General features: G+C 46.0%; 60 protein-coding genes and 4 tRNA genes (2 of these 64 only partly in view). 27 read left to right on the top strand and 37 right to left on the bottom strand.

What is annotated here, in order from left to right:
* The 8 genes from H8792_RS00930 to H8792_RS00895 all read left to right on the top strand — a co-directional run.
* A protein-coding gene (locus tag H8792_RS00930) for a DUF2232 domain-containing protein (RefSeq protein WP_194947257.1) crosses the window boundary here: on the top strand, window positions 1-88 show its 3' end. 803 nt of this gene lie to the left of the window's left edge; 88 of the gene's 891 nt are visible here — the last part of the coding sequence; the start codon falls outside the window, past its left edge; it ends in the stop codon at window positions 86-88.
* A gap of 13 nt (window positions 89-101) precedes the next feature.
* On the top strand, window positions 102-557 hold the full coding sequence (gene rplI / locus H8792_RS00925; protein ID WP_194947256.1) for a 50S ribosomal protein L9: 456 nt from the start codon (window positions 102-104) through the stop codon (window positions 555-557).
* A gap of 168 nt (window positions 558-725) precedes the next feature.
* Entirely contained in the window at window positions 726-2,174 is a 1,449-nt protein-coding gene (gene dnaB, locus H8792_RS00920; RefSeq protein WP_194947255.1) for a replicative DNA helicase, read from the top strand.
* 6 nt (window positions 2,175-2,180) lie between these two features.
* Window positions 2,181-3,263 (top strand): alanine racemase, encoded by a 1,083-nt coding sequence (alr, locus tag H8792_RS00915; protein ID WP_194947254.1) that lies wholly within the window; start codon window positions 2,181-2,183, stop codon window positions 3,261-3,263.
* Window positions 3,264-3,291: 28 nt separating this feature from the next.
* A complete protein-coding gene (locus tag H8792_RS00910) occupies window positions 3,292-3,891 on the top strand; it encodes an NUDIX domain-containing protein (RefSeq protein ID WP_228766863.1) in 600 nt (199 codons plus the stop codon).
* A gap of 54 nt (window positions 3,892-3,945) precedes the next feature.
* Window positions 3,946-4,341 carry a hypothetical protein gene (locus H8792_RS00905; protein WP_194947252.1) on the top strand — a complete coding sequence of 132 codons (396 nt, stop codon included), beginning with the start codon at window positions 3,946-3,948 and terminating at the stop codon, window positions 4,339-4,341.
* A gap of 5 nt (window positions 4,342-4,346) precedes the next feature.
* Window positions 4,347-5,732: an MATE family efflux transporter gene (locus H8792_RS00900; RefSeq protein WP_194947251.1), complete on the top strand. Its 1,386-nt coding sequence runs from the start codon at window positions 4,347-4,349 to the stop codon at window positions 5,730-5,732.
* Entirely contained in the window at window positions 5,729-6,127 is a 399-nt protein-coding gene (locus H8792_RS00895; protein WP_194947250.1) for a YchJ family protein, read from the top strand. Before H8792_RS00900 ends, H8792_RS00895 begins: the two co-directional genes overlap by 4 nt.
* Window positions 6,128-6,177: 50 nt before the next feature.
* Here the strand turns inward: H8792_RS00895 and H8792_RS00890 are convergent, their stop codons facing one another.
* Window positions 6,178-6,339, bottom strand: a complete 162-nt coding sequence (locus H8792_RS00890; protein WP_194947249.1) for a hypothetical protein — start codon at window positions 6,337-6,339, stop codon at window positions 6,178-6,180.
* Window positions 6,340-6,430: 91 nt separating this feature from the next.
* Here H8792_RS00890 and H8792_RS00885 point away from each other — a divergent pair, with 91 nt between their 5' ends.
* On the top strand, window positions 6,431-7,492 hold the full coding sequence (locus H8792_RS00885; protein WP_194947248.1) for an SPOR domain-containing protein: 1,062 nt from the start codon (window positions 6,431-6,433) through the stop codon (window positions 7,490-7,492).
* A 1-nt stretch (window position 7,493) separates the two neighbouring features.
* On the opposite strand, the gene H8792_RS00880 is transcribed toward H8792_RS00885, so the two are convergent.
* From H8792_RS00880 to H8792_RS00865, 4 genes are all read right to left on the bottom strand, one after another.
* Window positions 7,494-8,921: an ATP-binding protein gene (locus H8792_RS00880; protein ID WP_228766862.1), complete on the bottom strand. Its 1,428-nt coding sequence runs from the start codon at window positions 8,919-8,921 to the stop codon at window positions 7,494-7,496.
* A gap of 142 nt (window positions 8,922-9,063) precedes the next feature.
* Window positions 9,064-9,780, bottom strand: coding sequence for a response regulator transcription factor (locus tag H8792_RS00875; RefSeq protein ID WP_194947246.1), 717 nt, complete (start codon window positions 9,778-9,780; stop codon window positions 9,064-9,066).
* 57 nt (window positions 9,781-9,837) lie between these two features.
* The gene (locus tag H8792_RS00870; protein WP_194947245.1) at window positions 9,838-10,767 is read right to left on the bottom strand and encodes a cupin domain-containing protein; all 930 of its coding nucleotides are present in this window, start codon (window positions 10,765-10,767) and stop codon (window positions 9,838-9,840) included.
* A 121-nt stretch (window positions 10,768-10,888) separates the two neighbouring features.
* The gene (locus H8792_RS00865; protein ID WP_194947244.1) at window positions 10,889-12,379 is read right to left on the bottom strand and encodes an RNA polymerase factor sigma-54; all 1,491 of its coding nucleotides are present in this window, start codon (window positions 12,377-12,379) and stop codon (window positions 10,889-10,891) included.
* A 295-nt stretch (window positions 12,380-12,674) separates the two neighbouring features.
* Here H8792_RS00865 and H8792_RS00860 point away from each other — a divergent pair, with 295 nt between their 5' ends.
* Window positions 12,675-13,118 carry a hypothetical protein gene (locus tag H8792_RS00860; RefSeq protein WP_194947243.1) on the top strand — a complete coding sequence of 148 codons (444 nt, stop codon included), beginning with the start codon at window positions 12,675-12,677 and terminating at the stop codon, window positions 13,116-13,118.
* 68 nt (window positions 13,119-13,186) lie between these two features.
* Here H8792_RS00860 and H8792_RS00855 read toward each other — a convergent pair whose 3' ends face one another.
* From H8792_RS00855 to H8792_RS00825, 7 genes are all read right to left on the bottom strand, one after another.
* Window positions 13,187-13,465 carry a hypothetical protein gene (locus tag H8792_RS00855; protein WP_194947242.1) on the bottom strand — a complete coding sequence of 93 codons (279 nt, stop codon included), beginning with the start codon at window positions 13,463-13,465 and terminating at the stop codon, window positions 13,187-13,189.
* A 284-nt stretch (window positions 13,466-13,749) separates the two neighbouring features.
* Window positions 13,750-14,121 carry an arsenate reductase (glutaredoxin) gene (gene arsC, locus H8792_RS00850; protein WP_194947241.1) on the bottom strand — a complete coding sequence of 124 codons (372 nt, stop codon included), beginning with the start codon at window positions 14,119-14,121 and terminating at the stop codon, window positions 13,750-13,752.
* Between the two features lie 3 nt (window positions 14,122-14,124).
* Entirely contained in the window at window positions 14,125-14,343 is a 219-nt protein-coding gene (gene xseB, locus H8792_RS00845) for an exodeoxyribonuclease VII small subunit (RefSeq protein ID WP_194947240.1), read from the bottom strand.
* Window positions 14,340-15,908: an exodeoxyribonuclease VII large subunit gene (gene xseA, locus H8792_RS00840; protein WP_194947239.1), complete on the bottom strand. Its 1,569-nt coding sequence runs from the start codon at window positions 15,906-15,908 to the stop codon at window positions 14,340-14,342. Before xseA ends, xseB begins: the two co-directional genes overlap by 4 nt.
* Window positions 15,905-16,939: a tRNA dihydrouridine(20/20a) synthase DusA gene (dusA, locus tag H8792_RS00835; protein ID WP_194947238.1), complete on the bottom strand. Its 1,035-nt coding sequence runs from the start codon at window positions 16,937-16,939 to the stop codon at window positions 15,905-15,907. The genes xseA and dusA overlap by 4 nt, the downstream gene beginning before the upstream one ends.
* A 142-nt stretch (window positions 16,940-17,081) precedes the next feature.
* Window positions 17,082-17,630 (bottom strand): outer membrane beta-barrel protein, encoded by a 549-nt coding sequence (locus H8792_RS00830; protein WP_194947237.1) that lies wholly within the window; start codon window positions 17,628-17,630, stop codon window positions 17,082-17,084.
* A 224-nt stretch (window positions 17,631-17,854) separates the two neighbouring features.
* The gene (locus H8792_RS00825) at window positions 17,855-18,088 is read right to left on the bottom strand and encodes a DUF6447 family protein (protein ID WP_194947427.1); all 234 of its coding nucleotides are present in this window, start codon (window positions 18,086-18,088) and stop codon (window positions 17,855-17,857) included.
* Between the two features lie 295 nt (window positions 18,089-18,383).
* Between H8792_RS00825 and H8792_RS00820 the strand changes: the two genes are divergently transcribed.
* Window positions 18,384-20,543 carry a RelA/SpoT family protein gene (locus H8792_RS00820; RefSeq protein WP_194947236.1) on the top strand — a complete coding sequence of 720 codons (2,160 nt, stop codon included), beginning with the start codon at window positions 18,384-18,386 and terminating at the stop codon, window positions 20,541-20,543.
* Window positions 20,544-20,696: 153 nt separating this feature from the next.
* Here H8792_RS00820 and H8792_RS00815 read toward each other — a convergent pair.
* From H8792_RS00815 to H8792_RS00790, 6 genes are all read right to left on the bottom strand, one after another.
* Window positions 20,697-20,772: transfer RNA gene (locus H8792_RS00815), tRNA-Glu, on the bottom strand.
* Between the two features lie 113 nt (window positions 20,773-20,885).
* Window positions 20,886-20,960: transfer RNA gene (locus H8792_RS00810), tRNA-Gly, on the bottom strand.
* A 6-nt stretch (window positions 20,961-20,966) separates the two neighbouring features.
* Window positions 20,967-21,042 (bottom strand) — tRNA-Glu (locus H8792_RS00805).
* Window positions 21,043-21,125: 83 nt separating this feature from the next.
* Window positions 21,126-21,201, bottom strand: a tRNA-Ala gene (locus H8792_RS00800).
* Between the two features lie 188 nt (window positions 21,202-21,389).
* The gene (gene gltX, locus H8792_RS00795) at window positions 21,390-22,808 is read right to left on the bottom strand and encodes a glutamate--tRNA ligase (protein WP_194947235.1); all 1,419 of its coding nucleotides are present in this window, start codon (window positions 22,806-22,808) and stop codon (window positions 21,390-21,392) included.
* A 72-nt stretch (window positions 22,809-22,880) separates the two neighbouring features.
* Window positions 22,881-23,876 (bottom strand): SLAC1 family transporter, encoded by a 996-nt coding sequence (locus tag H8792_RS00790; RefSeq protein WP_194947234.1) that lies wholly within the window; start codon window positions 23,874-23,876, stop codon window positions 22,881-22,883.
* A gap of 275 nt (window positions 23,877-24,151) precedes the next feature.
* Here H8792_RS00790 and H8792_RS00785 point away from each other — a divergent pair, with 275 nt between their 5' ends.
* The 3 genes from H8792_RS00785 to H8792_RS00775 are packed head-to-tail and all read left to right on the top strand — an operon-like array spanning window position 24,152 to window position 27,286.
* Window positions 24,152-25,174, top strand: a complete 1,023-nt coding sequence (locus H8792_RS00785) for an SLAC1 anion channel family protein (RefSeq protein WP_228766860.1) — start codon at window positions 24,152-24,154, stop codon at window positions 25,172-25,174.
* A 46-nt stretch (window positions 25,175-25,220) separates the two neighbouring features.
* Entirely contained in the window at window positions 25,221-27,050 is a 1,830-nt protein-coding gene (locus tag H8792_RS00780) for a M61 family metallopeptidase (RefSeq protein WP_228766859.1), read from the top strand.
* Window positions 27,041-27,286 (top strand): SlyX family protein, encoded by a 246-nt coding sequence (locus H8792_RS00775; protein ID WP_194947232.1) that lies wholly within the window; start codon window positions 27,041-27,043, stop codon window positions 27,284-27,286. Before H8792_RS00780 ends, H8792_RS00775 begins: the two co-directional genes overlap by 10 nt.
* A gap of 78 nt (window positions 27,287-27,364) precedes the next feature.
* Here the strand turns inward: H8792_RS00775 and rluB are convergent, their stop codons facing one another.
* The 4 genes from rluB to H8792_RS00755 all read right to left on the bottom strand — a co-directional run bounded on the left by rluB (window position 27,365) and on the right by H8792_RS00755 (window position 30,657).
* Entirely contained in the window at window positions 27,365-28,303 is a 939-nt protein-coding gene (gene rluB / locus H8792_RS00770) for a 23S rRNA pseudouridine(2605) synthase RluB (RefSeq protein ID WP_194947231.1), read from the bottom strand.
* An 85-nt stretch (window positions 28,304-28,388) separates the two neighbouring features.
* Entirely contained in the window at window positions 28,389-29,042 is a 654-nt protein-coding gene (locus tag H8792_RS00765) for a site-2 protease family protein (protein ID WP_194947230.1), read from the bottom strand.
* Window positions 29,039-29,656 (bottom strand): L-threonylcarbamoyladenylate synthase, encoded by a 618-nt coding sequence (locus tag H8792_RS00760; RefSeq protein WP_194947229.1) that lies wholly within the window; start codon window positions 29,654-29,656, stop codon window positions 29,039-29,041. Before H8792_RS00760 ends, H8792_RS00765 begins: the two co-directional genes overlap by 4 nt.
* Before the next feature lie 164 nt (window positions 29,657-29,820).
* Window positions 29,821-30,657, bottom strand: a complete 837-nt coding sequence (locus H8792_RS00755) for a PHP domain-containing protein (protein WP_194947228.1) — start codon at window positions 30,655-30,657, stop codon at window positions 29,821-29,823.
* A gap of 196 nt (window positions 30,658-30,853) precedes the next feature.
* On the opposite strand from H8792_RS00755, the gene H8792_RS00750 reads away from it, so the two are divergent.
* From H8792_RS00750 to H8792_RS00730, 5 genes are all read left to right on the top strand, one after another.
* Entirely contained in the window at window positions 30,854-31,441 is a 588-nt protein-coding gene (locus H8792_RS00750; RefSeq protein WP_194947227.1) for a septation protein A, read from the top strand.
* Between the two features lie 33 nt (window positions 31,442-31,474).
* Window positions 31,475-31,780: a YciI family protein gene (locus H8792_RS00745; RefSeq protein WP_194947226.1), complete on the top strand. Its 306-nt coding sequence runs from the start codon at window positions 31,475-31,477 to the stop codon at window positions 31,778-31,780.
* 54 nt (window positions 31,781-31,834) lie between these two features.
* Window positions 31,835-32,296 carry a LexA family protein gene (locus H8792_RS00740; protein ID WP_194947225.1) on the top strand — a complete coding sequence of 154 codons (462 nt, stop codon included), beginning with the start codon at window positions 31,835-31,837 and terminating at the stop codon, window positions 32,294-32,296.
* Window positions 32,297-32,381: 85 nt separating this feature from the next.
* Window positions 32,382-32,879, top strand: coding sequence for an asparaginase domain-containing protein (locus H8792_RS00735; RefSeq protein WP_194947224.1), 498 nt, complete (start codon window positions 32,382-32,384; stop codon window positions 32,877-32,879).
* 40 nt (window positions 32,880-32,919) lie between these two features.
* Window positions 32,920-33,813 (top strand): DMT family transporter, encoded by an 894-nt coding sequence (locus H8792_RS00730; RefSeq protein WP_194947223.1) that lies wholly within the window; start codon window positions 32,920-32,922, stop codon window positions 33,811-33,813.
* A 19-nt stretch (window positions 33,814-33,832) separates the two neighbouring features.
* Here the strand turns inward: H8792_RS00730 and yjgA are convergent, their stop codons facing one another.
* From yjgA to H8792_RS00715, 3 genes are read right to left on the bottom strand one after another with little or no spacing between them, the layout of a single operon-like run.
* Complete coding sequence (gene yjgA / locus H8792_RS00725) at window positions 33,833-34,378, bottom strand: ribosome biogenesis factor YjgA (protein ID WP_194947222.1); 546 nt, start codon at window positions 34,376-34,378, stop codon at window positions 33,833-33,835.
* Window positions 34,371-36,407: an NAD-dependent DNA ligase LigA gene (ligA, locus tag H8792_RS00720; RefSeq protein WP_194947221.1), complete on the bottom strand. Its 2,037-nt coding sequence runs from the start codon at window positions 36,405-36,407 to the stop codon at window positions 34,371-34,373. The genes yjgA and ligA overlap by 8 nt, the downstream gene beginning before the upstream one ends.
* A gap of 58 nt (window positions 36,408-36,465) precedes the next feature.
* Complete coding sequence (locus H8792_RS00715) at window positions 36,466-37,296, bottom strand: cell division protein ZipA C-terminal FtsZ-binding domain-containing protein (RefSeq protein ID WP_194947220.1); 831 nt, start codon at window positions 37,294-37,296, stop codon at window positions 36,466-36,468.
* 272 nt (window positions 37,297-37,568) lie between these two features.
* On the opposite strand from H8792_RS00715, the gene H8792_RS00710 reads away from it, so the two are divergent.
* Both H8792_RS00710 and H8792_RS00705 read left to right on the top strand, forming a co-directional pair.
* Window positions 37,569-39,047 carry an FGGY-family carbohydrate kinase gene (locus H8792_RS00710; protein ID WP_194947219.1) on the top strand — a complete coding sequence of 493 codons (1,479 nt, stop codon included), beginning with the start codon at window positions 37,569-37,571 and terminating at the stop codon, window positions 39,045-39,047.
* Window positions 39,048-39,118: 71 nt separating this feature from the next.
* The gene (locus H8792_RS00705) at window positions 39,119-39,469 is read left to right on the top strand and encodes a HopJ type III effector protein (protein ID WP_194947218.1); all 351 of its coding nucleotides are present in this window, start codon (window positions 39,119-39,121) and stop codon (window positions 39,467-39,469) included.
* 119 nt (window positions 39,470-39,588) lie between these two features.
* Here the strand turns inward: H8792_RS00705 and H8792_RS00700 are convergent, their stop codons facing one another.
* Window positions 39,589-40,353 (bottom strand): HAD family hydrolase, encoded by a 765-nt coding sequence (locus H8792_RS00700; protein WP_194947217.1) that lies wholly within the window; start codon window positions 40,351-40,353, stop codon window positions 39,589-39,591.
* 303 nt (window positions 40,354-40,656) lie between these two features.
* Between H8792_RS00700 and dksA the strand changes: the two genes are divergently transcribed.
* The 3 genes from dksA (at window position 40,657) to H8792_RS00685 (ending at window position 43,430) form a co-directional block, all read left to right on the top strand.
* Window positions 40,657-41,085, top strand: coding sequence for an RNA polymerase-binding protein DksA (dksA, locus tag H8792_RS00695; RefSeq protein ID WP_194947216.1), 429 nt, complete (start codon window positions 40,657-40,659; stop codon window positions 41,083-41,085).
* 92 nt (window positions 41,086-41,177) lie between these two features.
* Window positions 41,178-42,767, top strand: a complete 1,590-nt coding sequence (locus tag H8792_RS00690; protein WP_194947215.1) for a bifunctional aminoglycoside phosphotransferase/ATP-binding protein — start codon at window positions 41,178-41,180, stop codon at window positions 42,765-42,767.
* Window positions 42,768-42,827: 60 nt separating this feature from the next.
* On the top strand, window positions 42,828-43,430 hold the full coding sequence (locus tag H8792_RS00685; protein WP_194947214.1) for a hypothetical protein: 603 nt from the start codon (window positions 42,828-42,830) through the stop codon (window positions 43,428-43,430).
* Between the two features lie 34 nt (window positions 43,431-43,464).
* Here the strand turns inward: H8792_RS00685 and H8792_RS00680 are convergent, their stop codons facing one another.
* Window positions 43,465-44,091, bottom strand: a complete 627-nt coding sequence (locus H8792_RS00680) for a YqiA/YcfP family alpha/beta fold hydrolase (RefSeq protein ID WP_194947213.1) — start codon at window positions 44,089-44,091, stop codon at window positions 43,465-43,467.
* Window positions 44,092-44,109: 18 nt separating this feature from the next.
* Here H8792_RS00680 and H8792_RS00675 point away from each other — a divergent pair, with 18 nt between their 5' ends.
* The gene (locus H8792_RS00675) at window positions 44,110-45,870 is read left to right on the top strand and encodes a single-stranded-DNA-specific exonuclease RecJ (RefSeq protein ID WP_194947212.1); all 1,761 of its coding nucleotides are present in this window, start codon (window positions 44,110-44,112) and stop codon (window positions 45,868-45,870) included.
* Between the two features lie 75 nt (window positions 45,871-45,945).
* Here the strand turns inward: H8792_RS00675 and thrC are convergent, their stop codons facing one another.
* The 4 genes from thrC to alaC all read right to left on the bottom strand — a co-directional run bounded on the left by thrC (window position 45,946) and on the right by alaC (window position 51,165).
* Entirely contained in the window at window positions 45,946-47,418 is a 1,473-nt protein-coding gene (gene thrC / locus H8792_RS00670; RefSeq protein ID WP_194947211.1) for a threonine synthase, read from the bottom strand.
* A 96-nt stretch (window positions 47,419-47,514) separates the two neighbouring features.
* Window positions 47,515-48,540 (bottom strand): hypothetical protein, encoded by a 1,026-nt coding sequence (locus tag H8792_RS00665; protein ID WP_194947210.1) that lies wholly within the window; start codon window positions 48,538-48,540, stop codon window positions 47,515-47,517.
* A gap of 101 nt (window positions 48,541-48,641) precedes the next feature.
* Window positions 48,642-49,952 carry a homoserine dehydrogenase gene (locus H8792_RS00660; RefSeq protein WP_194947209.1) on the bottom strand — a complete coding sequence of 437 codons (1,311 nt, stop codon included), beginning with the start codon at window positions 49,950-49,952 and terminating at the stop codon, window positions 48,642-48,644.
* Between the two features lie 16 nt (window positions 49,953-49,968).
* Window positions 49,969-51,165, bottom strand: a complete 1,197-nt coding sequence (gene alaC, locus H8792_RS00655; protein WP_194947208.1) for an alanine transaminase — start codon at window positions 51,163-51,165, stop codon at window positions 49,969-49,971.
* Window positions 51,166-51,431: 266 nt separating this feature from the next.
* Between alaC and H8792_RS00650 the strand changes: the two genes are divergently transcribed.
* Window positions 51,432-51,803, top strand: a complete 372-nt coding sequence (locus H8792_RS00650; RefSeq protein WP_194947207.1) for an Mth938-like domain-containing protein — start codon at window positions 51,432-51,434, stop codon at window positions 51,801-51,803.
* Between the two features lie 36 nt (window positions 51,804-51,839).
* Here H8792_RS00650 and H8792_RS00645 read toward each other — a convergent pair whose 3' ends face one another.
* Genes H8792_RS00645 through surE form a run of 4 tightly spaced genes read right to left on the bottom strand, consistent with a single transcriptional unit; the run spans window position 51,840 to window position 54,673 of the window.
* Window positions 51,840-52,652, bottom strand: a complete 813-nt coding sequence (locus tag H8792_RS00645) for a peptidoglycan DD-metalloendopeptidase family protein (protein WP_194947206.1) — start codon at window positions 52,650-52,652, stop codon at window positions 51,840-51,842.
* Entirely contained in the window at window positions 52,652-53,233 is a 582-nt protein-coding gene (locus tag H8792_RS00640; RefSeq protein ID WP_194947205.1) for a YqaA family protein, read from the bottom strand. Before H8792_RS00640 ends, H8792_RS00645 begins: the two co-directional genes overlap by 1 nt.
* Complete coding sequence (locus tag H8792_RS00635) at window positions 53,230-53,907, bottom strand: protein-L-isoaspartate(D-aspartate) O-methyltransferase (RefSeq protein WP_228766858.1); 678 nt, start codon at window positions 53,905-53,907, stop codon at window positions 53,230-53,232. Before H8792_RS00635 ends, H8792_RS00640 begins: the two co-directional genes overlap by 4 nt.
* Before the next feature lie 10 nt (window positions 53,908-53,917).
* The gene (surE, locus tag H8792_RS00630; protein ID WP_194947204.1) at window positions 53,918-54,673 is read right to left on the bottom strand and encodes a 5'/3'-nucleotidase SurE; all 756 of its coding nucleotides are present in this window, start codon (window positions 54,671-54,673) and stop codon (window positions 53,918-53,920) included.
* Window positions 54,674-54,762: 89 nt separating this feature from the next.
* Between surE and H8792_RS00625 the strand changes: the two genes are divergently transcribed.
* The gene (locus H8792_RS00625; protein ID WP_194947203.1) at window positions 54,763-55,323 is read left to right on the top strand and encodes a Smr/MutS family protein; all 561 of its coding nucleotides are present in this window, start codon (window positions 54,763-54,765) and stop codon (window positions 55,321-55,323) included.
* 4 nt (window positions 55,324-55,327) lie between these two features.
* Here H8792_RS00625 and H8792_RS00620 read toward each other — a convergent pair whose 3' ends face one another.
* Both H8792_RS00620 and eno read right to left on the bottom strand, forming a co-directional pair.
* On the bottom strand, window positions 55,328-55,672 hold the full coding sequence (locus H8792_RS00620; RefSeq protein WP_194947202.1) for an FtsB family cell division protein: 345 nt from the start codon (window positions 55,670-55,672) through the stop codon (window positions 55,328-55,330).
* Between the two features lie 18 nt (window positions 55,673-55,690).
* Window positions 55,691-56,863, bottom strand: partial view of a phosphopyruvate hydratase gene (gene eno / locus H8792_RS00615; protein WP_194947201.1) — the 3' portion only. It continues 108 nt past the right edge of the window; only the last 1,173 of its 1,281 coding nucleotides appear in the window; its start codon lies beyond the right edge, outside the window; its stop codon occupies window positions 55,691-55,693.

Here is a 56,863-nt window from a genome sequence, read left to right as displayed (position 1 = left end):
GCTGCCGCAAACCATGCTGATATTAGCAACCATCGGTTTAATCGATACCTGGATGGATTTTCGAAACCGATGGGATCAAGAACAATGATGAGGTTTAAGCCATGAATGTTATTCTGCTTGAAAAAGTACAAAATCTAGGCTCTTTGGGTGATCAAGTTTCTGTTAAAGCGGGTTATGCTCGTAACTTTTTGATTCCTCAAGGTAAAGCTAAAGCGGCGACGAAAGAAAACATCGCTGAATTTGAAGCACGTCGTGCAGAACTTGAAAAAGCGGCGGCGGCTGAACTTGCTGTTGCTCAAGGTATCTTCGAGAACCTGAACGGTCAAGTTATCGCAATCGAGTCAACTGCCGGTGACGAAGGTAAACTATTCGGTTCTGTCGGTACTCAAGACATCTCTGACGCTTTGAAAGCGGCTGGTTTCGATGTTGAGCGTCGTGCAGTTCGTATGCCAGAAGGTGCTCTACGTCACGTAGGTACTTATGAAATCGACGTTCAGTTGCACACTGACGTTGTTGCTTCAATCACTGTTGAAGTTAAATCAACTTCTGAAGAATAAGATTTCTTTAGATTTTGATTAAAACGGGGCTTTCATAGCCCCGTTTTTATTTACTTCCTTTAAAAATCATTCAAAAACTGAGCTTTTCTCAGATTCTATTTTCTCCGTGCATTCAACGAGTATAATAAGTCCTTTTCCAACGCTATCTTTAAGACTTTATATATTCGAATGGCATCCTCAAACGATCATCTAAAAACCTCGGAAACCGTCTTTAAATTGCCGCCGCATTCATTGGAAGCGGAACAATCCGTTCTTGGGGGATTAATGCTTTCCGGTGATGTGATCGATGATGTCGTTACTCTGATTAACGCCAAAGATTTTTATACCAAACAGCATCAGGTGATTTTCGAATCGATTATTGAGTTGAGTCGCCAGAATAAACCTTACGATCTGGTTGCAGTCGCCGCCCGCCTGGCTTCAACCGGCAACCTGGAAACCGCTGGCGATAAAGATTATCTTACCGAACTGGCAAAAAACACTCCGAGTGCTGCCAATATTCTTTACTATGCCAGTTTAGTACGTGACAAATCGATCTTGCGTAGCCTGATTCAGGCCAGTAACGAAGTATCCGAAACAGCTTACTTTCCCCAAGGCAAGGAAGTTCGCGAAATCCTAGATATTGCCGAGTCGAAAATCATGCAGATCGCCGAGCACGGGGAAGGAAAAGAGCGTCAATACAAGACGATGGATATTCTGCTGGAAGCGGCGATCAATAAAATCGACGAGCTCTTCAATACCGAAGGCAGTATTACCGGTGAAGAAACACACTTGACCGAGTTCGATGAAATTACCGCCGGTTTACAGAAAGGCGATCTGATTATCGTCGCCGGACGACCATCGATGGGGAAAACTACCTTCTCGATGAATATGGCGGAAAATATTGCAACCAAGAACAGTACACCGGTTGCGGTATTCAGTATGGAGATGCCAGGGGAATCACTGGCGATGCGTATGATCAGTTCGATAGGGAAGATTGATGCCGGACGCATGCGAACAGGAAAATTGCAGCAGGAAGATTGGCCGAAATTGAATGCGGCTATTAACATTCTTTCCAAAGCCAAAGTTTATATCGACGATACGCCGGCACTGATGATTACCGAATTAAGAGCACGAGCGCGCCGTATCGATAAAGACATTCGTGATTTGCAGCGCAAGGAAGCGATGGAAGCCGGTGTTGAAAATCCGGAATCCAAAGTGACCGGGCTGGGCCTGATCGTCGTCGATTATCTGCAGTTGATGCGCGGCTCGGTGAATGCGGAAAACCGTGTGAATGAAATTTCGGAAATCTCCCGTGGTCTGAAGGCGCTCGCTAAAGAATTGAATATCCCGGTAATTGCGCTGTCGCAGTTGAACCGAAGTTTGGAACAACGCCCGAATAAACGTCCTGTTATGTCAGATCTTCGTGAATCCGGAGCGATCGAGCAAGATGCGGATTTGATTATCTTTATCTATCGCGATGAAGTCTATAACAAAGATACCGACGACAAGGGAACTGCGGAGATCATTATCGGTAAGCACCGTAATGGTTCTCTGGGTACGGTTCGCCTGACGTTCATGGGAGAATACACCCGTTTCGAAAACCATGCCGCCTTTGATGTTCACGATGGAAGTTACTAAAAGTCTATGAGATACCGTCCCGCTTGTGCCTATATCGATCTGAATGCGCTCCAGCATAATTTACGCGTTATAAAATCCAAAGCTCCGGAAGCCAAAATTCTTGCTGTAGTCAAAGCCAATGGCTACGGTCACGGCATCAATCGCGTTGTCAGACACCTGTCTCAGGCAGACGGCTTCGGTGTTGCTTCTTTGGATGAAGCGATGGTACTGCGCCAGCAGGGTTTTTTACACCGCATTCTTCTTTTGGAAGGGCTGTTCTCCGAAGCGGAACTTCCGCTGGTCGCACAAAACCGTCTTGATATTGTGGTGCATTCTCTTTATCAGCTCGAATGGTTGCTGGATTTTCATTGTGACTGCAAATTAAATGTGTGGATCAAGATCGACAGCGGTATGCATCGCCTGGGCTTCTCGAAAGAAGAGTTTCCGCAGGTATTGGAACAGTTGGAGGCGGTCAGTGACCGCTATAGATTGTTTACCATCAGTCATTTTTCCTGTGCCGATGAAGATACTCTAGAAGCACAGGAGTTTACTCATAAGCAATTGGAAACTTTTTACGATTTAACCGATCCACTTAGTTATCCCAAGAGCATTGCCAACTCGGCAGGGATTATTTATTATCCTCAATCACATTTTGATTGGGTTCGCCCTGGGATTATGCTGTATGGTGCCGGAGCAGATCCTCAAGACAATCTGCAGTTGAAACCGGTTATGCGTTTGGAATCGAAACTGCAAGCTCTGCGTTGGGTCAAAGCCGGAGAACCCGTTGGCTACGGCAACTGCTGGACCGCATCGCGCAAAAGTTTGATCGGAGTCGTTGCAATCGGTTACGGCGACGGTTATCCTCGGCATGCCCGCAACGGCACGCCGGTTCTGATTAACAACCGAAGAGTGCCTTTGGTCGGCAGAGTGTCGATGGATATGATTACCGTCGATTTAACCGATATAGAAGGCGAGTTTAATATCGGCGATACGGCGGTGCTGTGGGGTGATGAACAGCTGAGTGTGGATGAAGTTGCCGAATACTCGGGGACGATCGGTTACGAACTGCTATGCGGCATCACTAAACGCGTAACCAAAATTGAGCGATAGCTTTAAATAAACCAACCGAGGAAAGATGATGGATAAGCGAATCGAATTAAACGAATCGGCAGCGGCTTTTCAAGGCTTTTTCCAGATTCGCCGTCTTAAATTCCGCCATAGCCTATACCGCGGCGGCATGACTCCGGAAATCGAGCGCGAGGTGTTCGGACGAGGCCAGGCTTCGGTGGTTCTGTTATATGACTCACAAGCCGAAGAGATTGCCTTAATTGAGCAGTGCCGTGCCGGTGCGGTCGAAAGAGCGCTTCGCCAGAATAAGATAGAAAAAGCCTGGCTTCTGGAGCCGGTTGCCGGCATGATCGATCTGGGCGAAACACCTTTAGAAGCCGGTATCAGAGAGGTACGCGAAGAAGCCGGCTTGCATGTCGACGATTTGGAATACATCAGCAAGTTTTACCCTAGCCCGGGCGGTTCCGATGAAATTTTGCACCTTTTTGCGGTAGAAATTAACGTCAGCCACCTTCCTGAATTCTCCGGTTTGGAAGAAGACCATGAAGATATCAAAATCGTGCGTTTGAGTTTTGCGCAAGCGAAACAGATGATGCTGGGAGGGCAATTTAATGTCGCCACGACTTTTATCGCACTGCAATGGCTGTTCTTTCAAAAACTGGCGCATTAATCGCCTTGAACAATAGTTTTATATCTTATGTTGTGTTTATTTCGAAATAGCCGTGTGCACCCAAAACTGAATTTCTGGTTCCAGTCGATCAGCCTTGTGGCTGTTGTGGTGTGGCTGTATTTTACTTTTGTTGAAAAGTCTTTGATTTCCAGACTTTTCGAAGGCCAGGCCTTACTCATCGATTTATTACTAGGATTACCGTTAGTCCTGGCTTTGGCAGTAGTGATTTATGCCAGTGTTTTCTGGACTCTAAAATTGATTTTGGTACTCGCTTTCCCGCAATTCTTGCAGACAATCGAAACACATTACGATGGTGACGAGGAATCAATACAGCGGCTTGAAGATGAACACGGACAGGCATACTGGGAACAGGAGGATGATACTTCCGATAAGCAAACAGTACAAAACGATCAACCAGCATCAAACTCTTCCTCAAAAAAGCCCGATTAGCTTAAATGGACAAGAGTAATCCGACGAACGCGTTCTTAACCGAAGCAAAACTTCTCCTCAATCTCGCTGTACCGATTTTTCTGGCACAACTGGCTATGACCGGTTTAGGGCTGATCGATACCCTGATGTCGGGAAGAGTCGGCGTTGACGATCTTGCCGCCATCGGCTTGGGGTCCAGCATTATGCTGCCGGTCTTTATTTTTAATACCGGCGTTCTTCTCGCCATTACACCTCTGGTTGCAAAAGCCCACGGTGCCGATCAAGACGAGCGAATGCGTCAATTTGTCGTACAGGGCATCTGGATTTCAATTCCGTTAGGCATTTTTGCTCTAATTCTTTTATTGCAAAGCGATCTTCTGCTGCAATATTTACAGCTTAGCGACAAGGTCTTTCTGCTCACGCATGACTATCTGATTTATATCGCCTTCGGCATGCCCGCAATGGCGCTCTATCAAGTATTTCGTTTCTTTTGGGAGGGGATGGGAACGACTTTGCCGACCATGTGGCTTAGTTTTATCGCTTTACTGGTCAACATTCCACTAAATGCATTGTTTATTTATGGCTGGCAGGATTCGATTCCCGCTTATGGTGCTGCCGGCTGTGGAATCGCCAGTGCCATCGTGATGTGGTTAATGCTGTTTTTTGGTATTTTATATGCCTACCGATCCAAAATCACTGCATTCCATATTCGCCGGCTGAATTGGAAGCTGCCAGCATGGAATGCGGGCATTAGTGAAATACTCCATTTGGGCATTCCAAATGCTCTGGCACTGCTCTTTGAAATCAGCCTGTTTACTTTCATCGTCCTGTTTATTGCAGTACTGGGGACCGATGCGATCGCAGCTCATCAGATTGCCATCAGTTTTACCTCGGTAGCTTTTATGTTGCCTTTAAGTCTTGGTATGGCATTAACAGTCCGCATCGGCAAGGAATACGGCAGGATGAATATCGAGCAGCTGCTTTTGACGCTAAAAGTCGGTTTCGGCTTCGCTCTTTTAATCGGTTCTTTTTTGTCTATGACCAGTATCCTCTTTAGAGATGAAATCATCACTGTTTACACTTCCGATTATTCAGTCGCTGCGATGGCAAGCAGTCTTTTTATTTTGGCGGCCATGTATCAGTTGTCCGATGCAATCCAAGTGGCTTCAGCCGGGGCTCTAAGAGGTTTCCATGACACGAAAGTGACCATGGTTGTAAATTTTATTAGCTATTGGATGATCGGCTTAGGTTTGGGCTATGTCTTGGCGTTTCAAGGAATCTTCAGCCAACCTATGGGGGTTGCCGGTTTTTGGTTGGGTATTGTTATCGGCTTGAGTCTCGCAGCGATTCTTTTGGGTTGGCGATTACACTGGCGCTACCGACAAGTGTTAAGTGAGGCGATTGTACAATGAGTTTTCAGGCATGTTTGTGCGGTTCCAGCAAGGCGTTCAGCGATTGCTGTCAGCCTCTGATTGAAGGACTAAAAACAGCTGAAACCTCCGAGGCTCTAATGCGCTCGCGTTACTGCGCTTTTAAACTTCGCAATGCTGATTACCTGATGCAGAGCTGGGACGAGGAGACACGTCCTGAATTTATCGACTTTGACTTGTCATTAGAATGGACCGGATTGCAAATTAACGGCAGAAAGAAAGGACGCAAGAAAGACGGTGAAGGTTGGGTGACTTTCGTGGCGCACTACCGAATCAGTGGACAAAATATCGAAGGCTATCTGCACGAGAAAAGCTATTTTCGAAAAAATAACAATGGATTATGGCGTTATGTGGAAGGCGAAATCAAAGCGTCCTAGCAATTTTTTGAGCCTTTTTAAAAGCATTTAACGCTTTTAAAACGCGGCTTTTAAGACTTTTTATCATCGTCGTGACGAGAACCGCTTCGTGGTTCTTTATCTTTAAAAACGCGGTACAGCCACCACATGGAAAGACCGACCACGACAAGTGCTGCTGCCAAAAGAGCAAATGTAATTAAAAGAGCGGAACCTATACTGCTTAAATCCGGCATTCTTTCTCCAATCGTCTGTTCTCGGTATCTTTTTATCGCAAAGCATTCTACAATAATTTTCAATTGAACTTCAGGTTAAGTCCCGCGCATTATGTCATTTACCATTTCCGATTTAGAAAAAGAACGCGAAAAAATTCTTAAAGAGATTGAAAATAAAACGCAACAATTTTCTCAATCTGCCACTGAATCGCCATCCAAAAGGCAGGAACCCAATCTAAGAGATTGGCTCAAAGCTGCCGACACGGTGATTCCTGATCAGAAAAAAGTCATGCCGGACAAGGATTTCGATCTTGGAGAAAACACTGTTCACCCGGCAAGTGAATCACATAGCTTACAGATTCGCCGTAAAAACGTTGCTTACGGTATCGCGATCTTAAGTGGAACGGTCGTTTTTACCTTGGCTGCTTCACTGTTTTTTAGCCATCAGGATCTTCAGGCTCAGTTGAACGAGATGCAGCAACAGGCACAAACACAATCCGAACTGATTCAAGGGCTGGAAGAGAAAATTGCAGGCTTTGAAAAACAGGATGAGAATGTGGTTGATGTCGATTCTCTCAAAGTGCAACTCAGCGCCCTGGAAAACCAAATTGCCGACCTGAAATCGCAAATCGCTGATCAAAAAAAACAAACTTCAGAGTCTGATCAGCATAAAACGCTTTCCGCCTTAGAAAACTTGGTGAATCAGAAATGGCAGCTTATGAGTCAACAGTTGGCTCAGCAGACCAAACTAGGGCTCAAGGCTGATAAAGCCCCAGCCATTGAAACGACTTCCAAAACGGCTAAAACCGCTGATTTATCCATTAAGGAACCTACGGTTCCAAGTACACCGAAGTCGCCACAAACACCAAAAGTGGCACAGAGTCCTGCACAAACCTGGTTGCTGAATCAAAACGGCAAGGATTACATTTTGCAGTTGGCAAGCTCGACAAAAAAATCCGATTTACAACGCATTGTCGATAATAAAAAAATCAAGCAAGTGGAAATTTTGCCGCAAACGACCAAGCAGGGCGGAGTTCGCTATATTCTGGTCAGCCGCCAGGCATTTGAAGAGAAAGCTTTGGCATCGGATGCGGCTAAGAAAATGAAAACGAATTTCGGCATTTCCCCGTGGATTCGCCAGTTTGAAGACTTGAGCAGGCGTTTACCGGGTTAAATTAACTTCCTTGATATAGCGGCAGTTCGATATTGAAACGGACACCGTCGAAAGCATCTTTCGTTTTGCTCATATTTTCCGCATAAACCTTACCCTTGTGGAAGTCGACAATCAGCTTGACGATATACAGTCCTAAGCCCAAGTGCGTTTGCCCTTGATTCAAGGTGCGGATGGATGTCATGCCATCAAAAATCTGCTGTTCGTAACCGGCAGGAAGCGCAGGCCCTGAGTTCTCAACCCGAATAATCACCTTATCCGCTCCAAGCGGCTGGCAATCGACATGCACAGGCCTCTGACCGTCGCTGAAGTCGATCGCATTACTTAGCAGTTTGTCCATCATCTGCTCCAACATAAATCCATCTCCCATAACCTGGGCATGCTTATTGATCCTGCATTGATAGGTCAGGGACCATTCCGGGTGCAAAGTGATATTGTTGTGCATATAGTGATCCAGCATGACGGCGATCGGAAAGGCTTCCGGTATCTGACTGTGCAAACTGTCTTCAATACTGGTAGCTTCTGAAAGCGAGGCAATGATCTGCTTGAGTTGCGCCAGTGCATGCTTGGCGTATTCAAGCTGGCTGTGTTCGGTATCCTTTTCTAAAAGAGTCAATGCCATGGATAAACGGTTCAACGGGTTATGCAGTTCATGCCGCAATGTCTTTGGAAGCTGTTTTAAATAACGCTCGTAACCACTTAATTGTTTTAGCATTTCATCTATATGCTGACGTAAGTCGGATAGCTCATCAAAATAAAAACGGTTTCTCTGTTCCGGAAAAACCAGATTGGTTAGGTGGCCTTGCAGACTATAGGTTTTCTTAACATCGTTATCCAGACGTATGATTCGGTTGGAAAGCGCGGCGGTATGCAGCATAACACCAACGATTACGATAACGAAAATCAAGGCTCCGATACCGATCAAACGATAAAAATAATCCAGACTTTCACTGAACAGAGTCTCCATTTTCTGTTCCAGGACCAAAGCGCCGATAATACGGTTTTGCAGCATTAACGGGGTTGCCGACATGAGAGAAATCGGTTGACTGTCCGAGTTCATCCGATACTGTTGAAGTGTACGACCGCGCAAGGCGTTTTCGATCAAGGTTTTTTCCGGAGTCCGACTTTGCGGATACGGATAGGGAAGCGAATAGGGGATGAAAGTCGCAAAAGTTTTAATGATCAGCTTACCGGCAGCGGTATAAAAATCGTTATGGATATTGAACTGCTCTCGAGGCAGCTGGCCGACGACATAAGTGGTTTTTCCGTATTCGTTGACAACCCATAAAACCGAATTGGAAAGATTCAGGTGAGCAAGGCGTGTTGGATGTCCAGACTGGATTTGCAATGCCCAGAGGTCGGTACGATTTTCCAGAATAAGTGCCAGATTCTCTACGGTCTGTTGTTGAACAATGGCTTGATTGTTCAACATGATCCGATGTAAATCGACTGCAAAACGATAGGCAAGAAACGGTAGGGTTGTCAGCAATAGAAGAAAAATCAGTACTCGCGTACGAATCGATAATCTGAATTTTGATGACGCTTTAAACCCTACCACAAGCTTTCAACTTATCTTAACCTAGCTCGTCACTCTTATCCTGCCAGCTGTAACCACGCCCGTATTCGTTATGAATATGATTGAAATTAGGCGTGATTTTTTTGAAGGCATTACGAATACGACAGATATGGGTGTTAATGGTATTACGTTCTACTACACCTTGGGTCGCGGACTGCAGAGCATCGTAGGAGATGACGGATCCTTTGTCAGCCGTAGCGAATTGTTTGAGCATCTCAAATTCAGTCGCCGTCAGATCCAACGGTTTTTCATGCCAATAGGCCTTGAATTGCTCCGGGGCCAATTCCAAACCTTCGATCAAAGAGTGTTCTTCATGCTCGGAATTTTTCGGGGTAGAGGTGATGCGCAGCAGATTCTTAACCTTGACGATCAATACATTCAAACTGATCGGTTTCGGCAGATAATCGATCGCGCCTAAAGCATGACCGGTATAAATATCGAATTCGGATTGGCGCTCCGACAGGAAAATGATCGGAATAGGCTGATTGTAGCTCAACAGGTGTTTAGCCAGATCGAAACCACCATCGATTTCTGATCCTAGAATTATGTCGGAAATAACCAGATCCGGCAGTGTTTTGGCAAAATAATCTTGCGCGTCTTGACGATTGGTAAAAGATTCAACGCTAAATCCTTGTTGCTGTAAAGCAGTGACCAAACTTTCTAACTGAATAGGATCGTCTTCAATAACGGCAATTCGATAATCGGTGTTTTGCATGCGTACCTCAAGAAGAGTTTAAAACTGAAAAGGGGTCCCTAAAGACCCCTGTGACAATTAGCCAACGTGTTGGAAATCCAAAACCTGCATATTCATAATCAGACCGGCGTCCTGAACCGGCAGAACGATAGCGTCTTCACCTGAATCGTTGTGGTGAGAGTGCCATAGTCCAGGAGGAGTGATAAAGGCTGAGCCAGGCGTCCACATGGCTTTAATCGGATCTTTGATAGAGCCGTCTTCGTTCAGTTCTTTACCGATCAGTGTATAGGTTTCAGGACCGGCAGACACGACAAAATCCAAAGCAATCGAATTGTGACGATGCGGTTTTTGCGTAACACCGGCAGGTAATACGTTGTACAAAGCCCATAGAGTATGAGTCAGAGTCATGGTGATAGGGAAGTTCGGGTTCGACAACAAGAAGCCTGTGCGGTTACGTCCCGCCGCAATTTTGCGCACGTCTTCGAGTTCTTTCGTCAAACGTTCACGTGTATAAAGAACCGGTTCAAAACGCTCTTTTTGCGGAGTCACACCCAAATATTCAAGTAATGGCGAGTCGGTCACCCAGTAAATCGCGGTATCTTCATCCGCACTATGCAGCGCATCAGGAACAGCCGGAAGGGTGAATAGATCTCCTTCCTTCCAATTTACCGTACCGTGTTTCATCTGAGTGCGGCCTTTACCGCGAATAACATAGAAAAACTGTGACGTTGCATTAGCGTCGGTTTTCAAAGTATCGCCACTGCAAATACGCAGGTAGTTCGCCATCAAATTTGGCGTAGTTGCCGGGTAAGCGGTCTGCAACTGACTGGATTGATCGAAAGGGATAATGCGAGTATCGCCGGATTCATGCAGAGCACTAGGGTAAGGAACAACATCAATTTTCGGCATCGGAGGATTGACTGCCGACATATATTCTTTAACTTGAGCGTGTCTTTCCCACTGCTGCTGGGCAGCTTCCTGAATTTGTTCTACTTTCACTCGATTCATATCTGGTAACCCTGCTGGTAAATTTTTATTTTTATAAGAACTCGCATTATAAAATCAGTCTCTATAAATTACTACCGACAAAAATCACCGCCGAAGCAGTGATTAACTGCGAATTCTCTAGTTAAAATTTGAATTTATTCAACTTTTTACGTTCACTGGAAGATGGCAAATTCAACGCCTCACGGTATTTGGCAATTGTCCTGCGGGCCACAGAGATTCCTTTCTCTTCCAAAAGTTGCATTAATTTGCTGTCACTCAAAGGCTTCTTCGGATCTTCTTCATCGATCAGGGCTTTGATGTGCGCCTTAATCGCAATGGCCGATTGATCGGCACTGCCGTATTGACTGACGCCACTGGAGAAGAAATATTTCAATTCAAAAGTACCGCGCGGGGTTTGAATGTATTTCTGATTTGTGGCACGCGAAATAGTCGATTCATGAAGATCCAAATGTTCGGCGACTTCACGTAATACCAACGGTTGCATGGCTTGTTCACCTTCTTCAAAAAAGCGCTGTTGCTTTTCAACGATGAATTTACCGACCTTGAGCAGAGTTTCACCACGGCTGTGAATACTCTTGATCAAACCCTTTGCTTCAGTTAACTGCTCTTTGATCTTTTTAGATTCGTTTGAATCCTGAACCTGGCTTGCCAAGTCGACGTAGGCGGAATTTACCGTTAATCTAGGAAAAGCGTCCGCATTCAGCTCGACAATCCAGCCGTCCTGACGATTACGACGTAATCGAAGGTCCGGAACCACCACTTCAGTTTGTGTAGCGGAAAAAGTGCGTCCCGGACGAGGATTCAGGGATTGAATCAATTTTAGAATCTGATGCAATTCCTCATCGTTCAAGGCGTACATTTTTTTAATACGTTTATGATCCTGATAGGTCAACCAATCAAAATGCTCTTTAATCAATTGACGGGCAGTGACTACGAAAGGGGTGCTTTTTACTACACCCAATTGCAACAACAAAGATTCCTGTAAATCCCTTGCTCCAACACCGGTTGGCTCAAATTGCTGAACTACACCAAGCACTTCGCTTAACTCTTCAGAAGTCACATGCAGATCAAGTTCATTTTCCTGAATCGCTTCGAGTAATTGCGGTAACGATGAACTTAAATAACCTTCATCGTTAATATCATCGATCAAGTAAGGAGCAATGATTTGCTGGCGTTCATTCCATGGATAGATATCCGATTGCCAGTACAAGTGGTCATGCAAAGATTTTTCGGATGCCGTATAGGTTTCAGCACTGACATAATCAGCAACACTGCTTTGCGACGAACTGGCCGTATGGTCGGCAAACACTTCATCCCATTGGCAATCGAGTTCAAGTTCATCACTGATCTTATTTGCTTGCTCGATATCGAGTGGAGCAGGCTCTGCATCGGAATCAACAGCGCTGTCAGCTTCAATGTCGTTACGTTCTTCACTGGCTAGCTCTTCATTTTCATCATAGACTTCAAGCATGAAATTGGTTTCAAGCGTTGATTCAATGGTCTGCTGAACTTCGAGTGCGGAATACTGCAATATTTTTATGGACTGTTGCAGTTGAGGTGTCAACTTCAGCTGCTGTCCAATATTAATTTGTAAACCAGGCATTAAGGCCATTTAATAAAGCTCCACTAACTGGAAATAAGATTTTGAAATAGTAAAAAAAAGGAATATCGCTATAATAATCTAAGCCGAACGGGCAGGCCTGTGGGTATATCATTTCATCGCCAGCTTTCAAGCCGATCTCGATACCACTGAAAAGCCTACTTGTTGTTGACTTAAAACTTTATTGTAACCTAACGTTACAACATGTTAAATCACTCTATGGTGCAAAAAATGCTTGCAAAAGCAAAGTAGCCGGTTTTTTGATCTCAACAGGACGTAAAGATAATAGACAAGAAGAGAGGAAATCATGTCGATTAAAGAAGCAGCTCATGAAATTGTAGACGGTCTGGCAGATGACGCTACATGGAATGATTTGGTGCGAGCCTTATATAAGCAGAAAAAAATCACTTTAGGTATGAGCGATTTGGAAATCGTAAAACCTGAATTGAGTGATGCAGAAATCAGTACGGTAATGGCACGTATTCAATCATCCAGCTCTCAACCGGATGACATGCGAAACACCCGTAGCTATAAGCCAGGGAATGCCGCTACAATCGGCATGGTGGCAGGGGTTATAGCCGTTTTATTCGCCTTGGTTTTCCCTCCGGTCTCATGGGTGGCGGTTCCTGTGGCAATCGTCGCCGGTTTTATCGGAATAAAAAGAAAAGAAGAGAAGGCATGGGTTCCGGTTTTACTGGGCTTGGTCTCAATCATTCCATTTATCGAATTATTGATCGAAACCTCAAAATAAGCCTAAATGAAGGGATAAAAGAACCCGTTTTAATTTTTTTATCCCTTCAAAAATCAAATCAGCAATAGTTAAGTTAAATCAGCAATATTAGCGTGACTTTGTTTAAACAAGTACTGATCCTTTATTTCATCCGGGATATCCTCAATCCACTGCAAACCATCTTCTTGAACCATTTCTTTCCACTCATCATTGGTGATTTCGTGATCTTCACCGGTATCGGGGTTAAAAATCGTCAAATACACAAATTCACTTTCTTCAGGATCTGAAACATCCATTAACAGAATAGCAGCTCCAACATATTCACCAACAGTCACTTCATAGATTCCGGTTTTAATATTTTCAGACATGTTTTCATCCTCCGAGTAAATTATCATTCAGTCGACATAGACTACCTTAACAAGCCTAAAACCATAAGAGTTTTTAAACAGCTTTTTTCACAAAAAGACCATATATTTAACGCCTAGTAACCTTGTACATTAATTCGCATAATGCATATTATGTTAAATTATGTAATTTGGTTTATTTTATCCGTTAATCCCTTTTACTCGGGACCAAGATAAATAGCGCACGGCATTATTTTCTTGTTCAAATAATGCCGTGCGCAAATAATTAATTCTTGGTCGTTGTTAATTTAATTAAATTCTTTAATTAACCGACTGACGTTTTCCGGCGGTCTACCAAGCACTGCTCGACCGTCAATAACAACAATCGGTCTTTCAATCAGTCTTGGATTCTGATTAAGAATTTGCAGCCATTCCTGCTCATCAATATCGCTACGCTTGTCCAACCCCAATTCCTTATAAAGACTTTCCTTCGTTCTGGCAAGCTGACTAGGTTGAATTTCAAGCAAGTTGCACAGCTCTTGCAACTTTTCTTCTGAAGGAGCTTTATCCAGATAGCGGACTTCTTCGATATTCGTTTCATCAAAATGATCTTTTAAAAGATTGTATGATTCTCGACTTTTTGAACATCGTGGGTTGTGATAAATAATGGCTTTTTTCATGATTTATTCGCTTTCGATTGCGTTTTCCGTTTCGTTATCCAGACGACTGTTTAGCGCTTGTTCTACGGCTTCAATTCTTTGCTTGCACAATTGATAGGCTTTTGTAGCCTCATCCACCATAGGAATCAACTCATCGATGTCGATTTCGTTATTGTTTGATAACTTCTGCGCGATGGTTTGCAGGGTTAAATAATTATCCTTAAAACTTTCCGATTGGCTCATATTAGCTCCTGTTGTGCTTGCACATCGACCTGAATCTTGCCGTCCACAAATTCAATCGTCAGACTCTGTTCATTCAGTGCTTGTTGTTTGTTTATTACAGGTTGTTGTTTTTGATCGTAAACCAGCGCAAAGCCCCTTTCAAGCTGGCTTTGAGGCCCTGCACTGAGAACAAAACCGATCCATTGACGAATGGTTTCTTTTTTATGTTTGAGTTGCCACAAACCTTGTTGATGGATTCGGCTCATCAATTCATCTAATTGCTCTGACTTCCATTCAAGCTTAGGCTTCGTTTGCGCAGCAATCGACGTGTAATACTGAGCCAACGCCTGATTTTTCAGCCTTACAGCAGTATTGGTTTCATGTTGAACTCGCGTGATCATCGGCTCTAGCCGACTTTTCCACTGTGCTAATTGTAATTGACTGCTTTGCGATATTTGTTGCTGGAGCCTTTCCATATTCTGCGAGGCATGCTTGAGGCGTAATTGGCTTTGCGTGCTGATTTGTTGCCAGTTATATTTCGCCTGTTGTGCTTGCTGAAAAATACTTTGACGGATAAAACCAATCACTTTACTTGGCGTATCAAAATGTCGGTTTGCCACTTCATCAAGTATCGTAAGATCACGTTCATGCCCGATGCCGGTCAAAACAGGGAGTTTTGCCAGGCAGATTTGTCTGGCTACCGATTCGATATTTAGTTGATTCAAGTCTAGCTTAGATCCCCCGCCGCGAATAATAACCAGTGCATCGAATGGATGTTTAGCATGAATAGCGTGGACCGCCTCAATGCTTGTCAGGAGGTCCTGCTCGGTACTTTGGCCTTGAAAGCTGCTATAGAAATAGGTGAATTCGCAGAGTTGGTGTTTCTGCAGCAGGTTGGCATCAGCTCTGAAATCTCCCAAGCCGGCTGCATCTGGTGGGGCGATTACAGCAATGCGCTGAAAATCCTCTTTCAACAATTGAGTTCTGTTGTTTTCAAATATTCCCGCGGTTTTCAGTGCCAGACGAATTTTTTGTTGCTGTTGTTGCAGCTCTCCGAGCGTATAGTTTGGATCGATTTCTTGAATATTTAGTGAAAACCCATAGATTTCATGGAAATTGACTTCTGCCAGACACAGCACTTTCAGACCTTTTTCCAGCTGACTTCCGGTAGCGTCAGAGAAGCGTTTGAGAATCATCTCGGCTTGCGACTTCCAGATTGTTGCCCGGCAACTTGCCAGAACTCTGCCCTGTTGATCACTTTCGGTAAGTTCCAAATACAAGTGGCCGCGATTATTATTGAGGTTAGCGATTTCTGCCGTTAACCAGAGCGCTTTACTGAAATATTGACGTAACGACCGCTGAACTTGCCTCATTACCAAAGATAAGCTTTGCGCTTTGATTTCTTCGGTATTCTCTTCTTCTAGCACAGATGATTCATCCACCGCTAGCGGCAACCATTTCGAGAATTGCTCTTTCTGATCCAATAAGTGCTCAGGAATGTACCAAAGCTTACTTACGGCATCCCAGCGAGCGCCCAAAGACTTGGCTTGATCTTTTTCCGGAAAAGGTACTTGTAGAAAAATCACGCTCGAAGTTCCATCCTTTCCTGTTCAGCTCGAACCTTTTGATAAGCCTGCTCCAATACTTCAAGTCCCGCATTGGGTTTATAGGCGTTTTCCGACAGATAACGGCGCCATAATCTGCCACCTGGCAGGCCATGAAATAATCCGAGCATATGACGCGTCACCTGAATAAGCTTCCCACCTGATTGCAGATGAGCTTCTATGTATGGTTTCATCTTTTCAAGCACGCCTTCCCTGCCCGCTACTTTTGGCTCCTGACCATAAACTACCGAATCGACCTCGGAAAGAAGGTATGGTCGTTCGTAAGCCGCCCGACCGATCATGAAACCATCAAGCCGATCCAAACCCTTATATTCCTGTAAATGCAGCATACCGTCTTGCAAATTATGAATTCCGCCGTTAATCGCAATCGGAATGTGCGGAAATTCCTGCTTCATTCGATGTACCAATTCATAATTCAGAGGAGGAATGTCACGATTATCTTTGGGGGACAGCCCTTGTAACCATGCCTTGCGGGCATGAATAATGACACCATCAACCTGTGCCTGATCCACTGCCTGCAAAAACGCATAAATCGACTCTTCTTCATTCTGCTCATCAATTCCGATTCGACACTTGACCGTTACCGGAATATTGATCTTTGCTTTCATCGCAGCAACATCTTCAGCCACCAATTCAGGATGGGCCATTAAGCAAGCACCAATCATATTATTCTGCACACGCTCACTCGGACAGCCGACGTTGAGATTAATTTCGCTGTAACCCCACTCTTCGCCGATTACCGCACACTTTGCCAATTCGGAACTGTTACTTCCTCCTAACTGCAGAACAATTGGAGTCTCATCGGGATGATGGCCTAAAAAGCGCGGAAGATTGTCTCCATAGATAATGGCGCCAGTTGTTACCATTTCGCTATATAGCCAGGCTTTTCGACTTAGTTGACGGTGAAAATATCGGCAGTGCCGATCAGTCCAATCGAGCATGGGGGCAACCGAGAAGTTTTGTGCACTCGATTCTTTGAATGAAGTCTGCATATAAATCTAAAAAAGCCAATGGTAAAACGGATATTTTAACGTTTTTTGACTTTCGAATGCATTGAGATTAGATAATAAAAAACCGCTTAAAGCGGAAGCTCTAAACGGTTTTTTTATTTACCAGACGTGCTTAACTGTTTACTTAAAACACAAATTCAACACCACCGCCCACACCGGAAATTTGTACGTCATCTTTATCATAAAGATTAGTGTAACTTACGACCAATGCGAAATTTTTAGTGAACTTCAGCTTTCCGTCAAACCCCCAGGACATGGACTCTTCGGCTGTTTTATCTTTGAGAGAGGTACCCGTATACTTTTTAGTAGCATAAATTTTTGAATAACCGATTTTACCGTTAATTGAAAAGCGTTCAAAATCGGCAAAAGTACCAACTAAATAGGCGCTATAGTATTCATCAATCCTAAATGATGCAGCCGGGAAGAGGTTGCTAGGGCTTCCTTCATCCGTCCCTGTTCCAGCCGCAAATTGCAAGCCGAAGAAAGGATTACCCCGAAAACCTAAAGCAATACCTGCTGCCGGGGTCGCGAATGAATCAACACCTTTCGGCTCCCATTCAAAATGGTTATAAGTCACATCAAAATATGTACTTGGAAAAGTACCTGCCTGAGCACTAAAAGAGGCTACCAATAAAGCGGTTGAAGCTAATGATGTCAATGCTAGTTTCTTCATGAAAAATCCCTTGTATCGTCCAAAAAATTATTTATTGATTAAGATTAGTTATTTAAAGAACTTTTATTTTGAGGTTAGAAGTTATCCTAAGCGATCTGCGTATTAGTCACAATAGGAAAAAAGAGAATTTGTGAGATTGAATGAAGGGTAGAAAAAAATTACGAGAGAAATTCCCCGAACCTGAGAAATCCCCCCAGATTCAGGAAAGAACAAACAGATACCTTTTAGATAATAATACCTTCGGAACCTTGGAAATCACCTTCGCTTTTTACTGAAGTACCGGCGGATTCCAATAGAGCACGAGCATAAGCATTACGCGCAGTTTGCATAATAGACAGCTCTGCTTGAAGGTCGGCAATTTTTGCTTCGGTTACTTGAAGTGCTTTCAATTGCCCTTTTGCTTCTTCGCTTAAAGTATCGGTATCCAGTTCGTGACCTGCTAGAGTAAATTTCGCCATTTTCCACCTCTTTGACTTGAATTATATTGTTATAGACCGTACAAATACGGCCGAATAGGTTTAAGCTGCCTGACGGTCGACTTAATTTTTGGCCTATATTAACAGTTCCACAAAAGCAAAAACAAGAACAGAACGGATAAAACGAATATCCTATTAATTATCTCATCTCATGAAAATAGTGCTTTTACGTTGTTTTATGCACTAAATATTGATCAAATAAACAAAATGAAAGAAAGAGACTTGAATATTCAAGTCAGGCTGTAAATAAGCCCGTCAGAGGAAGACGATTCGAAAAATGACATCACAAGAATTATATAAACAACTTTTTGGCAAAAACGAACACACTCCCACGGAAATCGAACGCTATTCAAAAGCATGTGAATTGGCTTTAGAAGCGTTTAATTTACCGGCAAAAAGCATTGTACGCAGTATTGATGTTGCCGATATTCTAGCCAAATTAAATATTGATGAAGAAACGCTGGTTGCCACTCTTTTAAGCGACGGTAATCTGGAAGATAATTACAGCGACGATTACATCCGTTCAAGCTTCGGAACTTCGACTGCCGAGCTGGTTCATGGAATTCGCAAACTCAATCAGTTTAAAGAGTTTGATGTTGAGCGCAAAAGTGATGCCGTACAAAACGAGCGTCTGCGTCAAATGCTGCTGGCAATGACTTCCGACATCCGCATTATGATTGTTAAGCTGGCTTACCGTGTTGCCCGCCTGCGCCACCTGAAATATGAAGATGAAGAAATTCGCCATCAGATTGCTGCAGAAACAGAATTGATTTTCTCACCTCTGGCCAACCGTCTTGGTATCGCCCAATTAAAATGGGAGCTGGAAGATCTCTCCTTCCGCTTCCTTTATCCACAAAAATATAAAGAAATTGCCAGCTTATTGCAGTCCAAACGCGCAGAGCGTGAACTGTATATCCAAGATATGATCAAACAGCTTGAAGATTTGCTGGCCCAAGAGAATATTAAAGCCAAAATCAGCGGTCGTCCGAAGCACATCTACAGCATCTGGAAAAAGATGCAGCGTAAAAACCTGACCATCGATGAATTGTTCGACCTGCGTGCGGTACGAATCTACGTCGACAGTGTCACGACCTGTTATGAAGCACTGGGCCTGATCCACAGCAAGTGGAATTACGTCAAACAGGAGTTTGACGATTACATTGCCACCCCTAAGGAAAACGGCTATCAGTCCATTCATACCGTTGTGATCGGTCCGGAAGGTAAGACTGTTGAAATCCAGATTCGCACGCACGAAATGCATCACAATGCCGAATACGGTATTGCAGCCCACTGGCGCTATAAGGAAGGTGGCAAGAGCTACGACAGCAATCTGGAACGCAGTATCGCGAACGTTCGTCAACTGTTGGAAAACTCTGATGATCCGGATGTTTTCAAAGAGATCAGTACCGAGTTGCAGAGTCAGAACATTTTTGTCATGACTCCGACTAACCAGATCATTACCTTAAGACAAGGTTCCACACCTCTCGATTTCGCCTATAACATTCATACCGAATTGGGACATCGTTGTCGTGGTGCCAAAGTAAACGGACGTATCCAGCCGTTGAGTTATGTCTTAAAAACCGGCGACAAGGTCGAAATTCTGGCGGTTAAAAACGGCCAGCCTTCACGAAACTGGCTTAACCCTAACCTTGGTTACTTAACCAGCAGCAGTGCCCGAAACAAAGTACGCGGCTGGTTTAACAAACAGAATCGTGGCGAAAACATCGAGGCCGGTGAAGCGCTTTACCACCGTGAGATCAAACGATTGCATGCTGAAGAAATCGATGTTCAGGATGTTGTTGCGCGTTTCAAACTGGAAAACAGCGAGATACTGTTTGAAGACCTTGGTAAAGGTCGAATTAATGATCGTCAATTGAACAATGCGATTCAAAGCCTGTTAAAGCCTGAAAAACATACTGCTGTCCAAACACAGCGTTCAATTAACTTTAGAGAAGCTGCCGCCGGGGCCAGTGAAAAGCATGCTCGCGCTTACGTTGTTGGAGCGAGCAATCTTTCAACCAATCTGGCGCCCTGCTGCACACCTCATCCGGGTGACGACATAGTCGGTTACGTAACTCGAGGCCGCGGCATTACCGTACATAAACGAGAGTGCGCCAACATCCTCAATTTGAACCACAATGAGCAGCAGCGTTTGATTCAGGTAGTGTGGGATAAAGAGCTTGCCGAAAATCCTCTATACAGCGCAGAACTGCATATTCTTGCGTTCGACCGTAAAGGCCTGTTACGCGATGTTATGAGCGTACTGACCGATATGGATATCAACCTGATCGCCTCGCAAACCGAGACTGACCAGCAAGAACGAAGTGTTACCATGAAGCTCACGATCGAACTGAGTGCAGGGATGAATTTAGGGGATCTGCTGGATCGCATCGAAATCGTGCAGAACGTTGAGTCAGCCAGCATTAAGACACTGTAAAGCGTTTATTACTGCCTACTTCCCTTTTTAATTGGAAAAAGCAGATTGCGCATCACTAAAACGCCGGATTAAATTACAACTCCGGCGTTTTTATTATAAAATCCGGATATAAAAAAACCCGCTACAACCGAAGTCATAGCGGGTTTCATTATGTGGCGTCCCGTAGGGGAGTCGAACCCCTGTTACAGCCGTGAAAGGGCCGTGTCCTAGGCCTCTAGACGAACGGGACGTTGTTGATAAATCAATAACGACTTTATCGAGATTTGAATGAAAGATCGAAGATTTTTCATTCCGGTTTGCTGATTGATTGTAAGTGCCTAGGTCAATCAACACACCTGAATTTGGAGCGGGAAACGAGGATCGAACTCGCGACCCCAACCTTGGCAAGGTTGTGCTCTACCGCTGAGCTATTCCCGCATAGTGTGGCGTCCCGTAGGGGAGTCGAACCCCTGTTACAGCCGTGAAAGGGCCGTGTCCTAGGCCTCTAGACGAACGGGACACACATATGTGATTTTAATTTCTTAAAATCGATATTTGGTAATTAACGATCCGGCCTAGTGTGGATCTTACCTTATCAACTTTTGGTGGAGCTAAGCGGGATCGAACCGCTGACCTCAACACTGCCAGTGTTGCGCTCTCCCAGCTGAGCTATAGCCCCTCGAGCTGATGGGTGCGTATTATATAGAGTTAACGGAAAGCGTCAAGCACTAAATGTAAAAAAATCGTCATTTTTCCGCTTTTTTTTAGCGCTTCAAAACAGGCGCTTTCTAAGTGATTGTTTTTACGCGCAACGCCAATAAAAAAAGGGGATCTCTCCCCTTTTTAAAGCTCGGAAAATTTCCGATCTTAACCGTCTTGATGCCCGGCGCGCACTTCAATAAAAGCAAGCGCCATATCGATTCGCTGCAAGCAACGCTCTTTACCGATTAACTGAGCGGTCATATCAATTGCTGGAGATTGTCCGCCACCGGTAATCGCAACGCGTAGAGGCATCCCTACTTTGCCCATACCGACTTCCAGACCGGTTGCAACGCCTTGGATCACTTCATGGATCTCTGTCGCATTCCAATCTTCCAACGCCTCAAGCTGAATGCGTAACTGCTGTAAGGGCTCCTGAGCAACCGGACGCAGATGTTTCTTGGCAGCACCGGCTTCAAACTCTTCGTAGTCGCTGTAGAAATAGACGCTGCCTTCTGCCATCTCGACCAAAGTCTTGGCGCGATCTCTCAGCAAATCGGCTACCTCTGCCAATGCAGGTCCCTGTGAAAGATCGCAACCCAATTGTGCAACGAACGGAGCAAGGTGACGCGCTAAATGCTCTGCATCGGCACTTTTAATATGCTGCTCGTTGATCCAGGTAAGCTTGACCGTATCGAAACTGGAAGGTGAGCTGTTTACGTTATCCAAAGAGAAATGCTCAATCATTTCATCAATGCTGAATACTTCCTGGTCTCCGTGAGACCAGCCTAGACGCACCAGATAGTTCAGTAAAGCTTCCGGCAAAAAGCCCTGCTCTTTATATTGCAGAACGCTCACTGCACCGTGACGCTTCGACAAACGGCTACCGTCTTCGCCTAGCACCATCGGAATATGAGCAAACTTCGGCACATCCGCGCCCATCGCTTTATACATATTGATCTGACGCGGCGTGTTGTTCAAGTGGTCATCGCCACGGATAACATGGCTGACCCCCATATCCCAGTCGTCCACCACAACCGTCAGGTTATAGGTCGGAGTGCCATCAGAGCGCGCGATAATCAGATCGTCCAGCTCTTTATTGGCAATTACAACCCGGCCTTTGACCATATCTTCAATCACGACATCGCCGTCCAGCGGGTTTTTAAAACGGATAACCGGATCGATTCCTTCCGGAGGTGTGCCGTCGAAATCACGATAACGGCCATCGTAGCGAGGTTTCTCGCCACGGGCTTTTTGTGCTTCGCGCATTTCGTCCAACTCTTCCGGTGTGGCGTAGCAGTAGTATGCCAATCCCTTGTCAAACAGTTGCTGAATCACTTCTTTGTAGCGTTCGAAACGATGCGTTTGATAGATCGGACCTTGATCATAGTCCAGACCGAGCCAGCTCATCCCTTCCAAAATGGCATTCACCGACTCTTCTGTCGAGCGTTCCAAATCGGTATCTTCGATGCGAAGAATAAACTCTCCACCTAATCTTTTAGCGTATAACCAGGAATAAAGCGCGGTGCGGACACCGCCGATGTGCAGATAGCCTGTCGGGCTGGGTGCGAAACGAGTGCGAATCACAAATAGACTCCAGAATTTTATAAATACAAAACAAAGGCCATATTATAAACCCGATATTGCCCGATCTCCGGGTTAATTTTGTGAAGCCGCTTTAGCGGTTAATGGATGCAAAAGCAGGATTGAAATGAGCATAAGCAGAGCAAATAAGAGCAGACTGCTCCACAACCAGAGAAAACTGCAATCAAGTAAATCCGCCATATACTGCGATGCTAAACCGTAGGCTGCTAAAGGGTAAATGTATGACCAGGCCGCACGTGTGATGCCGCTTTGATAAAAGAAACGAAAAGACAATATCCACAAAAACAGAAACAAGGTAGCAAAACTATAGGTTACCCAGATGATAATTTTCAGTGAATCGGACGATGTCTGCATCTCTAGTAAAACCGATGCCACGCAAGCCAGAGAGGCCGGCGCTAAAAAAATAAACAAGCTGGGGCGAAACAAGGTCGGAACCGGCAGAAAAAAGATTAAGCGCATCAGCAAAGAAACACTGAAACTGAACCAGAAGAACAAACCGACTGAATAGAACAGCCAGCGAAATTCCAGCCAGTCATTATAGCGGTCGTCAAAAAAATACAGACTGCTGATCACTACGATGAAATTGCCCGAGAGCAGAATGAACCAGGTTGGCAGATGTTGCGATAACAGAACCTCCCGCTCAAAGATCCAGCCGCTGATCAGAACCAGATTAAGACTGAAATGCAAACCGATCAAACCCCATAAGGCAATTCGCAATACACTATCGACCCCACTGTCTTGAAAGGTCAAACTGGCCGCCATCAATGCCAGCATGGTAGTCAAAGTCACAGCTGGAAAGAACGAACGTAGAAACGGGTCGCGCCATTCTGCGCGGAGACGACTCCCGGATTCCCGCTGAAAAAATTCCAGTGCATACCATGCCGATATCACCAACAGACTAAAAACTCCGATTCCCCATAAAGCAACAGCAAGATTCTCCGCCCCTTGAATATACTCGGAAAAATGATTGACATTCATTCCGGCACCAATCAATCCCATTGGCATGCCGAAATAAACAATCGACGAGGAAAACTGTAAACGCTTGATCAAAGACAAGTCTCTTGTGAATGAAATTCAGGAACTTTAAGGCGTGAAAAACGCGACTTAAACCGGGAAAGCCGATACTGCAAATATGATTAAATAACCTTAAAGCCGCCAGGTCAATAAGCGGAAGGCTATCCGCATGGATTCCCGGTATAATAAAAATTGTTTTACTGTTGTTTTGAGACAGACGCGTTAAATCTATTCACTGAATAATCTCTGTTTACCGGATCGATTTGGCGCAGGAATCTTTTCTGCAAACCTGAAAATAAAGGATGCTTTTTATGAGTGCAGATGCAAGTGCCGGATCCCGTCTAGCCTATTTCCCGATTAATTTATTTGGTGCGGTCATGGGTTATGCCGGCTTAACCCTCGGTTTTTTTCAGGCTCATGAACTCTTAGGAATTGATTACACTGCTTTTCTGGTTCTGACGGCGCTGACAACACTGTTTTTTATTTTAATTACATTGCTTTATGCCATTAAACTGATTCGTTTTCCGGAATCGGTTAAAGAAGACTTTGCCCACCCGGTCGCATTGCACTTTTTCCCGACTTTCAGTATCAGCCTACTGTTGCTAAGCCTGTTATTTGAGGGTATCAACTTTCAGCTTGCGCAAACTATGTGGTATCTAGGCACCCTGCTGCACTTTATACTGGTATTGGTCATTCTCAACAGCTGGATTCACCACGAAAAATGGCAGATCACCCATATGAACCCGGCCTGGTTTATTCCGGTTGTCGGTAACATCGTCATTCCGCTGGGGGCGGTTGAATTTTCCAGCATTGAGATCGGCTGGTTCTTTTTCAGTGTCGGCTTGATCTTCTGGCTGGTACTGTTCAGTATCGTCATGTATCGCCTGTTTTTCCATCCACCACTGCTTAAGCTATTAGAACCGACTCTGTTTATTTTGATTGCTCCACCTGCGGTTGGCTTCCTGTCCTATCAGGAATTAAACGGCGGTGTTCTGGATGACTTCTCCCGCGTGCTGTTTAATATGGCGCTGTTTATGACCATACTGTTGTTTAGCCAGACACTGCGCTTTATCCGAATTCCGTTTGCACTTTCCTGGTGGGCCTACAGCTTTCCATTAGCGGCAATCATGTTGGCCAGTTTCCATTTTTACGCCCTGACCGACATCGCCTTATACGGGTTTATCGCCGCCTTCCTGCTGGCGGTTCTGTCCGCGCTGATTCTGCATTTGACGGCAAAAACCTTCTGGGCGGCAAAACAAGGGACACTGTGCCATCCGTTACCGGGTACCAAACCGTTGGGTACTCCGCCACCCGCACCGGCATCGGAAAAATAACTTTCGTCGATCTTCTCAGCAGCCCCATTCTTTGATGGGCCGCTGAATGGCTTATGCTAATTTCTTGATTTTAAAAACTTATATGACTTCCAACATGATCCGTTACCAATTAGAACTCCTTGATCCGCATGCACATCTTTTTAGCGTGACATTGCATATCCCGCAACCACAACAACCACTGCAAAAAGTCTCTTTACCCAATTGGATTCCTGGCAGCTATCTGATTCGCGACTTTTCCAAACACCTGATCGATTTGCAAGCCTGCGACAGCAGCGGCAAACTTATCGAGCTTATCGCGCTGGACAAATCTTCCTGGCAATTCGCCTGCGACTCGGCAGCCACTTTAAGCTATCAAGTCTACGCCTGGGATTTGTCGGTACGTGGTGCCTATTTCGACGATCAACGCGCATTCTTTAACGGTACTTCGGTATTTTTGCAAGTTGATGGCTTTGAACAGCAGACCCACGAATTGGAATTAATCGCCAACGACTTTAGCAAACAAAATGCATGGCGTGTCGCCAGCGGCATGCCTGCTCAGGAAATTGATCCGCGCGGTTTCGGTCTTTATCAAGCTGAGGATTACGCCGCTTTAATCGATTACCCTTTCGAGATCGGAACGCATCACAGCATCGAATTTACCGCTTGCGGCATTCCTCATAAGATGGTGATTGCCGGTGTTTTTGAATGCGATTTCACGCGCTTAAAACAGGATCTGATCAAAATCTGCGAATACGAAATCGAGCTATTCGGTTCAGCACCGATGCAAAACTATTTGTTTCAAGTCGTTGTGACCGGCAATGACTACGGCGGTCTGGAACATCGAAATTCGACAGCGCTGATCTGCAGTCGCGACGATTTGCCATATATCGGCATGCAGGAAGCGAGTGACGGCTATGTCAGATTTCTGGAACTATGCAGTCATGAATATTTCCATAGCTGGAACGTGAAAACCATTCAACCACAGGCATTTCAAAATGCCGACCTGCAACAACCTCAATATACCCATCAACTGTGGTGGTTTGAAGGCGTTACCTCCTATTATGACGCTCTAATCCTGTTGCGCGCCGGAGTAATTGATCGGACACGTTATTTACAACTTCTCGGTGAGCAGATGACCCGTGTCTATCGCATGCCGGGCCGTTTCAAACAATCGGTTGCCGATTCGAGCTGGTTCACTTGGACCAAGTTCTACCAGCAGGATGAAAACGCTCCAAACGCGATTATCAGCTATTACACTAAAGGCAGCCTGATCGCACTTGGTTTGGATCTGTTGCTGCGCAAGCACTCGCATGGCTCTTTCAGCCTGGATAATATTTTGCGTTATCTCTGGCAGCAGCACGGTCAGACCGGGCGCGCTTTGCAAGAAAAACAGATCGAAATGCTGTGCTCGGAATTGAGCGGTGTCGATTTCAGCGATTTTTTTGCTCAATACTTATATGGCCGCCAAGACTTGCCGTTTGCCGACATGCTTGCCGAATTCGGCTACATCTTCGAATTACGTGAGTATCAAAGTCTTGGTGACACAGGAGGAACCCTCAGCAAGAATTTTCTACAACTGTCTTTAGGGGCCAATCTAAAACCCGAATCGCAGGGTCTTCGCGTAACTCATGTCTGGAACGACTCGGCGGCGCATAAAGCCGGTTTGTCTGCCGGCGATCTGCTGATTGCGCTTAAAGGACTGAAAGTCGATTCGATACCTCAGGTTGAACAGATGCTAAGACGGACTTCAGCGGATTGCGAATGGTCATGCCACTATTTCCGACGGGACGAACTGCGTGAAAGTAAAGTTATTCCTCAGAAAGCAGAAGCCGATCGCGTTGTTATCTACCCAAGCAACAATTGTGAGCTTACAGACGAGACATTGCCATGGATTTAAATCACATAGATGGAAGTGGCGAATCACAGGAAATTCGCCGCTTAATTGAATCCCTGCAGATCGAACAAGCCTATCATCACGATTCGATCGAAGCGATAGAAAAGACTTTATTGCAACAACACCAGCAGATACAACAACTGCAAACTCAGCTAAAGCTGCTTTCCGAGTATTTGAAAACGCTGCGTGAAGAAGCAATACGCAACCCGGCTGACGAAGCTCCGCCACCGCATTATTAATTTGATCGGCAAATATTCAGCATAAAAAAACCGCAGTAGCGCGGTTTTTTATTTTTGAGGTTCTAAATAAGCGACAGCTCAATGGCTGCGACTTTTCTTCTTACGATACGGATTAGAAAAATCATTTAAGTCATGTACCGTTTTTCTGCCGTAACGGCCTGATTCGGTACGAGCCGATTTGCTGGCATCGCGCTTTGACAAGGCCGACTTGTCATTGCGTGCAGAATTAATTCGCAGATCGGGGCGAGTCTCTTCCGGAAGCTCGACACTTTTCAGCAGCTGATTGACCTGTTTCCAAGTCAAAGCTTCGGTTTTACCCTTGCGTAAATTGCGCGGCAAACTGAATTGCCCGTAACGTACGCGGTGCAAACGACTGACCTGCAAACCGACTGCTTCCCAAATGCGGCGAACTTCCCGGTTGCGCCCCTCTTTAAGCACAACACGATACCAACGGTTCATCACCTCGTCTTCGCTCGGCATTGCCTGGACCCGGTCGAATTTAGCCGGGCCGTCTTCCAATTGAACGCCGGCCAGCAATTGCTTAATCGCCTCTTCACTGACTTCACCGAAAACACGAACTAAATATTCGCGCTCGATTTCGTAGGACGGATGCATCATGCGATTGGCGAGTTCACCGTTATTGGTCAAAATAAGCAGGCCGCTGGTATTCAAATCCAGACGCCCGATACTGATCCAGCGCCCATTATGGATACGCGGCAACTGCCCATAAATCGTTTCGCGACCCTTTTCGTCCCTGCGTGTACAAACTCGCCCTTCCGGCTTGTTGTACAAAATGACTTCGGTTGCCTGCTTCTGCAAACGCTGCTCTTTAATCAGCTGATCACGGACTTTGATCTTGTCGCTGGCCGTCGCTCGATCACCTAATTTGGCCGTTTTACCGTTTACTTTAACCAAACCTTGCTGTATCAGTTCTTCAACCGAACGACGCGAACCGAAACCGGCACGGGCAAGAATTTTCTGTAATTTTTCACCTTGCGGCGAGCTTTGTTCGTTCATAGTGTGAATTCACTTTTAAAAAATTTAGAAACCGAAAAATAAATGCATTGAAGCAAGTTTGACGTCCCGCGTCCTAGAAAAATAATTACAAACCGACAATGTTAAAAATTAAATCTTTCAGTAAGTTATAAGGCCCTAACAACAATGGCGTCAATACGCCAAAAAACAGCAAACCAAGCAGAATGAAAAAGCCATAAGGCTCTAAGCGGTTGTACTGCCATGCCAACTTCGGAGAGAGAAACGCCGATAACACCCGGCTACCGTCAAGTGGAGGAATCGGAATCAGATTTAACACTAACAGAATCAGGTTAATACTGATTCCCGCCATCCCGGTATAAGCCATAAAGACGCCGATTTCCGGAAGCGAATACTGCAGTGATTCGCCTAGTTTCATAACAATCGCCCAACCGATTGCCATCAGCAGATTGGCGCTAGGCCCGGCAATCGCCACCCAAGCCATATCCTTTCTAGGTCGTTTGAAATTCTGCATGGTGACCGGAACCGCCTTGGCCCAACCAAAAACAAAGCCACCGAGAATCAGCAAAACCAACGGTACGACAACCGTGCCGATCGGATCGATATGCTTTAGGGGGTTCAAGGTAAGTCGCCCGAGCATTTTGGCAGTCGGATCCCCCAACTTATTTGCCATCCAGCCGTGCGCTACTTCATGTAAGGTAATAGCAAAAATCACCGGCAGCGTCCAGATCGCAATGGTTTGTATCAAACTTAACTCATTCACTGCTGAAACTCTCCCTGTCCCTGACGCACCAATACCGGCTCATCTTCGGTAAAGTCAATAATTGTGGTCGGCTCAAAACCACAGAAACCGCCATCAAGCACGGCATCCAAAGCATGACTTAAAGTTTCCTGAATTTCCCAGGCCTCGGTCATCGGATAATCCTCTCCCGGCAGAATCAGACTGGCCGACAACAGCGGACGGTCAAAGCGTGACAGCAGCGCATTGGTGACCGTGTTCGGCGATACCCGCAAACCGATGGTTTTACGCTTCGGCGACTGCATGCGTTTCGGCACTTCCCGGCTCGCCGGCAATAAAAAGGTATAAGGTCCGGGCAGATGAGATTTCAAGAAACGAAACTGGGTATTTCCGACTTTGGCATATTCGGAAAGATTGCTTAAATCCTTGCACATCAAGGTCAACTCGTGGCGTTCATCCAGACGTCGAATGACGCGAATGCGATCCGCACCCTGTTTGTTGTCAAACAGGCAACCCAATGCATAGCCGGATTCGGTCGGGTAGGCAATCACGCCACCCTTTTCCAAAATCACCGAAACCTGATCCAATAAACGGTCTTGCGGATTATCTGGATGAACACTAATGAATTGACTGGACATGGCTGCTTTCTTGTTTTGTATTGATACGTCTGAAAAGGGTCTTAATCGGTATTTGAGTATTGCAAAAGAATGAGGCAGATTTGGAGTTTTCCGCTTTCTTTCTCTTTTATCCTACTCATTGCCGACGCTGCAAATTATACTGCAAACACCGCTTTGCAAACAGACTAAAACAAGTCCCAGACCGGAGCGACCGATTCCGGCAGCGGTGCCAGCCACCCCAGATCTCGCCAACGATGTTCAGGACGATGAAAATCCGAACCAACCGACGCGTACAAGCCGTAACGTCTAGCCCTTTCCGCCATACCGATAATATCCGCGCACGGTCTTGGCTGATTGACCACCTCAATTGCCTTGCCGCCGGCATCGATGAAATCTTCAATCAACTGGTTTAATTTTCGACTCGTCAATTTATACAGAGCTGGATGGGCAATTACCGCAACACCACCTGCGTCGCGAATCCAACCGACAACTTCCTGCAAAGACGGCCATTCCGCTTTAACATAACCGATGCGTCCTTTTTTAAGAAAGCGGTCAAACGCCTGTTGAGCATTTTTTACCCTGCCTTCCCGAATTAACAGCTCGGCAAAATGCCCTCTTCCGACAACCCCTTCACCGACCAGCTCTTCAAGCTTCTGCTGCATATCGGGAAAATTAAAATGGCGGTGGTTATCAAATTTCTCGAGCATTGCCGCAGCCCGATCACGACGACTTTGCCGAATTCTCTGCAAACCGCCTTGCAGCCCTTGATGGTCAACCTGAAAATTCAATGCAACAATATGAATCGTTCGCTCTTGCCAGTTACAGGAAATTTCCGTGCCTGCGATTAATTTCAGTCTTGAGTCACTTTGGAGTTCTTGCCTTAGAATTTCATAACCGCGCGTCGTATCGTGATCGGTAATCGCCAGACAGTCAATCTCTCTTTCCAGAGCGCGCTGCAGCAATTCACCAGGGGCTAAACTACCGTCCGATGCGCTGGTATGACAATGTAAATCGACTTTCATAGGTTACGCCACCCGGCTACTTTCTCAAATGCATTAAACAACTAAGTCTCTATTTTACCAGCCTGAGAGGCAAAGTATTGAGGTGCATTCATGCAACAGTGCTTAAAAAGCGCAGCAACTATCGGCAGAGCGCTTTAATTCTGCGGCAATCCCAGCTAGAATCTGGTCTAAAAATTAATCTTACAAAGCCGTTTACATGAAATTTTTATTTGATTTTTTCCCGATTGTTCTCTTTTTTATCGCTTATAAAGCCTACGACATTTACACTGCAACCGCCGTCATTATCGTCGCAACCGCCGTCCAGGTCGGTTATGTATACATCAAACATCGCCGCGTCGAAAAGATGCATCTGATCACCCTGGCTTTGATCGTCATTCTCGGTGGCTTAACCCTGATTCTTCAAGACGAAGCGTTTATTAAATGGAAACCGACCATTGTAAACTGGGGCTTCGCTCTGGTATTTGCCGCCAGTCATTTCATCGGGCAAAAACCGATTATCCAGCGTATGATGGATCAGGCAATCCATCTACCTCAGGAAATTTGGTACCGTTTAAGCTGGCTATGGGTATCGTTCTTCATCCTGTCGGGAATTGTTAACCTCTATGTTGCCTATCAATATGACACCGATACCTGGGTTAACTTCAAACTCTTTGGCCTAATGGGAATGACGCTGGTGTTTATTATTCTGCAAGGTTTCTATATCAGTCGTTACTTGCAGGAATCCGATTCCGAAGCTGAAGCCGAGTCTCTGATCGAGAACGAAGATAAAGAACACTCAAAATAACTTTTACAGCACTTTGAAATAAAAAGGATTTTTATGTTGTATTCCATCTTTGCCTACGACGTATCCGACAGCCTTCCTTTGCGCGTTCAAGCTCGCCCGGACCATATCGCACGACTGCAAGCACTGGATGAAGCCGGTCGTTTGGTTCTGGCCGGACCGAATCCGGCAATCGACAGTACTGAGCCCGGCGAACACGGTTTTAGCGGTAGTTTAATCGTTGCCGAATTTGAATCTCTCGAGCAAGCAACCGAATGGGCAAATCATGATCCGTACATGGCTGCAGGCGTCTACAGTAAAGTCGAAGTAAAACCCTTTAAACAAGTCTTCCCAAAAAGCTGAATTTAAGCTATTGTGAAGGCTGTTTAATCGATTTTTTCTGGAACGGGGAGATTTATGTCCAACGTCGCTTATCTAATTCCGAAACGTCAGCTAAAAAGCGCCATTCGCGACATTGAACCCTTGGAACTGATGGATACCGACTTTGTGCAGATTCCTCTGCTCGGCTGGACCTCTGCCGGCGACCCTGTTCAGATGGAACTGGATTATGAAACCGTTTCCGTTCCCTCTTGTCTGGCTAAGAAAGAGACTTTTGCACTGCGAGTAAAAGGCTATTCCATGGTCGACGAAAATATCCATGACGGTGACATCGTCATTATCGAACGTAGCGCTTCGGCCGAAAACGGCGAATCGGTGGTTGTAAGAATCAATAATGAAGAAGTCACCATGAAACGTCTGTTTATTGAAAAGGACGGTGTTCGACTACAGCCTGCCAACGACGAAATGGAACCGATTTACTTGAAAAACGAAAACATCGAAATTCTCGGAATCGTTCGCGGTATTTTGCGCCAGCCTTAACCCTTCCCCCGATCCAAAATATCTTAATAACTTCGGCAGCCGCTATTGATCATTAATAGCGGCTGCTCCTTTTGCGGATTTTAAAATGCATTCTCAAATTCACCTATTGATTACCGGCGGCACGCTCGATAAAGATTATCACCCTTTACAGGGTGAACTCTATTTCCCGGGCAGCCATATCGAAGAGATGCTGCGGCAAGCTAACTGCCGCCTGCCGGTCAAGTGCGAAATCCTGATGCAGAAAGACAGTCTTGATATGGAACAGCATGACCGCGCGCAAATTGCCGAAGCCTGTTTAAAGAGCGAGTCGACACAGATTTTAATCACCCACGGTACCGATACCATGGTGGAAACGGCCCTGTACCTGCAAAACAATCCAGGATTAAGAGGCAAAACCATTGTTTTAACCGGAGCCATGCGCCCGTTTGCACTTGGTCATTCCGATGCCTTATTTAATCTAGGCGGCGCTCTCAGTGCGGTTCAATTAAAAAATTCCGGTGTTTACATCTGCATGAACGGACGAATTTTTAAGGCAGACAAAGCCACTAAAAACCGAGCTCTCGGTGTATTTGAAGCGATCTGATTCCAGACCGTTTTTCCTTCCTGAAGTCAGTATGCATTAAATGAATCCATCCGTATTCTTCGCCTATTTCGGAGTCATCCTTATCTGGACGACAACGCCCTTGGCGATTGTCTGGGGTGCGCAGGCAGACTGGTTTTTTGCCGTTGCAACGCGAACCCTGATTGCAGCGGTAATCGCCTTACCGATACTTTTATGGCTAAAACCCGATATTCGCTGGCCTTCCGTTAGCCGTTGGCAGCTGTGGTTTTATGCATCCCTGCCGGTTTTAGGTGGAATGACATTGATGTATTGGGCGGGACAATATCTGAATTCCGGATGGATCGCGATTATCTTTGCTCTGACTCCGATCATAACGGGTTTACTGTCACCACAACTATTGCCTGGTTATAGATTAACAAAACGAAAAATGCTCGCTGTTCTGCTCAGTTTCAGCGGCCTAGTAGTGATCTTTCAATCGAATTTACACGATTTCAAAAGCGACGAATGGCTTGCCGTTATCGCCGCACTGCTCTCTGTTCTGATCCACTCTTTCGGCACTCTACTGGTCAAAAAACATGCCGAAAAAAGCTCCAGCTTAGAATTTACCTTAGGCGCTTTATGGGTCAGCGTTATCGGCATGCTGCTGTTATCGCAAACACCATGGATCAGTTGGAAAGTGCCTTCGGAAATCTCCGACACCGCATTAGGCGCCATCGTTTATGCTGCGACCTTCGGCTCACTGATCGGATTTTTGTTGTATTATTATCTACTGAAACGAATCGATGCGATGCGGCTGGCACTGATCCCGGTGATTACTCCGGTGTTTGCGTTACTACTCGGTCACTATCTGAATAACGAGGCATTAAACATGCATACTTTGATCGGTACAGGTTTGGTCTTAGGAGGATTGTTGATTTTTGAAGGGCGCTTACGCATGCGCAATCGCCCCGTTTAAATTGAATTTATGCCAAGGACTACCATTCCAAGGCACGCAGGTATTTAAACAATTCCCTGGCGGATTTCGGCGGTTTTTGAGTTTCCGCTTCCTTAACAGCATTGCGCACCCACTGGCGCAACTGCTGACGATCTGCATGCGGAAACAGCTGCATAAATTCGCTAATAGCATCATCACCGGACTCCAGCATCCGATCACGCCACATTTCCAACTTGTGGAAATGCGCATTCTGCTGCTTCCTACGGATCTCGATTTCCGCCAGTTTTTCTTTAATCTCAACGATTAAATCTTCATCCTGTCTCAGCATCTTGCCGATAAAAAGACGCTGGCGTTTCAAAGCCGGACCGCGGTCCATTGTCTTCAGCATCAAAACCGCATCGGTAAACGCCTTAGGCAGGTTCATCTTTTTGATTTCGCTTTCCGTCATCTGCGAAATCTGTTCACCCAAATCGGTCACCGCCTGGGCTGCTTTTTTGATTTGCGTACGACTCTGAAACTCTTCCTGTTCCCAGTCGGGAATTTCCATTTCGCTCTTTGTTCGATTGACATTACGTGGTCTAACCATTTTCGAGCTCTCCTAACATCTTTAAAAATTGCGTTTCGTCCAAAACTTCCACGCCCAAAGATTGTGCTTTGGTTAATTTCGAACCGGCTTTTTCACCGGCCACTAAATAATCGGTTTTCGCCGAAACACTTCCACTCACCTTCGCTCCCAAGGCTTCCAGTTTCGCTTTTGCCTCATCACGACTACCGTATTGCAAAGCACCGGTAATCACCACGGTTTTCCCCAGGAAAGCGGAGCCTTCGACTTTCGGTTGGGTGTTCGGATCCGGCCAATGAATACCGGATGCCAGCAGAGCACCGATCACTTCATTATTGTGCGGCTGTCGAAAGAAATGAATAATATGCGATGCGACGACATCTCCGACATCATCCACCTTGATCAAATCTTCGTGCTGAGCGCTCATCAAAGGACCCAAACGGATAAAATACTGCGCCAGGTTTTTAGCAGTCACTTCACCGACCTCTGGAATCCCCAACGAAAAAATAAAGCGCGCCAGCGTCGTCGCTTTCGACGCTTCGATCGACTCGATCAATTTCGCTGCCGACTTTTCACCCATGCGCGGCAATTCCGCCAGTTTATCAGCCTGTAAGAGGTAAATTTGATCAGGGTGCTTCACCCAGCCCAAATCGCACAGCTGATCAATTAATTTATCACCAAGCCCCTGAATATCCATAGCTTTACGCGATACATAGTGTTGCAAGGCACGTTTGCGCTGCGCCGGGCAAAACAGGCCGCCGGTGCAGCGATACACCGCCTTATCGTCTTCTTTGATCACGTCCGAATCACACTCCGGACAATATTTCGGCATGTGGAATTTTTCGGTATGTTCCGGACGTTGCGCCAAGACCGGCCCGACGACTTCGGGAATCACATCTCCGGCACGGCGCACAATTACCGTATCGCCGATACGAACATCTTTTCGATCAATTTCGTCCTGATTATGCAGAGTGGCATTCGATACAATCACCCCGCCGACCGCAACCGGCTCCAATCGAGCTACCGGTGTTAGTGCTCCGGTACGACCGACCTGTACATCAATCCCTAACAGCCTGGTCCAGACCTCTTCTGCCGGAAATTTTCTGGCGATCGCCCAGCGCGGCGCTTTGGCAGTAAACCCGAGGCGCTGATGATCATCCAGCCGGTTAACCTTATAGACGATACCGTCAATTTCATACGGCATGGAAGCGCGTTTTTCGAACAACATATTGTAGTAGTCCTGCATGCCTTCGACACCAAGCACACAACGACTATCGGGATTTGTCGGCAAACCCCATTCGAGAAAATGCTTCAACATACCGTCGTAAGTTTCGGCGAGCGGTTCATCATGAACAATTTCACCCCAACCGTATAGATAAAAACTCAATTTACGCGATGCCGTCACACTCGGATCGAGCTGTCGCAAAGTGCCCGCCGCCGCATTGCGCGGATTGGCAAAAACCTTATCCCCTTTTTCCGTCTGCCTGCGGTTCAATTCGTCAAACGCATTTTTCGGCATAAAGACTTCGCCGCGAATTTCCAATACTTGCGGCCAGCTATGACCCAAAAGCTTTAAGGGGATCGAGGCAATGGTACGGATATTATGAGTAACATCTTCGCCAACGCTGCCATCTCCTCGAGTCGCCGCTTGAACCAGAAGGCCATTTTCATAGCGGATATTGATTGCCAAACCGTCCATTTTCGGTTCGGCAATATATTCGACTTGTTCGCTTGTCCCCAATCGATCCAGAATACGACGTTGAAAGTCTTCGAGATCCTGTTGACTAAAAGCATTTTCCAGCGAATACATCGGTATCGCATGGCGTACTGATTCAAAATGGGATAAAGGTTGATCGCCTACTCTCTGTGAAGGCGAATCGTCGGTGATCCATTGCGGATGAAGTTGCTCGATTTCCAGAAGACGACGGTAGAGCTGGTCGTACTGAGCATCACTCACCGTGGGGTTATCAAGCACATAGTAGGCGTAATTGTGTTCGGCAAGTTCCTGCTTAAGCTGCTCCAGTTCCTGCTTTAAATTTAACTCTTCAGTCATCTAGAAATACTGTTTCCTCGGGCGCGGTAATTGCTAAAAACAAAATACCCGCGCCGTTTTATTCTTCACTGCCAAATTGCTCGGCTTTCTGCTGCATCGCCGTCAAATCAGATTCTTTTACCAGATGACGTTGCATATCATAAATACGGGCATTTAAGCGCTGCGAAACCTTGCGCGCAATCAAAATAAAATCCTTCATCGCTTCGGCAGAGTCAATATAAGTAGGTAACTCAAGAATCAGAGCAACCCCAGGAGAACTATGCTGTTCGAGAGGATCCGGCGGAAAGATTCCAGGTTCCAGCATATTGGCAACCTTGACGATTTCGTTGCCGCGTTTATCTTCACGACAATAAATCGCTTTATTATGCGAATAGCTCAAACCGACCGATTGTAAAGTTTGATGCAATTGCTGCATGGTGAATTCTTGCGAACCAAGAACCAGCAGTACAAACAATTCGCTTTTCTGCTCTTCCTTCTGCGGTAATTCTTCGTTTAATTCGACCGGTTCCAACGTTTCAGCAAGCGTTTCCTTTTTGGCAGAAACCTTTTCAACCTTTTCTAATGGCACCTCATCCGTTTCCGGAAGGTCGAATTCTTCACCAAAGGTCAGAGCCTGTTGGTTTGGATCGATTTCAGGCAGGTCCTCACCCATTACATGCAATCTTTCTTCGGTTTTAGCCGATAGAGGAGCATGATTTTCACCCAAATTATTAAGTGCTTGAGAAGCCTGCTCTTTAGAGTCCGGCAAGATCTTTTCGGCAGATACAGATTTGGGTTGTTCTTGTTCGGATGCTTTTGGCGAAGCCTGGTTCTTACGTCGGCTTAATAGATAAAGTACTAAGATTACGACGACCGCAAATACGACCAATACCTGCTGTAATTCATTCATCAGAACAGTCCTAAAATCTTGTTTGAACGCTTCAGGGAAAAATTGCCGCCGGCCTCTTTTCCTGCGAAGCATATCGGTTCCCTTAAAATACCTCGCCGACCTGTGTTTTTGTTTTTATAGGGCGACAAAACGAAATGCTTTAACAGGAAATTGTACCTGCATTACTTGGCTTATTTCTACTTTCTTACAAGAAAATTTGATCTTCAAACACTATCAATCACTTATAATAAGTTCCCATTTTTGACTTAAGATTTTCAAGCCGGTTTTTTTAGATGCAGCCTTCGAAACACAATGCAGATTCCAGATTTAAAAGCACGATCAAGATTCTTGGAATCGACTTTGGAACCTCTGGAGTCCGGGGCTGCGTAGTCGAACGACATATCAGCGATAAAATTGGTGAAAGTATCTTGCCCGGACAACTGGCAAATCCAAATCAAGACCGGATTCTGCTTCAATCTCATCTATGCTACCCGGACGACACGCAATCTCCTCAGGTTTGGCTGCAAGCACTGAACAACCTATTGCACTCACTGAAACAGCAATGTGTACTGAGCGAAATCGACTTTATAATTTGCGATGCTACCTCCTCGACGGTTGTGCTAACCGACAGCGACAATACGCCTCTTAGCGAAACCATGATGTACTTTCGCCAGGATGCAGTGGTTGAAGCCGGCGAAATTGATGATCGCTTGACGGAACTGCATAAGCAAAGCCCGGCGCAAGGCGCCTCCAGCACACTAAGCAAGGTGCTCTATCTGCTCAAGCGGCTGCCCGACGGTTTGAATACAAAGACGAACAAACTGCAGATTCGCCACCAGATAGATGTCGTTAACTATGCACTTTGCGGGTCTTCTAAAACCGACTACAATAACGCCCTGAAGCTCGGCTATGACCCGCAAAACATGCTATGGCCGCCTTGGATCGAGCCGATGATACAAAAGCTTCAGCCAAATATTTCACTGCCGCAGGTCGTCGCACCCGGCAGTATTCTCGGCAAAATAGACGTCTTCTGGATCGACACTTTCGGTTTCCAACCGCAGTGCAAAATTTGCGCAGGAACCACTGACAGCATTGCCGGCTTTCTCGCTTCCGGAGCCCGGGAAAATGGTGATGCGGTTACTTCTCTCGGAACCACCCTGGCGATTAAGCAACTTTCATCAACACCTGTTTTCTCCAGTAAATACGGTATTTACAGCCACCGCCTCGGCAATCAATGGCTGATAGGCGGAGCATCTAATACCGGCGGGAACAGTTTGCTTGCCCATTATTCGTTAGAAGAGCTGATCACCTTACTTCAAGATCTTGAATCCGTATGCGAAGAAAATAACAAAGAACACCATCATAAAGATTTAAATACTTGTTTTCACTGCACTTTCAACCTAAACGAACTCTATCCTCTGGCAACAATTGGCGAGCGTTTCCCGATTGCCGATCCACAGTTGCAGCCGAAATGGCCGCCTCTTCCTGAGAAATCACTTCAACAAGCCTTCGAATTGAAAGATGAAAAAGCCATCCATGCACATCGTTGCTTTCTGTTCGGTCTGCTGTATTCGCTCAGCGAAGTTGAACGCAAAGGCTATCAACGGCTTGAGGAGATGGGTTGCGAACAACTGCAACAGCTGTTCAGTGTCGGAGGAGGATGTAAGAATCCAATATGGATGACGCTGCGCGCAAACTTGATACCATGTGAACTCGTGCAAGCTTGGCAGCAGGATGCTGCCTACGGAGTTACCAGACTCGTCAGTTTCTGAATAAAACCAATAAACATTTCCGTAACCAACTCAAAATCCCGATTAACCAGAAAAGCAAAAAGGATGTCATCATGTCAGATATAAACAGTAGTCAAGAACTTATTACCGCACTAAACAACTCGGCAGTTGATTTCAAAACTGTGATGCAAGTCATTGAAACAGAATACGAATTCTCACCGACCGCCTTTAAAAACGGTGATACCTTCAATGAAGCGGATACCAATAACGGTTCATGTAAAATCTTTGCTTTCGCAAAACTGAATCAACTGTCACAGCAGCAAACTTTAAATGCGTTTGGCGACTTCTACACACGAGACGTGCTGCAACATCCTGAAAACAATGATCATCAGAATATTCGTAACTTTATACTTCACGGCTGGGAAGGTATTGAATTTTCCGGAGAAGCATTAACGAGAAAGTGATCAACGAGAAAGTGGTTCGCATATTCGAATTAAGCAAAAGAAAACCCCGCAGAACCAACATTCTGCGGGGTTTCTTATTCCAGACTTAGGAAACCGGTCTTACAGTGAAACAGTAAAACTCAGGCTCCGGCGTGCACCTTTTTAACCAACTCAAGATCCAGATAGTCATGGCCGTGGTGCTCACCCGCCAGAACTTCAAATCCTTCTTCAGGTTCGCCCATCTGATCCAACACTAAATCGGCCTTGGAGAAATCATCATCTTTGGTGTATTCGTTAATCGTAATAATGGTCTTAACGTTAGCGGCAGCAGAAGATTTAATTCCGTTATCCGAGTCTTCGAAAGCGATACACTCTTCAGGCTTAACATTCATTTTTTCCATCGCCCAGAAATAGATATCCGGTGCTGGTTTTTTAGCCGGAACAATATCACCGGCAGCAATAACTTCAAACCAACTTTCAGAATCTGCACCAAGAGTGTTCGTTAAAAGTGCCGTTACGTTTGCAGGCGTGGTGGTGGTTACAACGGCCATGCGTACATTTTTGCTGCGCGCTTCATTGATCAAACGCTCTACACCCGGACGCAACGGAATTTTTCCTTCCGCCATCAACTGTTTGTAAAACTCGGTTTTGGAAGCGTGTAATCCTTTGACGAACTCATCGAAATCTGCCGGTTTCTCAAAATCAGTATTGAATTTTTCCAAATAAAATTTGATGCGCTCTTTACCACCGGTTACCGCCAACAGTTCACCGTAAAGCGCTTCATCCCAGTTCCAGTCAAGGCCGGCAGCCTCAAAAGCCATATTAAAGGCCGGGCGGTGACCGTCACGTTCAGTATCTGCCAAGGTGCCGTCTACATCAAATAATAGAGCTTCAAGTTGAGCCATACAATTCCTCTTTTCAATATGCCAAATTGCCCGGTTTATTAATCGAAAGATTTAATCAAATTCAGAGCAAGTATTTAAATTTTTTATAATTCCAAGATGGCTATGCATTTTGCGTGATAAGTCATTCAAATTCAAGCTTATAACTATTAAGGTTATTTAAGTTGAACATAACAAATTTAAAAGTCACCTAAAAAATATCACTTGTTGAGTGATAACAAACCTGATATAAAACACGTTTATAAAAAGTTTGTACTCAATAACAACAACTATTTTTCCTACAATAAAGAGTACAGGAGAGAGAAAATGGAACTTCAAACTGACTTTATTGAAAACTACCCTGCTTACCAACCGAAAAAGGGTGAGGAGTATATGAGCCCGGAAATGCTGGAGCACTTCAAGAGTAAACTTTTGGCGTGGAAACAGCAGTTAATCAATGAGGCCAACAGCACAGTATCGCACCTAAAATCCGATTCTGAGACCCCAGCAGATCCAAATGACCGAGCGTCGCAAGAAGAAGAGTTTGCTTTGGAGTTACGTACCCGTGATCGTGAACGTAAATTAATTTCTAAAATCGATAAATCCCTAAAAGATATCGAAAACGGCGAGTACGGCTACTGCAAAATGAGCGGTGAAGAAATCGGTTTGGCACGAATGGAAGCTCGTCCGACGGCAACCTTAACCGTTGAAATGAAGCGCAAACAGGAAATTCGTGAGAAACAGGGCGTTGCCTAACACGAATAAAACGATGGGTTCAGCCTAAAAACAAACTGGCTGAACCGACGAATCACCCTCTTACTTTACGGCTTCGCCACCACTAGAATACTATGTCCGAAGTCCCGCTCCCCGATTTAATTCAAGCTCTCAGCATCCCTGAGACCTACCCTCATCCGGTCGAAGTAATTACCACCATCGAAACACATATTTCCGTGGTATTCCTAACTGGTGAATTTGCTTACAAACTGAAAAAGCCAGTTGATTTCGGTTTTCTGGATTTCACGCGACTGCAGCAACGCCTTAAATACTACCAACTCGAATTGGAACTGAATAAACGCACGGCTCCGCAACTTTACCTTGAGGTTTGCCCGCTTTATTTGCATACCGTTGCTACCCTCAGCTTTGAACCGCAACACCCGGCAGATGAACCAATTGAATATCTGCTCAAAATGCGCCAATTCGATCCCAATAGTGTTCTAAGTCGTCTATTGCAGCAGCAAAGCTTGAATTCCGTGCAAATTGAAGCCCTGGCCATGCAGATTGCCGACTTTCACACTAAGGCTGAACCGGTCGAAAAACAGAGCAAACTTGGTGATCCCGAAGTCATCCTGCAGCCGATGTTGGATAATTTTCCGACTCTTCTAAAGGATTATCAGGATTTAGCCGGAAGTGAACTGGATCAATTGCAAGACTGGACTCGCCGGACCTATCAGAAGCTATTGCAACGCTTAATAGCGCGCAAAAAAGACGGCTACATTCGTGCCTGCCACGGCGATCTTCATCTGGATAATATTGCACTGGTCGATGAACAACCCTTGTTATTCGACGGCATTGAATTCAACGAAAATTTCCGCTGGATCGACGTCTTGAGCGACCTGGCTTTCTTATTGATCGATCTGGATTTTCGCAAACAGCGCCGCTTGAAAAGCAAAATTCTCTCGATCTATCTGAATCAGACCCAGGATTACGCCGTTTTCGATCTTCTCGGCTTTTATCGGGTCTATCGAACTTTGGTACGCGCCAAAATCAGCGGTTTGCGCTGCGCTCAGCTGGAGTCCAAGGATTACCGCAAAAAAGTGATGCAGCAAACCACTCTTGACTATATTCATCAAGCACTCGAATACAGCCAAGAGAGCAAGCAACCTAAATTAGTTCTACTCCAGGGAATTTCCGGTTCAGGAAAAAGCTATTTAGCCGATCATTTATTAGATTGGTTCGACGCAGTGATACTGAGTTCGGATCGCACCCGTAAACACCTGTACGGCATTCAATCGACAGCCAGAATCTCAACTGAAGACAAGCGTAAACTCTACGGAGCAGAGATGAATCGTCTGACCTACGATACCTTGTTATCTAATGCAGCAACTTTATTACAACAGCGTCAAAACGTCATTGTCGATGCAACCTTTCTGAAACGTGAACATCGGCAACGGTTTTACGACCTGCAAACCTCACACGATTGCGAAGTCTTTACACTATCCATGCAAATTTCTCGAGAATTGGCGGAAAATGCCATCCGTTACCGTCTGCATACCAATATAGACCCTTCCGATGCAGATGCCACCGTGATGCTTCAACAATATAAAGTTAATCAAATTCCGCAAAAAGATGAACCAGCACTACTTCTATCTGCCGATGAATTAAGAATCCGCATCCCTGAAGAAGAAATTAAGGCTTTCCTCAAGATTAACGACATCTAGCCGATTATTTCCTTATCAGTAGTTCGCTAACCCAGCAACACTTTCACGGGATATTCATCGATGAAACGGATTTTTCAACTATTTTCCTTCTGCTTGCTTGCCATAGCTTCACAGGTATTCGCGCAGGTTCCTGCGGGTGCCACGGAGGATCAGAAACTGCAACAGTTTCGTCTTTTGGATATCCAGCTTTATCAAGCTCAAAGAGATGAGTTACGCCAACAACTGGCAGAATTGGGCGGTTTTAAGCAATCGCGAGCGACTTGGGGATTCCAACTCAAAGATCGCTATTTTTCCAGACTGCAGCTACCGGATAGCCGCTATATCGTATTTCATTTCGATAAAGAAGGCCGGGTAAGCCAATTCAAACGGGTTTTTCGTAATATCAACTCGGCAAACATCGATCTTAAGCAAGATCAGACAGGCTCGTGGAGAACTCTTTCCGACATAGCACGAGACCTGGTCGAACAGATCGGTGCACCGACACACAGCCAACTCCATCAAGCCAACGGACTGCATTCCTATAAGAGCTTTCAGTGGCGTGCTCAATATATGCAAATTTCACTGGACCACCTAAACCATGACCCCTATGCGGAGCCGATTCTTAGTATCGACTTTACTTATCCCGACGAAAATTCAAGCACAGCTCAGCCGAATGGAATTTAATCTTCAGATTGAGAAAAAATCATAACCAATCGATTTAATTCACTGATAGTAAATTTTCGACAAACAACCTGAACTCATCGCAGAACGCTTCCAAATGCTGAAAAGCATGATCACCACCCTCGAAGGCGGCTAAAGAATGGCATTTTTCCTTAGCGCGATACTTTTCGATTGCCGCCTGAATATTCACCACTTCATCCCCTAAATCCACTGCCATTAACGAGCACAATTCTTCATCCGGCACACTGATATCGTAATTTTTCAATGCTTCAAGATAAGTGTGGTCGATACGAATGGTTTCACCACTATGCGGGTTGAAGTGTTTGCCCAGATATTTCGGAAACAGTCCCTGCGGGTGCAAAGCCGGATTAATCATTGCGTAGGGTAACTTGTGCCGATGTGCCAGATATTGCACGTAAAATCCGCCCATGGATGAACCGATTAATATGATTTGCGCTTCCGGATAATCGCTTTTGAGCGTTTGCAGTTCATGCTCGATTTCGGCAACACTTTTCTCCGGAGAAAGCAGTGTATAACTTGGCGTGCGGAAATCGATAATATTGAAAGTCCGATCCTGCAAACAATGTTGCTTGAGCCACTTGGCCTTAAAACTATTGCCGCTGCTTAAAAAGCCGTGTAGATAGAGACAAACCACTCTCTGCATCTGTTAAAATTCCTCGCTATGATCAAGCCTACCCAAATCCTAGAACGCCAACCCAATCCGGCAACTTTCGATGCTGCGAAAGGTCTCGGCCTCACGGATTTGCAAGCTATGCTGGTTGCCAACCGTTTGCAAAACCCGCAGCAACTCGATGAAATCGTCTTCCCAAAATTAAAACATATTCAACCGCCGCTGGAATTAAAGAATGCCGATTTTGCCGCTAAACTGATCGCAGATGCAGTGCAAAGCGGACAAACCATTGTATTGGCAACCGACTACGATACAGACGGTGTTACCTCAGCCTGGGTCGCAACAACCGCACTTAGCGATTTTTTTGGCGTCAATCCGCAACGTATTCGGCATATTATCGGTGAACGAAAGAGCGGCTACGGCATTACCGATGAAGTGGTCGATCGTATTCTGGCTATTGAAGAACCGGTCGCATTGGTTATTTCTGCTGATCAGGGTTCCAGTGACGAAGCGAGAATCGCCCGTTTAAAAGAAGCCGGCATTCCGGTTTGCGTTACTGACCACCACCAGCTTCCAATCGAAGGCCCTCCTCCGAGTGCGGTCTGTACCGTTAATCCGCAACAATCGGGTTGCGATTACGATAAGACGGTTGCCGGTTGCTTCGTGATTTTTCTGGTTATGGCTCAGGTTCGCCAGGAATTGATCTCCCGCGGCTATTTGTCTGCACAGACACCTTCTTTAAAACCGCTGGCATTAAATGTTTCATTGGGAACAGTCGCAGACAGTGTCAGTCTGAAAAGCCCGAACAATCGGGCTATCGTCCGCACCGGTCTGCAGATGATCAATCGTTTTCAATCGCCTGCATGGCAAGCGATGAAAGAATTGAACGACAATCAGGGCCAGCCGTTTGATGCCGAATTTCTCGGCTTTCAAGTCGCTACGCGAATTAATGCCGCCAGCCGCGTCAGCGATGTTACCACAGCCTTCCATTTTCTGACGGCGCACGATTTAAGCCAGGCCAAATCCTATCTTCAACAACTCGACGAGGATAATCTCAATCGCCGCGAACAGCAAAACGAAATGCTGTTACAGGCTAAAGAACGCGCCCGCGAACTGTACCATCCGAACAAATACAGTCTTGCCGTCAAGCTGCAGGGTAATGCCGGTATTCAGGGTATTATCGCTTCACGAATCGGTGAGCAGTACGGTGTCCCTACAGTCGCCATGACTGACTTAGAGGACGGTTTTCTGGCGGGTAGCGGTCGCGGCATTGTCGATGAAGTTGATCTGCGGGCGGCATTCCAATGGATGTCGGAGCAGGATTCCGAGCTGTTTTCATCTATGGGTGGTCATAAAGGCGCCGCCGGCTGTATGATCCCGATCGAAAAATATCCACTTTTCAGCGAACTGTTCGAAACTGCCATTCAAGCACAATTGGGTACAACGGCGCCCTCTCCGCGCGTCTTCACCGACGGTCAGTTACACCCGTCTCAACTGACGCCGCCGTTAATTCAAGAGATCAACGCTCTGGAACCTTTCGGCAGAGAATGGCCGAAACCTCTGTTTAAAGGCATCTTCCGTATCAGCTCGATTAAAAGCGTCGGTCAGACACAGACTCACTTATCTCTAAAACTGAGCAGTGATCAAGGCACGGAACACAGTGCGATTTTCTTTAACGGCAAAGAAAGTGCACACGATCAAGATCCGTTCAGCAGCGGTGACTGGATCGAGTGTGCTTACCAACCCGCTTTAAATCGATTTTTCGGCCGCACCAATATCCAGCTGCGCATTCAAGCGGCACATAAACTTTAAGAGACCGGAAAATAAAAAAACCGCTTAAACAACAAATGTTTAAGCGGTTTTTTTGATACTTCTTTCTCTTGAATCTTACAAGAAATCCAGGATCTCTTTTTCAATATCTGCCTTATCGATCACCGTAGTCTGAGTAATCGGCTTGGCAAACAGCGATGCGATTTGCTGCGGAATAGCGACCTGCGCCTTCGTCGCAATCAATTCGAGCGCATCGATGTCATGCTCCGGTTTATCTCCGGTTAAGGCATAAGCGATTACCGGAGAGAATTTGGTCCATTCTGCCGTCGAGTAGGCGATGGTTTTCACCGATTTGTCTTCACGGCACGTATCGTAAGCTTTAAAACAGGTTGCGGTATGCGGACACATCAGATATCCAACCTCGAAAGCCTGTTTGATATAATCCAAGCCCTCTGCATCGGTACAGAAATCTGCGGCGAAAATCGCTTGAACCTGCTGCAATTCAGCGGCATTCAACTCGTAATGCTTTTCCTGATCAAGCTGCAACATCAACTCTTTTGTTCGCTCGGCACCGAACAGATCAAACAGAATGCGTTCAATGTTCGAAGACTTGAGAATATCCATTGCCGGTGACGTTGTCGGAATCACGCTGGCACCACGCAAATCGTACTTACCGGTCGTAATGAATTTCGTCAAAACATTGTTGCTGTTGGATGCGATGTGAATCTGCTTGACCGGCAATCCCATTTTATAAGCGTAATAACCGCCTAAGGCATTACCGAAGTTACCGCTTGGTACATTCAGATAAACCTGTTCGCCAAGCACGATAGCGCCCTGACGCACCAGTTCCAGATAGCTGTAGACATGGTAAATCGTTTGGAAAATAATGCGGCCGAAGTTGACCGAATTCGCTGCTGACAGCGAAATATTTTTCTCTTTCAAGGCGGCATTGAACTTATCAGATACCAGAAGCGTTTTCAAAGCGGACTGGGCATCGTCAAAGTCGCCGTGAATACCGATGACCTTCAGGTTGGCCGCATCTTCGGTCACCATCTGCAGACGCTGAACATCCGAAGTACCACCGTCCGGATATAAACAGGCAACCTGGACCTTATCACGGTTCTTGAAGGTTTCCAAAGCCGCCGGTCCGGTATCCCCACTGGTGGCCGCCAGAATCAGGTAATTTTCGTCGCGCTCCTGAGCTACAGCAGACAATACCTTTCCGAACGGTTGTAGCGCCATATCTTTAAATGCACGCGTCGGGCCGTGATACAACTCGCTGACATACAAATCATCGTAGACTTTAACAACCGGAACCGGATTATTCGGATCATCGAATTCGTCGTATAGGTTCAAAGCCTCATCAATCACATTCTGATCGATATCAACCTCAAACGCGCTTAACACATCTCGAGCCAGCGTTTTATAGCCAGAATCAATATGCGCCTGAAAGAAAGCTTCGTCAAATGCCGGTAGACTTTCCGGAGAATAGATCCCGCCAAAAGAAGACATTGGACTTAAAATCGCTTGAGAAAATGTGATGCTTGTCGGTCTTTGACCGTCATTGCCACGAGTTTCGATAAATTTCATGTCGAACCTGTATTTGAAAATAAAAAGATGGGCGAATTATACCGAAAAGCGCCGCAAATTGCGCTTTCAAATTACAAAACGCCAGGGTAGCTTTCGCTATAACATACGTGTAACGACCGTTTTTCTCCGCCAGAATCTGCGTAAGTGCGGCGGCTTGAAGTGCAGTATATTTTTACCGCCTAAATCGATCAATAAAGAGTGAATCTTTTTCTCTTTCAATGCTTGTAAGGCCGGTTGAAACCAGTCCCGATCGAATTCCACCAGGATATCTTCATTAAAATGGCGATCGTCAATATCGATCACCGCCAATTCATGCTGAATAGACGAAGCTTCATTAAAATTAAAACTCAAACACGAAGATAACTTTGCAGCCTGTGGTTGCCAGACTGCCTGGCAGTTTAATGCCAGAGCTTGCAGATAACTGCTGCTCGCACTAATCGCCGCCTGAGGACGCTGCTTGATTTTATCGCCTTCCAGCAACCCTTCTCCCCAGACCCATACACTGTTGATTTCCGCTAAACCTTGATCTCGCCTTGCCTGATTGACCGGATGATCGAAAAACAGCATTTGAGTTTCGTTCATCAACTGCCGCCAATAGGTCGCCGCATTTCCCTGCGGGTAAAGCCCGTGCAAATTCCGGTAAGCTGCGCTCGGCAAAGACGTACTGGAAATATCCACCGGTTGCGCAATACGCAGATACCACTGGCTCGGGCCTCCAAACTCCAATGTCACACCATCGGCACCGAAATGCTCATTAAAGGTTGCAAGCAACGCTTTCGACTCCTCTTCCTGAATATTCAAATCCTGAGGAGGAATCAGCACCAGGGTATCCCGATCCGGAATCATCTGTACCGGGTCGACTCGAACCCAGAACGCCCGTGAATCAAAATCGTCAATTTGCAGCGAAGCTTCCAGAGGAGCAACCGGAAAGGTATTGGCTTGATGAAACAGGTAACAGGCGTGGGAGTAAAAATCTTCTTCACGCGCACTTAACAGATCGCCTCTCGCCCATAAAGTCTGTAGCGCAGGCAAGCTGGTCTTGTCATCATCGGCGCCGATTTCGATCAAAGTCTGCAGCACTCTGTTGAAATTCGGAATCCATAACGTTAAAGAGTGAGACATTTCATTCCTTTCTCTGTTGCATTTAAACGAAAAAAGCCGGCAAGCCGACTTTTCCGTTTAATCGAATTGATTCGAGTCAGTTTGCAAACCGGCTCCTGGCTTTATTGCAGGCTTTCCAAACGAATGCGTGCAATCTCTCCGTCGATCTCTTCCAACTGCGATAGATCACTCAGTGCCGCATTCAAGTTGGCTTCCTTGACTCTGTTGGTCAACATCACCAAAGTTGCGTCCTGCGGCTGTGATTTGCACGGCTCCTGCACGACCTGCTCGATACTGATGTTGTGCTTGGCCATAACCGAAGTGATTTTAGCCAAGACACCGGCATGATCCTGTGCAAAACAGCGAATATAGTAACGAGTTTCAATCTCTTCAATTGAAACCACCGGTGCAGATTGCAGAGCTTCAGTAACAAATCCCAAAGCCGGCACACGCGCTTTCTGAGGTTGCTCGCGCCAACGAATCACGTCAATAATGTCGGCAACCACGGCACTTGCCGTCGGACCTGCACCTGCACCTGGACCGTAATACATGGTCGATCCGACATGATCGCCTTTAACCAGAACCGAGTTCATTACGCCATGCACATTGGCAAGCAGAACCGAATTCGGAATCAAAGTCGGATGGACACGCAAGGAGAAACCGTTGTCAGTCCGACTGGCAACACCCAAATGTTTGATCTGATAGCCCAGTTTTTCAGCAAATTGAATGTCTTCCGCCGTGACTTTACTGATCCCTTCGGTATAGACTTTATTGAATTGCAGCTCGATACCAAACGCGATCGAAGCCAAAATCGTCAATTTATGCGCTGCATCGATCCCTTCGACATCGAAAGTCGGATCGGCTTCGGCATAACCCAGCTCTTGCGCGACCTTAAGCACTGCGGCAAAATCGGCACCCGGTTTTTTCATTTCGGTCAGAATGTAGTTTCCGGTCCCGTTGATAATTCCGGCCAACCACTCAATCTTATTGGCTGCAAGGCCTTCGCGAACGGCTTTAATAACCGGAATACCGCCGGCAACCGCTGCTTCATAATTGACGATGACATTATTCTCTGCCGCCAGTGCAAACAACTCATTCCCAAACTCGGCAATTAACGCTTTGTTGGCAGTCACGACATGCTTGCCCAGACGAATCGCTTCACTTAGAAGATCTCGGGCCAGACCGGTTCCACCCATCAGTTCGACTACAATTTCGACATCAGGGTGCGTAACAACCTGCATAGGATCATCAGTCAACTCGATTCCGGTGGTATCAACCGAACGTGGGCGATTTAAATCGCGCACTGCAATGGCAACTACTTCGATGCTTTGCCCAAGGCGCCCTTGAATTTCAGGAAGCGTTTTTTGCAAGATTTCGAGTGTGCCGCCTCCGACGGTTCCTAATCCCAACAAACCGATTTTGACTGGTTTCATTCTGTTTTTATCCTAGTTAATCTTGTTTAATCAATCCGTCCTTACGGAACATATCGCGAATTCCACGAATCGCTTGACGAGTACGATGCTCGTTTTCGATCAAACCGAAACGCACGTGATCGTCGCCGTAATCACCGAATCCGATGCCAGGTGCAACCGCTACTTTCGCTTCCGTCAGCAATTTTTTGGAGAACTCCAAAGACCCCATATGACGATATGGCTCTGGAATCGGTGCCCAAACAAACATAGTCGCTTTCGGCGGTTCGACTTCCCAACCGATCGAGTTCAAACCGTTACACAGTACGTCACGGCGAGACTTGTACATATCACAGATTTCCTGTACACAGTCCTGTGGCCCTTCAAGCGCGGTAATTGCCGCCACCTGAATCGGAGTGAAAGTACCGTAATCCAGATAAGATTTCATACGTTTTAGGGCATGGACCAATTCGGGATTCCCAACCATGAAACCGACACGCCAACCCGGCATGTTATAGCTCTTGGAAAGCGTGTAGAACTCAACGGCAATCTCTTTAGCCCCTTCCACCTGCATGATCGATGGCGCTTTATAACCATCGAAAGCAAGATCGGCGTATGCCAAATCGTGGATGACCCACATGCCATGCTCTTTGGCAATCGCAATCACTTTCTCAAAGAAGTCCAACTCAACTGTTTGCGTGGTCGGATTCCCAGGGAAGTTAATGACCAGCATTTTTGGCTTCGGCCATGATTCCTTGATGGCTTTTTCCAGCTCTTCAAAGAAATCGACGTCAGGCGTCATGCGCACGTGACGGATATCGGCACCGGCGATAACAAAACCGTAAGGGTGAATCGGGTAAGCCGGGTTTGGAACCAGAACGGTATCCCCTTTATCAACCGTCGCAAGTGCAAGGTGCGCAAGACCTTCCTTGGAACCGATGGTTACGACCGCTTCACTGTCCGGGTCCAAGTCGACATCGAATTTGCTTTTGTACCAGTTACAAATCGCTTTTCTTAAACGGGGAATACCTTGAGAAACGGAATAACGGTGCGTGCCTTCACGCTGAACTACTTCGATTAACTTATCAACGATATGCTTTGGCGTATCCTGGTCCGGGTTGCCCATCCCAAAATCGATAATGTCTTCGCCTCTACGTCTCGCTTCCGCTTTTAGCTCTCCGGTAATATTGAATACGTAAGGAGGGAGTCTTTTGATTCTCTGAAAATCGTCTGCCACGAATGTTAGCCTTCTAAAAAGTGCTCTTAAGGGTATAATTCATCGGATTAGTTACCCGCCGAAACACAGAAAAACGAGGGAATAAAAATAAAGGAATAATGATACAGCATCCAGTTTTTTCGTCAAATGAAAATCGACGTGAAAGCCTTTTAAATCGCCTTAAAAGATCGCTGTATTTTTCACTTTATCCTCAACGAAATATCCGAGCAACTGGTAAAAATTACCATCCTTCGGAAAACGGCCAGATACAAGGATAACATTCGATTATGAAATTCAGTGAACACCGCGACTCGAATATCAACACCATCAAACATTACTCTCCGGGAGAAGTAAAAGTTAATGATCGCCTACTGAACCGTAGCTGCTTCATTACTCAAACTGAAATTGAGGCTGAATGGCCATGTGCAGACATCGAAGCGCTGGACGAAGCCTCTCTCGATTTGCTTTTGGAAAAACAACCGGAAGTGATCATTCTCGGAACCGGCGATCGGCAAGTTTTCCCTGACCCGAAACTGTTTGCCTACTGTACCCGAAAGGGAGTCGGTCTGGAGGTAATGGCAAACGATGCCGCCTGCCGTACCTACAATGTCATTACCACAGAAGACCGGGAGATCCTTCTGGCTCTGATACTCGGCTGAGCGTTGGTTCAATAATCGAACTGACTACAAACAGCCTTATGGTCGGTAGTGTAAGACTTTAGTGATATCGACTTTCTTGCCTCTCAGTCGCGCTTCGAGATACAGCTTGGCCGTTTTAGTGCTACCGGTTGCCCCGCTCAGAGCAATTTTCTGACCGCGCTTGACTCTTTCGCCTTCCTGCACCAGCAGGCTGCTGTTATGAGCGTAAGTGGATAAATAACCGTCGTCATGTCTAATCATCAGCATCTGGCCGTAGTCGACAATACCGTTACCGGAATAAACCACCTCTCCCGGAGCCACGGCAAAAATAGGTGTACCTGGTTTGGCATAGATTTCAAGAGATCGAACTCCACGGGCATCGCGGACGAATTTATACTGTAGTTTCTGGGTCACTGGCCAACGCCAAGCCACCGGAGCCTTCTGACTCATATCATCCAACTCGCTCACCTGCAGATCGGATTTTTTAGCCGAAGCCACTTCAACCCCGTCAGCAGCCACAACTCGAGGTTTAACAATCTCAACAGCTTTTTCTTCGGCATTTTCGCTAAACGGTAAAAGCAGGTTTTGTTGCGGATAAATCGTATAAGGTGGCGGCAAATCGTTGAGTTTCGCAAGGTCGAGCATATCGACCGCACACTTTTTAGCGATCACACTTAAACTGTCGCCTTTTTGCACTACATAGGGTGAAGTACATTTTGCCGAACCACCCGAAATTTCAGAATCCGATGTCGGTTCATATTTAAAAGGTGACGAACAGCCGGAAACAGAGAAAAAAACAGCCAAACCCAAAACTTTCAGCTTGGTAATTAAACTCATATTGCTACGTAATTCAGCCCTTAAAACCTGCATCAAACCATCCACTTATATACAAAATAAAGTAACAATAATCCTACTAACCCCCAACCTATAGCGTCAACCCATTTTCTTAGCGAATCCTCAAAACGCTTACCGCCCCAGCGCATAGCGGCGGCCACCAGAAAGAAACGCGCCCCGCGTCCGATGAAGGAAGCGATAATAAACGGCAGCAACGCCATGGCACTGGCACCGGCGCTAATGGTGAAAACTTTATAGGGTACGGGACTGAAACCGGCAATAAACACGACCCAAACACCGTATTCATCGAAAAATGTCTGAGCCTGTGCCAGTTTGGGCCCGTAACCAGCCGAATCCAATATTGGGAGCAAGACATCCATCAACCAGAAGCCTAACGCATAACCAAGTAGCCCTCCAAGCAGAGAGAAGATAGTCGTAATCCAAGCATAAAAAAAGGCCTTCTCAGGCCGAGCCAAACTCATTGGCATCAGCATGACATCAGGAGGAATCGGGAAAAACGACGATTCAGCAAAACTCATTCCACCAAGATACCATTGCGCTTTAGGATGTTTAGACCAGCTTAAAACCCGATCATAAAGCTTTGAAAATAGCTTCAAACTTCGACTCCTTGTTTCATCGGGACGAACAAGACGTCCGCCAGTTTTGTTTTCTTAACGCCGGAGAGCGTCTTTTCGTAACCGTATAAACCTTGCTGCTCGCTGCCGATTGGCAGAATCAGTCTGCCTCCGACTTTGAGCTGTTCAATTAACTCGGTCGGCAATTCATTCGGAGAGGCCGCGGAAATAATCGCATCGAATGGCGCCTTGTCTGCCCAACCCCAATGACCGTCACTGATGGAATACTCGATATTATCAAGTTGCAGAGCGGACAATGTCTGACGTGCCTTTCCAGATAAAGGCAAAATTCGTTCTACGGTAAAAACCTGATCAACCAGCAGTGCCAATATAGCCGTTTGATATCCGGAACCGGTGCCGATTTCCAGAACTCTTTTTACCGGTCCACCTTGCAACAGCCACTGAGTCATCGTCGCTACCACCCAAGGTTGGGAAATCGTTTGTCCATAGCCGATCGGTAAGGCGGTATTTTCATAGGATCTCGAAGCCAGAGCCTCGTCAAGGAACAGATGTCTCGGAACCTGACGCAATGCGCTAAGCACATCCGGATTTTGAATACCCTGTTCCGCTAACGCATCCACCATCCGATTACGCGTTCTTTGCGAGGTCATCCCGACTCCTTGGTGACGGGCAAAAGCGGCATTCGGGTACTGCATACGGTTTATCTCACTGACTCTCGACCCATTCACGCATCTGTGCGAGCATTTCATAGTGGGTCAGGTCGATTTTCATCGGTGTAATCGAAGCATAACCTTTTTCAACCGCATCGAAATCAGTGCCGGCTCCACTATCGGCCGCTCCACCTGCCGGGCCGATCCAGTAGATAGGCAGGCCACGCGGGTCAGTTTGCCGAACAACCGGCTCGGAAGCATGTCTGCGGCCCAGACGTGTTATCTTAAATCCTTTCAATTCATCTAAAGGAATATCCGGAACATTGATATTGATAATCGTATCCTGACTCAGTGCCAAATCCGGCAATACCTGCAAAAAATCCAAAACCACCTGAGCAGCGGTTGCAAAATGTACATCGCCGCATAGAGACACGGCAATCGATGGCTTGCCTAAAAAACGCCCTTCGGTTGCAGCGGCAACCGTGCCAGAATAAAGAACATCGTCCCCCATATTGGCGCCAGCGTTAATTCCCGAAATAACGATATCGGGACGGTAATCCAGACCGCCGTTGACACCCAAATGCACACAGTCGGTCGGAGTACCGTTTAGACTGTAGATACGTTTTTCGGCATCGCGGCACTCAATTCTCAAAGGTTCCGACAAAGTTAAAGAATTACTTGCCGCACTACGATTGCGATCCGGAGCCATCACAACCAGCTCTTTGTAGGAAAATTCGGCTTGCAGGGTATTAAACAGAATTTGAATGCCCGGCGCTAAATAACCGTCGTCATTGGAGAGAAGGATTTTCATGGGGTAAACTATCTCATTATTATCCTGGCCTCGTTACTGGCGGTCAGGTACCCGGTAAACAATCTTTTCAGAATTATATAGTTTTCGTTATGACAGATGAAGATAAATCCTTATTTCTCTCGGAAATGCTGGGAGTTCAGCCATTAAAACAAGGCAAACACATCCAAACCCATGATCCCAGCCAGGATAAGAAGAAACAGAACCAAGCCTTGCGTCAACTGCGCCGCAAGCAGAAGCAGACCGAGATCGAACATGTTCAATGCCGCCTGCTTGAGCGTGATGAAAGTATCAACCCGGTCAGTGCGCACCAATCACTGCTTTTTTCACAAAAAGGCGTACGAATTCAGGACATTAATGCGTTGAAAAAAGGTGAATTTCCCTTACAGGCAGAACTCGACCTGCATGGAGAAACCTTGGATGAAGCTGAATCCAAGTTATTGGAATTTATGAAAGAATGCCTCTTTCATAAATTGCGTTACATACGGATTATTCACGGTAAAGGCTACCACTCGGATCAAGATCATCCATTGCTGAAAAACATGGTTAATCGTCGATTGCGTCTGTCATCCTGGGTGCTGGCATTTAGCAGTGCACCACAAAAGGACGGCGGAGCCGGTGCAGTCAACGTACTTCTAAAAAAGCAGGGATAGGAACTTATTCGTGATCTGTCGGTTCAGGCGAGCTCTGATCGTCAACCGCTTGATCGCTGTAACTTTGATGATTGGGCTGCAGCTCGATGACTTGCACAAAGACTTCGTCTTTTTTAACCATACCCAGAGTTTGCCGGGCAATCGTCTCAATGGCATCATCATTATTTTGCAGAGCTTCAACTTCGGTTTTAAGACGGGCATTAACCAATCGCTGCTCTTCAAGCGAAGCTTCCAGCTTTTTTAGCTGCTCGTTTAACGAAACAAGCTCACCGACCCCTCCACTGGAGGAGAGCAAGCGAGCTTCAATAACAAACAGGATCAGGGCTAAGGCGACAAAAAGCGTTTTCACACCGAAAACCCGATAAAATTACTTAAGATTGTAGAATGCAGCTTTACCAGGGTAAACCGCTTCGTCACCTAGAGCTTCTTCAATACGAATCAACTGGTTGTACTTGGCGATACGGTCGGTACGAGACAGAGAACCGGTTTTGATCTGTCCGGCACCGGTCGCAACGGCGATATCGGCAATCGTGGTATCTTCGGTTTCACCTGAACGGTGAGAAACAACTGCGGTGTAGCCGGCTTTCTTCGCCATAGCAATCGCTTCGAACGTTTCAGTCAAAGTACCGATCTGATTAATTTTGATCAGAATAGAGTTACCGATTCCCTTTTCAATCCCTTCAGCCAGGATTTTCGGGTTGGTTACAAACAAGTCATCACCAACGATCTGCAGACGATCACCGAATTTTTCGGTTTGCAGCTTGAAACCATCCCAATCAGATTCATCCAACCCGTCTTCAATTGAGATGATTGGATATTTGTTAACCCATTCACCCAAGAAATCAACCATTTCCGCTGAAGTCAAAGTCTTGTCTTCAGAGCCCAAATAGTAGTTACCGTCTTTATATAACTCGGAAGAGGCTGCGTCCATAGCGATCATAATGTCGTCACCCGCTTTGTAACCAGCCGCTTCGATCGCTTCAAGAATAACGGTAATCGCTTCTTCGTTAGACTTAAGATCCGGTGCAAAACCACCTTCATCACCAACCGCAGTGTTGTAACCTTTATCATGCAGTACTTTTTTCAGCGCGTGGAACACTTCGGCACCGTAGCGGATTGCTTCAGACATAGAAGGTGCGCCAACCGGCATGATCATGAATTCCTGGAAATCAACCGAGTTGTCAGCGTGCTCACCACCGTTAATGATGTTCATCATCGGTACCGGCATTTTGTAATCGTCTGTTTTAAGGTAAGCGTAAAGCGGCAGGCCTTTGGAAGCTGCCGCTGCTTGAGCTGTCGCGATTGAAACCGCAAGAATGGCATTCGCGCCCAGGCGAGCTTTGTTGTCGGTACCGTCAAGATTAATCATTGCAGTATCGATTGCCTTTTGATCGGTCGCATCCATACCAATCAAAGTATCGCGAATTTCGGTTTTGATGTTATTTACCGCAGTCAAAACACCCTTGCCACCGAATTTCGACTTGTCGCCGTCACGCAATTCAATCGCTTCACGAGAACCGGTAGAAGCACCGGATGGAGA

This window comes from Thiomicrorhabdus heinhorstiae (assembly GCF_013391765.2).
GTDB classification, from domain to species: Bacteria; Pseudomonadota; Gammaproteobacteria; order Thiomicrospirales; family Thiomicrospiraceae; genus Thiomicrorhabdus; species Thiomicrorhabdus heinhorstiae.
Note: the sequence above shows the minus strand (reverse complement) of the source record. Positions and strands in the feature narration are given on the sequence as shown.

Coding starts and splice junctions, on each gene's coding strand:
- rplI (WP_194947256.1), top strand. CDS start 102: ATGAATGTTATTCTGCTTGAAAAAGTACAAAATCTAGGCTCTTTGGGT.
- dnaB (WP_194947255.1), top strand. CDS start 726: ATGGCATCCTCAAACGATCATCTAAAAACCTCGGAAACCGTCTTTAAA.
- alr (WP_194947254.1), top strand. CDS start 2,181: ATGAGATACCGTCCCGCTTGTGCCTATATCGATCTGAATGCGCTCCAG.
- H8792_RS00910 (WP_228766863.1), top strand. CDS start 3,292: ATGGATAAGCGAATCGAATTAAACGAATCGGCAGCGGCTTTTCAAGGC.
- H8792_RS00900 (WP_194947251.1), top strand. CDS start 4,347: ATGGACAAGAGTAATCCGACGAACGCGTTCTTAACCGAAGCAAAACTT.
- H8792_RS00895 (WP_194947250.1), top strand. CDS start 5,729: ATGAGTTTTCAGGCATGTTTGTGCGGTTCCAGCAAGGCGTTCAGCGAT.
- H8792_RS00890 (WP_194947249.1), bottom strand. CDS start 6,339: ATGCCGGATTTAAGCAGTATAGGTTCCGCTCTTTTAATTACATTTGCT.
- H8792_RS00885 (WP_194947248.1), top strand. CDS start 6,431: ATGTCATTTACCATTTCCGATTTAGAAAAAGAACGCGAAAAAATTCTT.
- H8792_RS00880 (WP_228766862.1), bottom strand. CDS start 8,921: ATGTTGAACAATCAAGCCATTGTTCAACAACAGACCGTAGAGAATCTG.
- H8792_RS00875 (WP_194947246.1), bottom strand. CDS start 9,780: ATGCAAAACACCGATTATCGAATTGCCGTTATTGAAGACGATCCTATT.
- H8792_RS00870 (WP_194947245.1), bottom strand. CDS start 10,767: ATGAATCGAGTGAAAGTAGAACAAATTCAGGAAGCTGCCCAGCAGCAG.
- H8792_RS00865 (WP_194947244.1), bottom strand. CDS start 12,379: ATGGCCTTAATGCCTGGTTTACAAATTAATATTGGACAGCAGCTGAAG.
- H8792_RS00860 (WP_194947243.1), top strand. CDS start 12,675: ATGTCGATTAAAGAAGCAGCTCATGAAATTGTAGACGGTCTGGCAGAT.
- H8792_RS00855 (WP_194947242.1), bottom strand. CDS start 13,465: ATGTCTGAAAATATTAAAACCGGAATCTATGAAGTGACTGTTGGTGAA.
- arsC (WP_194947241.1), bottom strand. CDS start 14,121: ATGAAAAAAGCCATTATTTATCACAACCCACGATGTTCAAAAAGTCGA.
- xseB (WP_194947240.1), bottom strand. CDS start 14,343: ATGAGCCAATCGGAAAGTTTTAAGGATAATTATTTAACCCTGCAAACC.
- dusA (WP_194947238.1), bottom strand. CDS start 16,939: ATGCAGACTTCATTCAAAGAATCGAGTGCACAAAACTTCTCGGTTGCC.
- H8792_RS00830 (WP_194947237.1), bottom strand. CDS start 17,630: ATGAAGAAACTAGCATTGACATCATTAGCTTCAACCGCTTTATTGGTA.
- H8792_RS00825 (WP_194947427.1), bottom strand. CDS start 18,088: ATGGCGAAATTTACTCTAGCAGGTCACGAACTGGATACCGATACTTTA.
- H8792_RS00820 (WP_194947236.1), top strand. CDS start 18,384: ATGACATCACAAGAATTATATAAACAACTTTTTGGCAAAAACGAACAC.
- H8792_RS00785 (WP_228766860.1), top strand. CDS start 24,152: ATGAGTGCAGATGCAAGTGCCGGATCCCGTCTAGCCTATTTCCCGATT.
- H8792_RS00780 (WP_228766859.1), top strand. CDS start 25,221: ATGGCTTATGCTAATTTCTTGATTTTAAAAACTTATATGACTTCCAAC.
- H8792_RS00775 (WP_194947232.1), top strand. CDS start 27,041: ATGGATTTAAATCACATAGATGGAAGTGGCGAATCACAGGAAATTCGC.
- rluB (WP_194947231.1), bottom strand. CDS start 28,303: ATGAACGAACAAAGCTCGCCGCAAGGTGAAAAATTACAGAAAATTCTT.
- H8792_RS00760 (WP_194947229.1), bottom strand. CDS start 29,656: ATGTCCAGTCAATTCATTAGTGTTCATCCAGATAATCCGCAAGACCGT.
- H8792_RS00755 (WP_194947228.1), bottom strand. CDS start 30,657: ATGAAAGTCGATTTACATTGTCATACCAGCGCATCGGACGGTAGTTTA.
- H8792_RS00750 (WP_194947227.1), top strand. CDS start 30,854: ATGAAATTTTTATTTGATTTTTTCCCGATTGTTCTCTTTTTTATCGCT.
- H8792_RS00745 (WP_194947226.1), top strand. CDS start 31,475: ATGTTGTATTCCATCTTTGCCTACGACGTATCCGACAGCCTTCCTTTG.
- H8792_RS00740 (WP_194947225.1), top strand. CDS start 31,835: ATGTCCAACGTCGCTTATCTAATTCCGAAACGTCAGCTAAAAAGCGCC.
- H8792_RS00735 (WP_194947224.1), top strand. CDS start 32,382: ATGCATTCTCAAATTCACCTATTGATTACCGGCGGCACGCTCGATAAA.
- H8792_RS00730 (WP_194947223.1), top strand. CDS start 32,920: ATGAATCCATCCGTATTCTTCGCCTATTTCGGAGTCATCCTTATCTGG.
- yjgA (WP_194947222.1), bottom strand. CDS start 34,378: ATGGTTAGACCACGTAATGTCAATCGAACAAAGAGCGAAATGGAAATT.
- ligA (WP_194947221.1), bottom strand. CDS start 36,407: ATGACTGAAGAGTTAAATTTAAAGCAGGAACTGGAGCAGCTTAAGCAG.
- H8792_RS00715 (WP_194947220.1), bottom strand. CDS start 37,296: ATGAATGAATTACAGCAGGTATTGGTCGTATTTGCGGTCGTCGTAATC.
- H8792_RS00710 (WP_194947219.1), top strand. CDS start 37,569: ATGCAGCCTTCGAAACACAATGCAGATTCCAGATTTAAAAGCACGATC.
- H8792_RS00705 (WP_194947218.1), top strand. CDS start 39,119: ATGTCAGATATAAACAGTAGTCAAGAACTTATTACCGCACTAAACAAC.
- H8792_RS00700 (WP_194947217.1), bottom strand. CDS start 40,353: ATGGCTCAACTTGAAGCTCTATTATTTGATGTAGACGGCACCTTGGCA.
- dksA (WP_194947216.1), top strand. CDS start 40,657: ATGGAACTTCAAACTGACTTTATTGAAAACTACCCTGCTTACCAACCG.
- H8792_RS00690 (WP_194947215.1), top strand. CDS start 41,178: ATGTCCGAAGTCCCGCTCCCCGATTTAATTCAAGCTCTCAGCATCCCT.
- H8792_RS00685 (WP_194947214.1), top strand. CDS start 42,828: ATGAAACGGATTTTTCAACTATTTTCCTTCTGCTTGCTTGCCATAGCT.
- H8792_RS00680 (WP_194947213.1), bottom strand. CDS start 44,091: ATGCAGAGAGTGGTTTGTCTCTATCTACACGGCTTTTTAAGCAGCGGC.
- H8792_RS00675 (WP_194947212.1), top strand. CDS start 44,110: ATGATCAAGCCTACCCAAATCCTAGAACGCCAACCCAATCCGGCAACT.
- thrC (WP_194947211.1), bottom strand. CDS start 47,418: ATGAAATTTATCGAAACTCGTGGCAATGACGGTCAAAGACCGACAAGC.
- H8792_RS00665 (WP_194947210.1), bottom strand. CDS start 48,540: ATGTCTCACTCTTTAACGTTATGGATTCCGAATTTCAACAGAGTGCTG.
- H8792_RS00660 (WP_194947209.1), bottom strand. CDS start 49,952: ATGAAACCAGTCAAAATCGGTTTGTTGGGATTAGGAACCGTCGGAGGC.
- H8792_RS00650 (WP_194947207.1), top strand. CDS start 51,432: ATGAAATTCAGTGAACACCGCGACTCGAATATCAACACCATCAAACAT.
- H8792_RS00645 (WP_194947206.1), bottom strand. CDS start 52,652: ATGCAGGTTTTAAGGGCTGAATTACGTAGCAATATGAGTTTAATTACC.
- H8792_RS00635 (WP_228766858.1), bottom strand. CDS start 53,907: ATGCAGTACCCGAATGCCGCTTTTGCCCGTCACCAAGGAGTCGGGATG.
- surE (WP_194947204.1), bottom strand. CDS start 54,673: ATGAAAATCCTTCTCTCCAATGACGACGGTTATTTAGCGCCGGGCATT.
- H8792_RS00625 (WP_194947203.1), top strand. CDS start 54,763: ATGACAGATGAAGATAAATCCTTATTTCTCTCGGAAATGCTGGGAGTT.